The organism is Actinopolymorpha pittospori (assembly GCF_014873875.1).
Classification (GTDB): Bacteria; Actinomycetota; Actinomycetes; order Propionibacteriales; family Actinopolymorphaceae; genus Actinopolymorpha; species Actinopolymorpha pittospori.
Window position 1 is genome coordinate 5,310,802 of the sequence record NZ_JADBEM010000001.1, and the last position, 57,671, is coordinate 5,368,472.

Below are 57,671 nucleotides of genomic sequence, written 5' to 3' on the forward strand. Positions count from 1 at the left end.
CACCAGTGGCGTGCCGTTCGTTCGGGCATCGGGTCGGCCCGTGGCGGCGAAGGTCGGTAGCGTGCCTGGGCATGGCCCGGGTACCGCCTCGCGGAACAGTGTCGCGTGAGTTGCTCGATGTCGTCAGCAGGCAGTACGGACTCCAGCCGCTGAGCGACCATTCCGACCTGGAGGACTCGTTCAACCTCAACGTGGTCGTCCGGGATGGTGACCAGCGGCTTGTGGTGCGGGTGTACCGGTCATCGACGACCGCGCCGCGGTTGGAGGCCGTGCAACGCGTCAGGCGGTTCCTGATCGACGACGGTCTGCCGTTCGCACCGCTGCGACCGACTCTGGAAGGCTGTGGATGGTGCGAGTTCGACGGTCGGCTCATCGAGGTCGAGCAGTTCGTGCCCTCACAGACCTACATGGAGTCCTTCGAGCACATCCGCCTCGCGATGCCCGTGCTCGCCCACCTGCACAACCGGCTCGGACTGGCTCCGGCGACGGGCGCGGCGGCGGCAGCCCCGGTGGCGAATCACGTCGACTCCGCCCACGTTGTCGAATCCGTTGCCGCCGGACTGGCGGTGGCGCGAAGCGCCAGCCTGTCGGCGGAGGAGTCTCGGTACGCCGCGATCGCCGAAACGCTGTCACATCGGTTACGGCGAGCAGAGAAACAGGACGGCGGCCGGCTGCGTTGTCAGCTCGTCCATGGCGACTTCTGGGACGACAACGTGAAGTTCACCGGGTCTCGCGTCTCACTGATCACGGACCTGGACTTCATGGGCGTCCGACCACGCGTCGACGACCTTGCACTGACGCTGTTCTACACCAACGAGCGACTCGGACGTGATGACAGCTCGGGCCAGCGACCTGCGCAACTACGGGAGCTCGTCGACGCCTACGACGAAGCGCTCCGTCCGCGCCTGTCGAAGGCGGAGCGTCAGGCGTTGCCGTACGCCATCGCGCGTACGCCGTTGTGCTTCATCGCCCAGTCGGCTGACTCAGGTGCGGCAGCGGCGGCCCAGGTGTTGCGGGAGCGGGGACCAGTGCTGTCGTGGGCATTGACCACGATCAACGACAGGCGCTGGACGACAGCGTTCGGGTAACGGCGTAGGCGGTCCAGGACCGAGGACGACGGCGGGAACGGCTGTCGAATGCGCCTTTTCCGGCCACGTGACCCGCCTGGGCGCGGGCCGGGATACGGGTATCGTGACTGCGCAGTTTGCCCCAGCCCCGAAGCGATGCGAGGCAATTTTGCGAACCGTCTCCGTAGACCGGCTGACCGCCGCGTACGACACCGGCGATCCGGTCCTGCGGGACGTGACGGTGAGCGCCGAGCCCGGTCGGATGCTGGCCGTCAGCGGCAGGTCCGGCGCGGGCAAGACGACGTTGCTCACGACGATGGCCGGTCTGCTGCGGCCCGCCAGCGGGACGGTCTTCCTCGACGGCGAGCCGCTGCGCGACCGCGACCACGCCGTCGCCCAGGGCGTCGCGCTGATCCCACAGGACAACGGCCTCGCCACCTTCCTGACCGCGGGTGAGAACGTCGAGGTGGCGCTCCTCGCCAACGGATGCCGGCCGGCCGAGGCGCGCCGACTCACCGTCGAGTTCCTGGAACAGCTCGGACTGGCGGGGCAACGAGACCAGCTGGTCGAGGAACTGTCCGGCGGGCAACAGCAGCGCACCGCGATCGCACGCGGGCTCGCCCTGCGCGGCGACGTACTCCTCGCCGACGAGGTGACCAGCGAGCTTGACGCGGTTTCTCGCCAGTCGGTGATGGAGCTGCTGCGGAAGGAGGCGGACCGGGGTGCGGCGGTGGTGTTCGCCACGCACGACCCGGACGCGGCCGCCCTGTGTGACGCCGAGCTCCACCTGGTCGACGGCAGTGCCGAACTCATCCGGGCGGAGCTGGATCCGCCACAGCCGAAGGGGGTCGAGCAGGCAACCGTGTCAGCCGTGCCGAACGGCGGCCGCCACGATCCCGCTCCTCCCGCGTAGGCCACGGCATGTGGTCTGTGTTGGTGGGTGCGCTTGCCGCGCGGCGTGGGCAGGCTGTCGTTGTCACGCTGGTCGCGTTGCTCGCCAGCGCCGCGGTCACGGCCGCGCCCTGGTACGCGGTGAAGGCCACGCAGCAGGTCGGCGTGGCGGCGGTGTCGAGTGCTCCGGTGGAGCAGCGCCTGGTGTCGGTGAGCTGGTTGGCCGGATGGCGCGGCACGGACGGCGTCACGTCCGAGGCCGCCATGAAGCAGGCGCGGAAGGATTTCAGGCCGCCAGGATTCACCACGATCGACGGCGCCTTCGCCCAGGGTGGTGTGCGCCGCGTCGGATCCACGGGAACGGCGGCCGTGGTCAAGGTCGCCTACCGGGCAGACGTCTTCGACCATCTCACGGTGACCGGGTCACGCCCGTCCGCGGCGGGCGAGATCGTCCTTCCCGCCGCCTTCGCCAGCGAGGTGTCCCTCCGCGTGGGCGACGAGGTTCAACTCACCGGTGGGAAGAAGCCGAGCCGAGCACGGCTCGTGGGCGTCTACCGGGTGATCGACCCCAGCGAGCCGTACTGGGCCGATGGGTACCTCGTCGGCCTCGGCTCGGACGACCGCAGCAAACAGGCGACGGTGTTCACCGTTCCGGCGACCATGAGCGACTGGGAGCAGACCACCTACTCCTACGACCTGCTCGCCTCGCCGCGCGCCTTCGCCACGATGGACGTGGAGGACCTCTCCGCGAATGTCAACGCCAGCCTCGCGGCGCTGGGGCAGCAGGGATACTCCACGACCGGAAGCAGCCTCGACGGCCTGCTCGACCGGATCGCCCAGGACCGACGTACCGTCCTGGCCGGTGTGGGGGTCGGTGTCGTCGTGCTGCTGCTGTTCACGTGGTTCGCCCTGGCCGTGGTGGTCCGCGAGGCCGCGGTCCAGGTCCGCGGCGACGTCGGCTGGTGGCGGTTGCACGGAGCACCGTCGGGGCGGGGATGGATTCTCGTTCTGGGACAGAGTGTTGCTCCGCTGCTGGCGGGAGCCGTGATCGGAACCACGCTGGGCTTCGTCGTCGGCCGCGCGGTGAGTGGGCCCATCGATGGTGGCGGTGACCGCACCGCGCTGCTGCTGTCCCTGCTCCTGCTCGGTCTCACCCTGGCGGGCGGGCTCGTCGCCGTCGTGTCCGCCCAGGTCGGGACGTTGTTCACACCCGCCCGCGACCTGCTTCGACGGATACCCGTCCGCCGTACCCGCTGGCGCCGGTCGCTGGTCGACCTCGTCCTGATCGCGCTCGCGGTGTACGGCGTCGTTCAGGCCCTGGTGGTCGGCAGGAGCGTGGAAGGTCTGCCGCTCCTCGCGCCCGGGCTGGCCGCCCTCGCCATCGCGCTCGTCACGGCCTGGGCAGTGCCGCCCGTCGCCAACTGGCTGCTGCTGCATGCCCGTCACGCCGGACGTCCGGCGATGGCGCTGATCGCGGCGCTGACGGCGCGGCGGCCGGAGACGCACCGGCTCTTCGCCCTTGTCACCGTGGCGATCGCGTTGGTGACGACCGCGTTCGTCGGCTGGGACACGACCTCGCGTAGCCAGTGGGACCGGGCCGCCCTGGAGGTCGGCGCCGACCGGGTCCTCACCGTCGACGCCGACGACCCGGCACAGCTGCTGGCCGCCGTACGGTCCGCCGACCCGAGCGGTACCAACGCGATGGCCGTCGTCGACCAGCCGAGCCGGGCGGGCGATCCGTCCGTGCTCGCGATGGACACCTCCCGGCTGGGGGTGGTCACCGGGTGGCGCAAGGAGTACGGCGGCGACGTCGCGCAGGTCGCGGCGGCTCTCAGCCCGGTCGCACCTCGCCCCGTCACGCTGACGACGGACCGGCTCGTCGTCGACGCGTCCGGAACGGATCCCGCAGGTGCACCGGTACACCTGCGGATCCGGCTGCGCACGGTGAAGGACGGAACGCCGGTCGACGCCGTGGTCGGCCCCCTGACGGGCACCCGCCACCAGTACACCGCGGACGTGGACGCCTGCGCCGGGGGCTGCCGGCTGGTCGGCGTCCAGGCGCTCGGCGGCAAGGACGCGGACGCCGCCAGCGGCGACGCGGGCGAGGCGGAGGCGTTGGGGTACGTACCGCCGACCGCGGGCAGCCGGGTCGAGCTCTATCCGAGTGCCGGAGCCGATCGCTCCTCGTTGCCGGCGGCGCTGCTCAGCGAGCCCACCCGGTGGCGCCCGGGGCTGGGCCCGCGCGACCTTGGACCCGCCATCGCGGCGGGGCGCGGCAGCCTCCGCCTCACCCTGCCCCAGATACCAGAGGGCGTCTCCCTCAACCGCAACGACTGGGCCTTCGTCGCGGACACACCGGTGCGGCTGCCCGCGCTCATCGCCGGCTGGTCGCCGGATCCGACCGACGAGACGCGGCTGGTCCCGTTGCCCGGTGCGGCCGTGCCCGCTCAGATCGTGCGTTCCGCCTCCCTCATACCCCGGCACGGCAGCATGGGCACGATCGTCGACCTCAGCTACGCCGAACGGCTGGTGCCGTTCTCACTCAGCGGAGGCCAGCCCCAGGTGTGGCTGGCTGCCGACGCCCCTTCCTCGATAGTGAGCGACCTGCGTGCACACGGAGTGGCACCGGTCCGCGAGGAGTCCTTGTCGGACCGGTTGGACGAGTTACGCGCCGAGGGCAGCGCGGTCGGTGAACGCTTCCAGGCGGCGGTCGCGCTCGTCGGCCTCCTTCTCGCCGCCGGAGCCGTCCTGATCGACGCCGCCCGGGAGCGCCCTGGCCGGGCGGTCGAACTCGCCGCCCTCCGAACGCAGGGTGTCGACGCGAAGGTGGTCCGGGCGGTCGGCTACGGCGGACTCGGCGCCCTTGTCGGCACCGCGGCCCTGGTCGGCCTCGCCGCGGGCATCGGTGGCGCGGCGATCGACCGCATCCTCTACCCGGGCTTTGTCGACGGGTGGTCCGTCCTCCCGACCGCCGACGCCAGCGTGGTTCCTGTGCTGGCGGCCGCGGTGGCCGCCATCGCCCTGCTCGGCACGGTCGTCGTCGCGTCCGGCTCCGCGCTCGTACGTCAGGCGCGGCCATGATCGCGGTCGTCCTCGCGCAACTCGCCACGCGATGGGGTCAGGCGCTGACCCTGTTCGTCCTGTCGATGGCCGCCACCGTCGGAGCGGTGTGCGTTCCCGCCTACAGCGCGGCCATCGATCAGGCCGCCGTCAGCAACGAGGTCGCCGCCGCCGAGAACTCCGAGCTCACGGTCTCGCTGCCGCCACTGTCGGCGGACTCGCCCGAACCACGGACCGACGTGACGGCCATGGTCGACGGACTTCAGACGGCCTCCGACGCGCGGTCGCGACTGACCGGCTTCACGCCGGTCACGACCGTGCAGATGCACGTGCGTGGACTCGCGCGGGCGAACCCGAGCGAGACCCGAAGCCTCCTCGCCCGGGACGGGTTCTGTGAGCGCGTGAAGTTCCGCGAGGGACGGTGCCCGGTGGGAAGCCGGGAGGCGGCGCTGCCGGCCAACCTCGCCCGCGAGGCGCGCCTGCACGCCGGGGCCGAGGTGCAGCTCGAACCCGTACGACGCAACCAGGACAGCTGGGAGTCGGACGGCCCGCTGACGTCGGTCACCATCGTCGGCGTGTTCGACGCGGACCAGCCCTCGTCGCCGTACTGGGGTCTCGAGGACCCGCTCGGGCGGCTCGGGACGCCGTCCATCATGACCAACCGGATGACGGTGGCGAGCCTGCCGCACCGGCAGGAGACGGCCTACCTCGACGCGGTCATGCCGCGTGGCCTGCTCACCCCCGAACGCGTCCCGGTGGTCCGTAGCCAGCTGGAGGCCGCGGAGCAGCGACTCACGCAGGACGATCCGTACGGCGCCGGTCTGCTCACCCTGATGCCGTCGTTGCTCGACCGCATCGAGGAACACGGCACCCAGGCCCGTGCGCTCCTCCCCATCGCCGCGGCACCGTTGATCGCGCTGTGCTGGTTCGTCATCCACCTCGCAGTGGGACACGGCGTGTGGGGCCGCCGACAGGAGATCGGGACCGTGGTCCTGCGCGGCGCGCGGTGGCCGACCCGCGCGATGAGCGTGGCCGCGGAGAGCCTGGTGCCGCTGCTCCTCGGTGTGCCGGTCGGCCTCGTCATCACCCGGCTGCTGGTCGCCTTGACGGTCCCGGGACAGAACGGCCTGGTGGAGATCGATCGGCCCCAACTGGTCGCGGCCGCCTTCGCCGGCGGCGGAACGCTCGTGGCCGGGCTGCTCGCGCTGCGACGCGAGCTCTCGGCGCCGGTCGCCCAGTTGCTGCGCCAGGTTCCGCCGCGCTCGCGACGCGTCGTCGTGGCGGCGGTGGAGCTCATGGTGGTCGCGCTCGGCGTCGTGGTGGTCGCCGAGATGCGCTCACTCGGCGGCTCGCTCGTCGGTGTCATGGTCGCCGCTCCCGTCGTCGTCATCCTGGCCGTGGCGATGCTGGTGTCGCTGGGGGTGCGGCCGCTGATCGGCTTGGTGGGGCGATGGTCGCTACGCCGGGGACGGATCGGCCCGGGTGTCGCGGCGTTCTACCTCGCGCGGCGGCCGGGATCGGTGCGCTTGCTGGTGGTCCTGGCGATGGTCTTCGGGACGTTCGCGTTCGCGGCGACGGCGACGGATGTGGCCGCACAGGGCCGGGAGGCCACGGCGGAGCAACTGCTGGGAGCCAGCCGGGTGCTCGAGGTCCAGGAGGTCGACCGGGCGCAGCTCCTCCGTGCGGTGCGCGCCGCCGATCCGGAGGGACGCCACGCGATGGCCGTCGTCTCTGCGCCGTCCGGTGGCGGTGAGGACCTACCGGTACTCGCCGTCGACTCCACCAGGTTGGCGAAGGTCGCCCGGTGGTCCGAAAGCGACGGCGCGGCGCGACCCGCGCAGGTCGCCGCCCTGCTGCGGCCTCCGGCGCCGAAGCCGATCCTGGTCGGCAACGGCGAACTGACCGCGGAGCTGGATCCCGACCCGTTCACCGAGGACAGGACCCTCACCGTCTCGCTGCTGCTGCGGACCGCGACGGATGACCAGGTGGCCGTGTCCTTCGGACCGGTGGTCAACCTCCGGCCGACCTACACCGCGCGGGTCGACGAGTGCGCCGACAACTGCCGGCTGGTCGGGCTCACCATCACCACGAACTCCAGCGAGGCGGAGCGGGTCGGCGTCAACCTCCTCGCCCTACGCCAGAACGGACGCGACATCCTGCCCCCTCGCGAACTCGCCAACGCCGGTCGGTGGCGCCCGTCCGGGGGCGGCCCCGTCACCGAACAGCTGCGAGTCGTCGGCGACGAGGACGGCCTGTCGATCGCGCAGACCGCACCTCAGCCCGGCAACGACTACGTGCTGCGGACGGTCGACGTGCCGTACCCGCTGCCGGCGATCACGGCCGGGCGGTCGCCGGGCAACCAGCTGACGAACATCGACGGTGAGTCGGTGAGGTACGTCGCGCGGGCGAAGCTTCCGAGCCTGCCGGGAGTCGGTGGGAGGGGGGCCCTGATCGACCTCGACTACGCCGAGCGGTTGACGAGGGAGTCCGGCTTCGCGTCGACGCCGCAGGTCTGGCTGGCGCCTGGCACACCGCACCAGGTCCTGGACCGGCTTCGCCAGCAGGGGCTCACGATCGTCAGCGACCGCACCGTCACCAGCCTCCGTGCCTCCATGGACCGCTCCGGTGCCGCCATGGCGCTGCGCGCCTACCAGCTGGCGTCCGGAGTGACGGTGCTGGTCGGGCTCGGCGCCCTGGCCCTCGTGGTCGCCGTCGACCGCCGGACGTGGAGTCCAGGCATGCGCGCGCTACGAGCCCAGGGTGCGACGGAACGCCTGACGACCGGTGCCGCCCTGTGGTCCTACGGCGGCATCGTGGTGACGAGTGCCGTCACGGGAATGCTCGCCGCCGCCGCGGCGTGGTTCGCCACCAGCAGGCGGCTCCCACTCGGCGTCGACGGAGCGTTGCTGGCGGAGTGGCCGCGCTGGGCGCACGTCGGCGCCCTGCAGGCGCTCGCCATTGCAGTGTTGGTCGCGGGTGCCGTCGCCGGCGGATGGTGGCAGCGACATCTGATCCGAGGACGGCAGGAGGCCGGTGGCTGATGGGCGTGGCGGTGGCATGCCGAAGAGTGGTGCACATCTACCGGATCGAGGGCTCAGACGTCGTCGCGCTCTCCGGTGTCGACCTGTCGATCAGCTCTGGTGAGATGGTCGCGTTGGTCGGCCCGTCCGGGTCCGGCAAGTCGACCTTGATCTCGCTGCTGTCCGGGCTGATGCGTCCGTCGGCTGGTCGCATCGTGGTCGGCGGGTACGACATCGGGAAGCTGAGCGACGCGGAGCTGAACCGGCTCCGCGGCACCGAGATCGGCGTGGTCCTGCAGGGGTCCGTCCGTAACCTGCTGCCCTACGCCAGCCTCGTCCGCAACATCTGGCTCGCCCAGCGACGGGCGGCCGCCACCCGGGGAATCGAACTCGCCGAACCCGAACAGATCCTGGACCTCGTCGGGCTCGCGGCGATGGCACGCTCGAAGCCATCCGACCTCACCCGGGGGGAGCAGCAGCGGGCGGCCCTGGCCGTCGGTATCGCGGCCGGGCCTGGGCTGTTGCTCGTCGACGAGCCGACCAGCCAGCTCGACACGGCGGGCCGTGACGAGGTGGTGGCCGCGTTGAAGTCCGTCAACACCCTGCGCGACACGACCATCGTCGTGGTCACCCACGACCCGGAGGTCGGGACCCAGCTCGGCCGGGTCGTCACCATCCGCGACGGCCGCGTCGGAGCCGAGGGACGCGACGGGCAGGACTTCGCCGTCGTCGCGGGCGACGGCACCGTGCAGCTTCCACCGGAGGTCCTCGGCGAGTTCCCGCCCGGCACGCTGTTCCTGGTCGACCACGACGACGGAGCCGTACGACTGCGGTCGGAGCTGTAGCCAGGACGTCCCGGGGACATTGGTAAGGGCTTTCCAAACTTTGCCAAGAGCTCTGCGCGTCCGGCGATAACTCGTCGCCACGATCGCTTCCGCCCTCTAGGCTTTCGCGGTCGACGACGAGGGGTGGGCTTACTGGTGGCGGAAGCGACGGATGACACGGCGGCCGCGAAGGCGACCACGAAACCAACCAGAGCAACGGAAACGACGAAGATAGAGGCAACGGCCGGCTCACCAGGCCGCGGCACGGCCGACGGGGAAACGTCAACTCCGACTGGCGGAGGCGGCTGGCTGGGACGGCTGGCCGCCTACTGCTGGCGGTTCCGGCGCGCGGTGATCCTCGGCGTGATGTGCTCGGTCGGAGCCAGCGCCGTGGCGGCACTCACGCCGCTGATCGTGCGCGAGGTCGTCGACCAGGTGGTCGTCGGGCAGCGTCAGCCGCTGGCACCGTGGCTCGCGCTTCTGGTGGGCGCGGGAGTCCTACGGCTGGTCTTCTCCCTGGTGCGCCGGATCCAGGCCAACCGCCTCGCCTACGGCGTGGAGTACTCCCTGCGAACGGACCTGTTCGCCTCGTTGCAGCGGTTGGACGGCGCGCAACAGGACCGGCTCCGCACCGGTCAGGTCGTGAGCCGGGCGATCTCCGACGTGACGATGATCGAGCGCCTGTTGGAGAACACCCCGCTGCTGGCGTCCAGTGTCGTCCTGTTCGTGATGTCCCTCGGCATCATGGTGGTGCTGTCGCCGCTGCTCACCGTGGTCGCGCTCGTGATGGTGCCGGCCCTCACGCTGGTGGCCCGCCGCGGCTCGAAGGTGTTGTTCCCGTCGTTCTGGGACTACTCCCAGCGTGCCGGCGAGGTCGCCGGTGTGGTCGAGGCCGCGGTGACCGGCGTACGCGTGGTCAAGGGTTTCGGGCAGGAGCACCGCGAGCAGGAGAAGCTCGAGGGTGCGCTGCGGACACTCTTCGCGGCCGGTCTGCGGCGTACTCGGCTGGCCAGCAGGTTCTTCCCGACGTTCAACGCCATCCCCGCCCTGGGGCAGGTCGGCGTCCTCGCCCTCGGCGGCTGGCTGGCCCTTCGGGGTGACATCACGCTCGGGACGTTCCTCGCGTTCGCCACCTACCTGGCGTCGATGATCGGCCCGGTGATGATGTTCGTCCGGAACTTCGCGTTGTGGCAGACGGCCAAGGCCGCCCTCGTACGTGTCTACGAGATCATCGACTCTCGTCCTTCGATCACGGACGCCCCGGACGCGGTGGACGTACCTGCCGACGCGGCGTTGGTCGAACTCGACCAGGTGACGTTCGGCTACGACGCCGACCATCCGGTGCTCCGCGACGTCAGCCTGCGGATCGAGCCGGGCGAGACCCTCGCACTGGTGGGCGGTGCCGGGTCGGGGAAGTCGACGGTGGCTCTGCTGCTGGCCCGCTTCTACGACCCGCAGGCTGGACAGGTCCGGGTCGGCGGCCGCGACATTCGCGACTTCCGGACCTCCTCGCTGCGGTCCCGGATGGGCATGGTCTTCGAGGAGAGCTTCCTGTTCTCCGACACCGTCGGCTCCAACATCGCCTTCGGTCGGCCGGACGCGCGGGACGACGACGTGGTCGCCGCCGCACGGGGTGCGGAGGCGGACGCCTTCATCCGGGCCCTGCCGGAGGGGTACGACACGGTCGTGGGCGAGCGGGGGCTCACCCTGTCGGGCGGGCAACGCCAGCGGATCGCGTTGGCGCGGGCGCTGCTCACCGATCCGAGCGTGCTCGTGCTCGACGACGCCACCTCCGCGGTCGACGCCGGTGTCGAGGCCGAGATCCACGCGACACTACGCCGGGTGATGCGGGGGCGTACGACGCTCCTGATCGCCCATCGGCGCAGCACCCTGCGCCTCGCCGACCGGATCGCGGTCCTGCATCGTGGCGAGCTCGTCGACTGCGGAACCCACGAGGAGCTCGTCGCCCGGTGCCCGCGCTACCGGATGTTGCTGTCCGGCCACGACAGCGAACTCGACGGCGAACGCGCCGGTGAACTCGACGGTGTACGCGACGGAGCGGACGAGGCGGCGCCGACGGACCGCGCCGGCCTCTGGGACAACCCGCCGGAGGCGGAGGGTACGGGGGTGTTCGGCGGCTCCGGCCTGCCTGCCGAACAGGCGGCCGGGATCGCCAACCTCCCACCCGCGACCGACGTGCCGAGGATCGACGTGGCCGACGCCCGCCGGCCCGAGCCCGGCTTCTCCCTGGGCCGGTTGATCCGACCGTTCCGCGCGGGTCTGTCGCTCGTCCTGGTGTTGCTGATCCTCGACGCGGTGGCGCAGCTGGTGATCCCGTGGCTCACCCGCGCCGGAATCGACCACGGCGTCAACGCCGGCCAGACCGGCGCGCTGTTCGGACTCTCCGCGATCGCGTTACTGGTCGTCCTCGCGGCCTGGTTGGTGCGCGGCTTCGAACAGTTCGCCGTCGGCCGGACCGGTGAGAACATGATCTTCTGGCTGCGCACGAAGATGTACGCCCACCTGCAGCGGCTCGGTCTCGACTACTACGAGCGCGAGCGGGGCGGCCACGTGATGACCCGGATGACCAGCGACGTCGACGCGGTGACGTCCTTCGTCCAGTCCGGCCTCGGCCAGGCTGTCGTCGCGGTGCTGTCGTTCTTCGGCGTCCTGGGCGTGATGCTGACGCTGGACGCCGGGCTCACGGCAGGTGTCCTGACCATGGTGCCCGCCTTCGTCGTGGCCGCGCTGCTGTACCGGAAGTACGCGAGCCGGGCCTACAGCGCGGCGCGGGAACAGCTCAGCGAGGTCAACGCCAACTTCCAGGAGAACGTCGCCGGTATCCGGGTCGCGCAGGCCTACGGTCGGGAGCGGCGCAACATCGAGGTGTTCGGCAAGCTGAGCCTGACGTATCGCTCCACGCAGATGCGGGCGCAGGTCCTGATGTCGGTCTTCTTCTCCTTCGTCGACCTGGCCAACGAGCTCGCCGTCGCGATCGTCCTCGGCATCGGCGCCGGGCGGGTGGCGGGGGGCAGCCTCACCGCCGGCGGCATCGTCGCGTTCATGCTGTATCTCACGATGCTGTTCTCGCCCCTGCAGCAGATGTCGCAGGTCTTCGACGGATACCAACGTGCCAAGGTCGGCTTGCGCCGGATCGGCGAACTGCTGCAGACGCCGACCTCGACAGCGCAGTCCGATGATCCGCGCGCGGTGTCCTCGTTGTCGGGGGAGATCAGGTTCGACGACGTGCGGTTCGGTTACGTCGCGGGCGAGGAGGAGGCCCTTCGGGGAGTCGACCTGCGGATCGTGCCCGGAGAGACGCTCGCCGTGGTGGGCGAGACGGGCGCCGGCAAGTCGACCTTGATGAAGCTGGTGGCGAGGTTCTACGACCCGACGTCGGGCGTGGTGCGGGCAGACGGGGACGATCTGCGCAGCCTCGACCTGACTGCCTACCGGCACCGGCTCGGCGTCGTACCCCAGGAGGCCTACCTGTTCTCCGGAAACGTCCGCGACGCCATCGCCTACGGCCGACCGGAGGCGAGCGACGCCGACGTCGAACGCGCCGCCCGTGCCGTCGGAGCGCACGACATGATCGCGACGCTTCGCCACGGTTACCTGCACCCCGTGGGCGAACGCGGGCACGGCCTGTCCGCCGGGCAGCGCCAGCTCCTGGCGCTGGCCCGGGCCGAGATGGTCGACCCCGACATCCTGCTTCTCGACGAGGCCACCGCCGCGCTCGACCTCGCCACCGAGGCTGCCGTCACCCAGGCGACCGAACGCCTCGCGCAGCGGCGTACGACCCTCGTCATCGCACACCGGCTCACCACCGCGGCACGGGCCGACCGGATCCTCGTCGTCGACGCGGGCCGCATCGTCGAGACCGGTGCGCACGAGGACCTCGTGCGTGCGGGAGGCCGGTACGCACAGCTGTGGGAGACCTTCACCGGCGCGGGTGACGAGCCGCCTGAGTCACGGCCACGCGAACCAGCCGCGCTGGCGTAGTCCCTCGGCTATGGGCGACCCGTCGTTCACCGCCAGGCGCCGAGCACCCGAGCGACCACGTCGTTCACCAGGCTGGGCGGGATGGGCTGGTGGGCGATGAAGCGGCGGTAGAAGAGCGGGCTGGTGAGCAGGTCGGTGGCCAGCTCCGGATCGAGGTGACTGGGCAGTTGGCCGCCCTCGCGGGCGCGGGTCAGGGCGACGAGGATCGGTTCGCGGCGGCGGCGGGTCAGGTCGGCGTGCAGGGTCGCGAGCGTGGGGTCGCGTTCGGCGGCGTCGATGAAGGCCGCGAGCAGCCGCGGGAACGGAGTCTCTTCGAGCAGGGCCACGAAGGCGGTGAGGAGCTGGGCCACGTCGGTCTGGACGTGGCCAGTGTCCGGCACGGGAAAGGGCTCGAACGTGGCGTCCATGGCGTCGACCATGAGCGCGCCGGAGGTGGGCCAGTGTCGGTACAGGGTGGCCTTGCTCGCGCCGGCGCGCCGGGCCACCGCCTCCATCGTGAAGCCGGGCAGGCCGTGCTCGTCGAGCACCTCGAGAGCGGCCCGCAGTATCCGTCGACGCGCTCCCGCCCCCCGCGAGATCGGCTCGCGAGACTCGGATCGGTCCCCATCCTGTCCAGACTCGCCGGCCATTGCCCCACCTCCATCGAAACGCTAGCGTACAGATGCTAAGAGAACGCTCTCGTTTCGATAGGAGGGTTCGATGAGGCGAACCGCCGTGCGGGACCGCTACCGCGTCGGTGCCTACTGGGTCACCACCGCGGTCGCGGCCGGAGAGTGTGCGGTCGGCGGCGCGATGGACCTGCTCCGGATGGCGCCGTTCTACCCCTTGCTGATCGACCTGGGGTATCCCGGTTACCTGGCCACGATCATGGGAACCGCGAAGATCATCGCGGCCGTGGTGCTGCTCGTACCCTCGTTGCCGCGACTGAAGGAATGGGCCTACGCCGGTGTCATGATCAACATGATCGGTGCGGCGGCCTCACACCTCGCCGTACACCAAGCCCCGAGCAGCGTCATCGCACCGGCCATGTTCGCGGGGCTGGCGATGCTCTCCTGGGGCTGGCGCCCGCCCACGCGTCGGCTCTGAATCCCCGGCTCGGACGGACAGGTTGGCCGCTGCCACCGCTCGTCCGGGCGACTCAGGTACGGCGCTGCGCCTTCCGATGGTCGGCCACGACCCGCGTGGCGACGACGCCACAGACGGGAACGCTCATCGCCACGACCGCCCAGGGCAACATGAGCCCGGCCATGGTCGCGGCCGCGACACCGAGAAGGACGACACAGGCGACGAGGACGTAGCCGAGCCTCGGCGAAGGCCCGATCTCAAGCGGTGCGTGCAGCGCCCATTCGAGCAGCAGGAACACACAGACGGGTGTCGCGACCACGAACCCCACCAACCCGATGGGCGAGGCGATGTGATGGGTGAGCGTCTCGGCCACGACCTCCAGGGCGGCGCCGAGAGCCGCGAGACCGGCGAAGATTCCGTAGTGGGTGTAGCTCCACCAGTACGAACGCTCCCGATGGTGGACGAGCCCGTAGCCGGCGGGCGCCAGGAAGTACAGCCACCAGCAGCCGAAGAGCAGAACCAGACCACCGATCCCGACCAGCACGGTGTCGAGGTTGACGCCTGCCCGGACGGCGGGTGCGAGCGCGCGGGAGGTGGCGAGCACACTCTCACCGAGCACGATGAGTGTGAACAGTCCGTGCCGCTCGGCGATGTGGTGCGGATGCCAGGTGATGCTGGCGTGCCGTTCGGCCCAGACGGGCAGAGCCAACTCCGCGGCGACCAGGACGAAGTACCCGACGAAGCCGGCCGTCTCCGGTAGCGCCAGCCGGGCGATCCAGGCGGCCTGCACAAGGGCGATGCCCACCTCGTAGCGGCGCGACGTCACCGCCCGGCCCGGGTCGTCGTGCCCCGCGCGCATCCACTGCACCAGCATCGCTACGCGCATGATCACGTAGCCGATGGTCACGGCGGTCCAGTCCTGCTCGTTCAGCGCCGCGGGGACGCCCGCGGCGAGCACGAGCACTCCGCCCATCTGCAGCAGCGTCACCAGCCGGTAGGGGGCGTCGTCGGGGTCGTAGGCGGAGGCGAACCAGGTGAAGTTCATCCACGCCCACCAGATCGCGAAGAACACCATCAGGTAGCCGACCAGCCCCTGCGCCGTGTGGCCCTCCACGATCGCGTGCGCGAGTTGTGCCGCGGCCGCGGCGACCGCGACGACGAACGTGAGGTCGAACAACAGCTCCAGTGGCGTCGCGGTCCGGTGGGGCTCACCGGCGTCCCGCGCGACCATCGGCACCCGCCACCGACGACCACCACCACCTGGCGGCGCCGTGGCCGGACCGTCGGTCATCGTGCACACGTCCCTACCACCTGCGCGGGTACGCCCACCGTCAGGCTGCTCTGGCGAGTGACAGCACCCCGAAGACCGCCGAGTCGGCTTGTTCGCTCCGAAGGTGGAATCCCCCTCGATGCGAAGGGGTATACCTGGACGACGCCGGCCCCGCCCGACGTGCGGGCGGCCGGAGGTGTCCAGCTACGAAACCGCGAGGCCGGTGATGATCAGCGGTTTCCCGTGACGGCCCCCACGGGTGGTTCGCTGAGAACGCGGACGATGAACGTGTGGAAGTCGTTCATGAACCGCCGGAGGAACTCCTCGGTCCCCTCGTCGGTCACCTTTCCGGCTTCGGTGAACAGGCCCGGCGTGTAGTGGATGTAGCCCTCTGGACTGTTCATCTGAGGTGAACGGAGATATCCCAGCACGCTCCGCAGGTGCTGCTGCGCGATAGCGGTCCGCAGCGCCCCGGGAGAGGCGCCGATCACGGCTGAGGGCTTGCGCGCGAAGGCGTTGTCTCCGGCTGGGCGCGTCGCCCAGTCGATGGCGTTCTTCAGCGCACCCGGAATCGAGCGGTTGTATTCCGGGGTCACGAACATCACGGCGTCCATACCGGCGATGGAGTCCTTGAGTGCCGTACCAACCACCGGATAGTTGTCGTCGTAGTCGTAGCTGTACAGCGGCAGGTTCCTGATCGAGATCTCCGTGAACTCCAGGTCAGGTGGGGACAGGCGGATCAACGCCTTGGACAACAGGCGGTTGATCGACGCGGTCGCGAGACTGCCCACGAGATAGCCGACCCGGTACATGGTCATCGGGATCTCCCTCCCGCCCGAAGTGTGCGCGCCCGCTCAGGGCAGCGCCGTCGGTGGCGAAGACACGCTCGCCGTCCACGCAAGCAGGCCGCGCCGCAAGCCGCAAGGGTCTCTGAGGGGGTGCGCCGCCTGCCTTTCGGCCGCGGCAGAGGCTCAGGGCTGTTCCCTCGCCTCGAGATCAAGGTCGTGGGGGACGTGTTCGGGTGGGATGTCGCGGAGGCGGAGATAGCGGACGGCGTGGCGCCAGCGGCGGCCGCGGTCGGTGGCGATGTCGGCGCTGATCTCCACGACGACGGTCGGTTCGACCCGTACGTAGGGTGTGGTGCCGCTGCGCCAGGTGATCGCGAGCTCTGGTGGCCAGGGATGGTCGGCCGGCGCGGGGAGAAGGTGTGGGGCGATGTCGGCCGCGGCGCGGTCGGTGAGTCGCGTGGAGGTGCCGACGACGCGGAGTCTGCCGGTTTCGGAGTCGATGCGTCCCAGGATCAGGCTGTGTGGGCGGGTCAGTTCGCCGGTGACGCCCCCGATGATGGCTTCGGTGGTGGCGCGGGTCTTCAGCTTCAGCCAGAGGCGGCGGCCGGGTTCGTACCTGCTGGTCGAAGGTTTGATCACGACCCCTTCGACTCCTACGACGGACATCTCGTCGAACCAGCGGCGGGCGACGTCGAGGTCGTTGGTCTGCATGCTCAGGGCGAGGGGTGCGCCTGGTGGTGCTCGCAGGAAGAGGGCTTCCAGGGCGTGGCGACGTGTCGTCAGTGGCTGGCGGCGAAGGTCGCGGCCGGCGAGTTCGAGGATGTCGAAGACGATCAGGTGGGCTGGTTCGGAGCGGGCGAGGTCGTGGGCGCGGCGCCGGTGGGCGTAGCGGTGTTGGAGGGCGGAGAAGTCCAGCTTCCCGCCGGTCCAGCGGACGATCTCGCCGTCCACGACGGTGCCCGGAGGCAGGGTGGAGTACACCGCACCGCCGATCTCGGGGAAGGCGTCGGTGAGGTCGGTTCCGTGCCGGCTGACGAGTTGGACGCTCGCGTCCTCGTGGACCAGGGCGATTGCGCGGTATCCGTCCCATTTCGGTTCCATCAACCAGCGACCGGGCCGTGGTCCGGGCTCGGGAAGGTGGTCGGTGCTCCGCGCGAGCATCGGCTCCAGGGGCAGCCGCACATGCACACGTCCACACTCCGCCGCGAGCCGGACGGAGATGTCAGTGGGGGAGTGCGACACGCTGCGTAGGGGAGTGCGAGGCGGTGCGTGGTGGCTCGTGCGGAGCGTTCGCCATCGCTCGCATCGTCTTGCTCGTTGGTTCATCTTGCCGTCGATCAGGATCGGTAGCGTCCCAGGTCATGATCGAGCATGGCAACGGCTTCAACCGGGTCACCCGCCGTGGTGTCCTCCTCGGCGCGGTGGGCGCCGCCGCACTGGCCGCGACCGCTGGCAACGCCTCCGCGAGCCCTCTCCGCCCTTCCGCAGGTCGACCGCGGGTGCTGGTTGCCACGAACGAACCCTGGGGTACGTACCACGTCAGCCCGCTGCTGGCCGAGGCACAGCGCCGCGGCTACCAGCTGACCCAGCTGGTGCCCGACCGCTCGCAGATCAAGCCGGGCGACCCGGTACCCGTCGCCACGCCGGAGGAGGCACCTGCCGGCGACGTGCTCGTCGTCAACGGGGCCGACGACTGGCCCGCTGACTGCGCCAAGCGGTTCTCCCGGCTGCCGTTGGTGGCCAGCTCCCTGGCCTACCTGCAACCCGTCGAGGCACCCCGCGCCCGTGAGCTCCGCCCGCGGCTGCGCACGATCACGTCGTCCTCGCCCGCCGAGGGGCGGTCGTTCGCCAAGTACCTCGGTCAGCACCGTCGGATCCAGATCGTCGGCTCGCCCCAGACCGACGGCCTGCCCGAGCGCAGTCCGCAGCCCGACACCGTGCTCGTCCTGACCAGCGTCACCTACCCGGACGAGACCGGTGGAGCAGCGCCCGGCACCCAACTGCTGCTGGACGCGGCGGCCCGGCTGCAGGCGGCCGGCAAGCGGATCCTGGTCGGCCTGCACCCACGTGAGAATCCCGCGCTCTGGGACCAGTACGAAATCAGCCCCGTGCCGTCCGTTCAGGCATCGGCGACCGCTGAGGCGGCTGTTGGAATCCCCGGTACGGTGTTCCCGCTCGTCGTCGCCGTGGGCACACCGGTCGTCGGCTGCGTCGATCCGGCGCTGGAAGTACCCGACTACCTCCTGGACGTCTGCTCCTCGACCATCGACACCGCCGACGCGGCTGTCGCCGCCATCCAGGCAGCGCAACTGCCTGACGCGCACACCATCGCCGACGCTGTCGGTCCGGTCGGTGGGTCGGCGGCACGGCTGCTCGACGCGTGGGGCCAGGCGGCACGGCGCGGCAAGTAGGTTCGGCGACCCCCACAGGTCTCGTCCTGGGGTCCGGCCGCAGATCGGCCTCGAACGCATTCGTTCGGCGCGCGCTGAGCTAGCGTTCCACCCATGGATCTGGGCATCCCGGCGGCGCGAGAGCTGGGACGGTGCTTCTTGGCCGCCCAGCATCCCTTGACCCGACTGTGGGTGGACGATGCCGTACGGCTGAACATGCTCGCCGAGCAATGTGCCGACGACGTGCAGCTGGCAACCGACCTGGATGTCGCCGCGTCGCGAGCACAGAGGTTTGCGCCCGGCCTCCCCGCCGAAGCACTCCTCAACCGTTGGACGGCCGCGAACGATGACCTGAACGCAATGCTGAGCATGAGATGGGAGGGCGGAGATCCAAACAAGCCGTTCGTGGACGCAACGGTGACGAGTCGACCGCTCACGGGTGATGACCTGCCCGTGCTGGTGCGTGCCGGCGCCGAGGTCTTCGGAGCTCTTCGTCCTCGCTACCTGCGCCTGTGGAGTGCCGCGCCACCCGGCCGATTCGTCGGAACCAGACCCGACAGACGATTTCTCGCTGCGCCTGTGGGAGGGCTCCGTGCCGGCTTCGAACAGTCCGTGCCATCGGAGCTGATGCTGACGCCGACACGCGATCTGGACCATTACCAGGATGCCAGCGCGGCCTACGACGACATCGACCACGAGCACCGGGCGCACGCGGAGCAAGCCCAGATCGCGAGCCGCAGGGCCCTCGAACAGAGCCTGAGGGCAGGCACTCTGTTCGACATCGCCGTTGAGGGGCACTGGGCGGGGTATGTGTCCGTGAGGACCAAGGGCGAGTCGCTGGGCATGCCGGCCTACGTCGTCCAAGAACTCGTCCTGGCCACGAAGTTCCGCGGCCGCGGATACGGACCTCACCTGACGACGCTGCTCGCGAGAGCACTGCCGGACGAGACTCGCGTACTGGTCGGCGCCGTCCACGCTCGCAACAGAGGCGCCCGACAAGCCGCCGAACGCGGCGGACGAACAGACGTCGGCGGATGGATCCAGGTACCCCACAAGACAGGTTGAGTACCCCCTGCCCCTGCGCCCGTGGCAGGACGTTCCACCGACTTTGCGGTGCGAGCTAGTACAGCGACGCGGTCAGATCGCTCAGGATCGCCGCCACCGTTTCTTCCGGCGTTTGGGAGCTCGAATCGAGCCACAAGCCGCGGCGCGGAGTGTCTCGGAGTGCGAGTCGCATCGAGGCGACTGCCTCTGTGAGTGTCATGCCGGGCTTGTGCCAGTCGCGGTAAGAGGTCTTGCCCCTGCGAACCTCTCGCTCCACGATGGCCTCGACCGACGGATCGAGAACGACCAGGTGACGCTCGGCGTTCCTGATCCACGCCATCCACCTGGTGACATCTTCGCCCAGAACGATGTCGGTGTAGACGAAATCGAAGCCCGCCTCTGCGTAGTGCTGTGCGACGAGCGCTGCCGCGTCGTATCGCAGCCGCACCTGACGGACCGCCTCCGGGTCGGGGTCTGGAGTCATGTCGACGTTGCCGGCGGCGACCATCCGGTAGAAGACATCGCCATCGAAGGCAGCGGACAGTGGACCCAGGCGGGCCGCGAGCAGGGGCCCAATCGTCGACTTGCCAGCGGCCTGCATGCCCGTGACCATCACGACTCTTCGCATGGCGACCAACCCTGACCTCCGGAGCAGTACTCGATCACCGTCGCGCTGCGCGGCAGACAGTAGCGGCGCGGCACAAGAGGGCACCAACGAATTACCGCACGGACCGGGGACCGTCGGGTGAAACCGGTTGAGTCGACGCGCGACGTGACACTAGCTTCTACGGATGCGAGAAGCCCTGTCCTATGAAGACCTGGTGTCCGAGGCCCTCGCGGCACCGTTTCGTGGCTGGGACTTCAGCTACCTGAAGGACCGGGTGCGCGACTGTGAGATTCCTTGGTCCTACGAAGACCTGGCCAGTGCCGAGATCTCGGAATCGACCAGGCTCCTCGACGTGGACACCGGTGGTGGCGAGACGGTGGCCGGTGTGCTCGCGATGCTGCCGAAGCACGCGCGACGTCCGGCCCACATCGTCGCCACCGAGGCGTGGCAACCGAACGTCCCGATCGCTCGCGAACGCCTCGAACCGCTTGGGGTCGACGTACGGCAAAGCGCATCGGGGGAACCGCTGCCCGCCGACGACGCCGAGTTCACCCTCGTACTCAACCGGCACGGTGCCTGCGATCCGAACGAGCTACGCCGGGTCCTCCAGGCCGGTGGGGTCTACCTGAACCAGAGCGTGGGACGACGCAACGACATCGAACTCAACACCGCACTCGGCGGCCCCCCGCCCAGGTACCCCGAGTCCGCGACGCTCGACCATGCCGTCGCCGCGCTCGAGCAACACGGGTTCGAGATCGCCCAAGCCGAGGAAGCCTTCACCGAGTTCGCCTTCTGCGACATCGGAGCGGTCGTCTTCCATCTCAGCGCCGTGTCGTGGCAGGTACCCGGATTCGACGTCACGACCTACGGCCGTCCGCTGCGAGAGCTTGACGCGCGGATTCGCGAGGAGGGGCCGTTCGTCGTGCTCCATCACCGCTTCCTGGTGAAGGCGGTTCGCCGCTGACGTCACGCGAGCGAGGGGCGATCCCGGCTGTGGGAGGCGCCCCTCGGCTCTCGTCGCGCGGATGCCTCGGCGGGGCTCCTACCGCGATGTGTCGGCGACCTGCAGGTCGCCCGGCTGGAGAGCACCCTCGCCGAAGATCAGCGAGTAGTTCTCGCGGCCCTTCGTGTGCCGCGTCCGGCCGTCCATGTAGCACACGCTGAACGCGCGGCGGGAGATCTCGGTGTTGTTGATGTCGGAGGAGTGCACCAACCAGTTGTGCAACAGGACGGCCTGACCTGCCTCGAGTTCGAGATGGGTCACCTTCTCGGCGGGGCAGTACGTCGTGGCCTGGTCGCGGTCGAGGAAACCCGAACCGTGCTCGGGGTTGATCAGGCCGTACTTGTGGCTACCCGGGATCACCTGCACGCAGCCGTTGGCGACGGTGGCGGGGTCGAGCGCGGTCCAGACGGTGATGAGCGGATCGCGGTCGAGGAAGGCCCAGCGGTCCTGGTGCCACGGCAAGAACGTCCCGTGCCGGGCCGGCTTGTTCATGAACATCGCCCGGAACGCGGTGACCGGGATGTCGCCGTAGACCCGCTGGCAGATCTCGGCGAAGAGCGGACGCTGCATGTACGCGAGGAACAGCGGGTCGAACTCGAGGTCCTGGATCTTGCGGTAGTCGAGGGTCGCGCCCTTGAACCCCTTGGACTGCTTACCCGCGTCGGCGTACGCGCCGCTGCTGCTGTCGAGCTGCATCAGCATCCGGTCGTAGTCGAGGTCCGCACGGCCGAGCATGATGTCGTCGATGCGCTGCTGCAGCGCGCGCAGGTCGGCGTCGTCGAGCACCTTGTCGAGGACGACGTAGCCGTGCTCGTCGTAGGACTCCCACTGTTCCGTGGACAACTGGCCAGTCATGGGTCGGTTCCTCCGATGGGTGTGCGACGCCGCACGAACCGACAGCGCCAGGGACAGTGCCGCGTCCACGCTAGGCGGAGAAGCAGGCATCCGGAATGGAGCCCTTGAACGTCACGATGGAGAATCTGAACTTCGCGGCGTCACGGTGGGACGAGGATGTCCGTACCAGGCCGTCTTTTCCGGGACGTCAGGAGGGCTGGTTCCCCGGGTCGAGCTGATGTCGGTACTCACTCGGGCTCCGGCCGAAGTGGTGCTTGAACGCCCGACTGAAGTAGTACGGATCCTCGTAGCCCACCTCACGGGCGATCACCCGAATGGTCAGCTGGCGGTCGGTCAGCATGGCCGCCGCGCGTTCCATCCGGAGCCGGGTGAGGTACTGCAACGGGGTCAGGCCGAGCACCGTCCCGAACACCCGGTTGAGGTGCTGTCCACTGAAGCCGGACAGCTCCGCCAGTTCGGCGAGACTGGTGCGGCGCGCCAACCGCGTGTTCAGTTCGTCCAGCACGTCGGCCACCACGGGGTCGACGGGGCGTGGGCGTAGCAGGCCGAGGGCCGCATCGTGCAGGAGGAGTTCCAGGGTCACGAGACGGGCCCACGCCGGCAGAACGAGGCGCACCTCGTCGGCGGGGCGGTCCCACTCGGTGATCAGCGCGCGGAGGTAGCCGTCCAGTCGGGTGCCCGCCCGCACCGCGCGAAGTGTCGGTGGGCGCAGCAGGTCGAACACGTCCTGGCCACCGGTCAGGGTCGCCTCGACGTGGAGCGACCCGAGGACCACACGTCTCGTCGTGGACGTCGCCGAGTGGGGTACGCCCGGCGGCACGACCAGGAGATCCCCGACCCGCAGCGGCAGGGTGCGCTCGCCAAGAACCCAGGTCACCCGGCCGCGGCGGACGAAGATGAGGTTGTAGTCCGGCACGGTCCGCGGCACCAGCGTGTAGCCGGCGTCGCGGACCTGCCGTGACCCGCCGACCGCTCGCACCTGCGTGTTGGCGACCACGAAGTCGAGGAAGGGTGGGGACACCGGCATGGGCCCACCACCCGCGGCGCGGTCCGAGCCGTCGCCCGTTTCGCCCGCGTCAGCACCGACCATCGGCGACAGACCGCGAACGACAGGTCAGGAAACGACCGGTCAGGACTCTTGGGCTCCCTGGCCACCGGGCCTGCCCGGGACCACGGCCTGGACGTCGTCGTACTTGCCCTCGAGGATGTCCTCGAAGATCACGGGCTGGCCCAGCGTCGCCGACACGTAGAGCGCCCGGACCAGCGCGAGCGACAGCAGTGCTTCCCGCACGTCGACCAGCGGCCGGGTGCCGTTCTTGATCGCCGTGGCGATGTCGTCGTACTGGCGCAGGTGGCCCTTGACGAAGGTGTCCGGGTCGTTGCGGCTGCCGGAGAACTCGTCGTCGAGTTCCTTGACCGCCGCCTCGGCCTGGTTGCCGCGGACAGCAGCGCTGCGGAGGTTGTCGGCGACGACGCCGTCACCCGCGTGCAGGTAGCGGAGTTCGTCGTTGTCGATGATCGCCGAGCCGAGCGAGCCGTGCACCTGGAGCCGGGCCGTGAGGCCGGGGTAGGCGCCGGTGGTGCAGTGGAGTACGGCGAGCGCGCCGGACTCGAACCTGATCGTCGCGGTCGCGGTGTCCTCGATCTCGATCCGCTCGTGGCTGAGCTGGGCGGTGTGGGCGAAGATCTCGGCGGGACGGCCGAGGAACCAGCGCAGCAGGTCGACGGTGTGCACACCCTGGTTCATCACCGCGCCGCCGCCGTCGAGCGCCCACGTGCCGCGCCAGTCACCCGAGTCGTAGTACTGCTGACTGCGATACCACGCCATGGTGGCCACGGCCGAGGTGATGGTGCCCAGTTGCTGCTCGTCGAGCGCCTTTCGGACGGCCTGGCTGGCGGGGTCGAGCCGGTGCTGGCTGATCACGCTGACCACCTGGCCGCGTTCCTCGGCCGCTGCGACCTTGCGAGCGAACTCGACTCCACGCTGAACGCTCACGTCGAGCGGCTTCTCGACCACGACGTGCACGCCCGCCGCGAGGCATTCCTCGGCCTGGTCGATGTGCATCCCGCTCGGGGTGCAGACCGCCGCCAGGTCGAACTCGCCGTCGCGCAGCGCCTCGGCGAGCGAGCCGTAGACGACGGGTCGCGAGCCGCCCTCGGCCACCACGGCGTCGGCTACCTGGCTGGTCGCTTCCGGCTTGGGGTCGAGCAGGCCGGTGACCGCGAAGTCGGGATGCCGGGTGGTGACGATGGCGTGGTGCTTTCCGATGATGCCGCAGCCGACGATCAGGATCCGGATCGGACTCTCGGAACGGACGGCATTGGCGCTGGTCGGCGCGGTCATCGGATCTCCTTCGAACTAACGCTGTCAGGGTGCCAGCTCTGGTGCGCCGCCATTATGGCTGACTGAAATAGGCAAGATGTCCCTTGCAGTTTCCGGTAGGAACGCCCTCGCACGGGGGGGTTCGGCCTCGTCGGCTGGGTTCTGACGGCGTGCCGGCGGCGATGAAACCGCAGGTCAGCAAGGGGCGCCCGAGGGTTTGTGGGGATCGCCCGAGACGTGACCAGAAACGGCCGCGGCCATGGCGCCGGCTCCGCTCGGGGCGGGTCCTCCGGGCCAGGTCGGCCGGATCCGGCAGCGGCGGAGGCGCACCGGCAGAGCGGGAGCGACTTCGCAACCCCTGACCGCACTCGTGTTTGGTCACGAGTTTGTCACGAGGCCGGTACGGCGTGCACCTGCTACGACGCGGACCGTTGCCCTCGCGTGTCGAGGACGCGCGTGTCCCTACCCCTGGCGTGGCCGGGCGCTCTCGTCCAACTTGTTCAACGCGTGGACGAGTTCGATGGAAGCGTTCGCGATCCGGTCCTGCGCGCGGTTGCGTTCCGACACGGCAACGGCGAGGGCGAGGGTGGCAAGCGACGCCGTCGCGACGAAGGCCTCCAGGGTGATCAGGTCGTTGTCTGTCGCCAACCGCGCCGGGAGATGGAACATCGAATAGACCGCGATGGCGGAGACGATCAGGATGCTGGGCGTGGAACCAGCTAGTTGGAAACGCCAGGCTGCCCAGATGAGGGGAGGGAAGACGAGGAAGAGCATCTGCCGGTTCGGGCTGACCATCGTGACCGCGAGCGTGAGCGCGGCCGTGCCCGCCAGGAGTGCGACCGCCTCCAGGGCGCGGAGCGGACGTACGTGACGGGGCCATCGCATTCTCCGTATCGCCAGGAGGAACGGAGTGACGACGAGAACGCCCATTGCCAGGCTCACCCACGTCACCAGTGTCAGGTCCCAGAAATCGGCCGGCGGTGAGGTTCCCAGCAGAACAACCACGCTGGTACGAATGACCGCGGCGGGGATCATCCCGACACCGGCTGCCAAGGCCACCAAAGCCAGCAGGTCCCTTATTCGGTCGAGTTGGGTATGGAAGTCGACTCTTCGGAGAAGGGCGCAGACGACAGGATACGTGGCGGTCGTCGCCAGCGAGAGGGCCACTCCGTCCAGCAAGGGTCGGCCGAGCGTCTCGGAGGTGAGGAGAGCGCCGAGAAAGGTCCCCGGCCAGACCCGCAAGCCAAAGATCATCAGCCCGGCAACGGCGATACCGGCAGCCGGAAAGAGGACGCGCGTGAATTCGCCCTCGGCGAAGAGTTGGAGTCCCCAGAAGCGTCCGACCAGGTAGGCGGCCGTGACGGCGATGTTCTGCAAGCCGACGATCGCGACCTGACGAATATGTCGATTATGCACGCAAGGCACCTGCTGGCGTTATGACCCTGATTGCTGCTTTGAGTCGGAAAACCCCTTAACGAATTGTCCGAGCGTACCTGGAAACCCGGCTCCTGGCCAAGGTGAACGTGATCGCAGCGGCCATCGCCATTCCTGCTTCATTGCCTTTCCTTTGCCTTTTCTTGGTGATACGGTGCATTTGCTGCCTTGGGGAGGATCTATGACTGTCGTCCAAACGTCGAAGGTGTTTCTGGGGCGTCAGCCGGCGGCCGTCGACAGCGCCTTCGCCATTCTCGAGACGGTCGCTCGACTCGGTCCGGGTGTCACCACACGGACCCTGATCGAGACCCTCCAGATGCCGCGGGCGACGACGTACCGCCTGGTGCGGCATCTGGTCGAGCAGGGCTACCTCGTCCGCGGCCCCGGGCTCATGCTGGGGCCTCGGGTACACGCGCTCCTGCAGGCGGCCCACGGCGAGGACGAGCCGGCGGCGCCGGACGTGCACCTCACCAGGTGAGGAGTATCCGCGCACGGACCTGTGCCGCCGGCACCGTGCCCGCACCCTGGACCCGCATCGCTCGGGAGTCGAGGGATTCGGGTCGGTTGTCGCCCATGAGCCACAGGTGGCCCGCCGGTACTGTCACCTCGAACGTCGCGGAGCCAGCGGAGCCGGCCGCCCGGGGAAGGTACGGCTCGTCCAGCGGGACTCCGTTCACGGTCAGCTGACCGTCGGCCCGGCAGCAGGCGACGACGTCGCCCCCGACGCCGATGACCCGCTTGACGAGATGGTCCGGCACCGCTCCCACGGCCGTACGCTGCAGCCGGGCGAGCGGCTCCCGCCAGGAAGTGGGTGTGCGGACCACGACGATCGCGCCTCGCCGTGCGGTCCGGGATCCGGCACGCGCCACGAGGAGATGGTCTCCCTGCAGCAACGTCGGCGCCATCGAGTTCGACGTGACCCCCATCAGCCGGATCCCCGTGATCCCTGTCGTGGCGGTCACCACGCACCATGCGACCGCGATCCAGATGGCCGCCACGACCACGGACCGACGCCTGGGTGTCATCGTGACCCAGGCACTGGCGACGGCCCGGGCGGTCACGGTGCCCCGGCCCCGGGCGTTGGGGTGGCCCCGGATGCCGGGGTGGCCCCGGACAACGAGTCCGCGAGGCGACGCATGTAGGTGATCTCGGTCGTCTGCTCGCGGATGATGTGCTGGGCGATGGTGCGCGTGAAGCTGTTGTGGTCGGTCCCGAGGTAGTCCTGCGACATGGTGACCGCGCCCTCGTGGTGTTCGACCATGAGTCGCAGGAACTCGACCTGGGCCTCCTCCCGTGGGAGCGTCCGCACCCGTGCGACCGTCTCGGGCGCGACCATGCCCGGCATCGAACTGCTGTCGTGGGCGGCGTGCATGGCGGGGGCGTGCGCGCCGTGGCCGTACTTCCGGAACGACTCCTCCCACGCCCGTGACCACGTGGTCATGACCTCGATCTCGTTCTTCTGGTCCGCCGCGATGTAGCGCGCCGTCGCCGCGACGCGTTCGTCGAGCCCCTCGTGGCGGAGGACGTTCTCGCTCAACTCGATCGCCTGGCGGTGGTGGGTGAGCATGTCGGCGACGAATCCGCGGTCGGCGGCCACGGGGATCTCGGCCTGCCGTAGTTCCGGAAAGGCGGCGACCGTGCCCCAGGGACGTTCGACGGTCCTGGCGGCGGGCGCGGTGGCGGTGGTTCCGCCAAGCTGGACGGTCGTGTCAGCCCCGGCCGCCCCACAACCCGCGGTCAGCAGGGCGATGACGAGCGCACCGAGCCAGGCTGTTCGGGACACGTGCTGCTCCTTCGTTCGACGAGTGGGCGCCAGACGTGGGGGAGAGGTCGGGACGTCGTCGCGGGTACGAGCGAGCGGACAGGCGGTGGAGACGACGCGCGTCCCCACCGCCATGCCGCCGCTCCTCAGGGCGTTGGCCTACCGCGTTGGCTTACCGGGCCGGCTGGCCGGCCTTGACCGCGATCGGCGCGGACTCCGCCGTGCCGGAGGGATAGCCGGTCTGCGAGGCCGTCACCTTGACGGTGATCTGCTTCCTCGCGTCGGCCTTGACCGGTGTGTACGTCTCACCGACCGCCGGCGCCGGCGTACCGTCCGCGGCGGTGTTGACGATCGGCTCACCGTTGCGGAACCACACGTAGGAGTAGTTCCACGTGGTGCGGGCGGTGTTCCACGTGCCCGGGCTCGCCGTGAGCCGCGTGCCCACCCGGACCGGCGTGGAGGCCGGGGTGATGGTCGGCAGCGCGGTGTTGGTGGCGATGCAGGGGCGGGTCGTGGTGTTCACCGCGCCGCCGGTCGGACCGTTGACGCAGGACCGCGCCTCGGTGATGAACGGCGACTGGGCGAAGAAGTCCCGCGGCACCAGCTGGAACTTCTGCCAGTGGATCGGCATCGGGCTCTGGTCCTCGTCCTTGTCGGTGTGGTGGAACCCGACGTTGACCCACGCCACCGGGTCGGTGAGCTCGTGCGTGTCCTCGGCCACGTAGTCGAGGATGTTCCTGCCCGGGCAGCCGGCGTTGAGGTTGGCCGAGGCGTACTCCTCACACGCCCGGCTGTTGGTGAACGTCACGGTCGGCTGGGTCACCGGGATCAGCTGGTTCGTGGCGTTGCGGTTCACGATCTCGTACGAGCGGGGGTGCCCGTCCTTGTTCTTCGAGTTCGGGTTCAGCACCCGCCACCAGGTGAGCTGGTCGTTGCCGTCACCAGGGACGGCGTTGAACGCCCGGCTCTTCGTGGTGCCTGTCCCCTCGACGATCGGGGCACCCGCCCCGACGCCAGGGCTGGTGAAGTCCCACTGCTCGACCTGCTGGAGTTCGCCCTTGTCGATGCCGAAGTCGACCCGCCAGATGGCGTTGTGCCAGTGGGAGGCGGCGTAGTGCTGGATCTGCGAGGTCGAACCGTCCGGGTTCGTGACCGTGGTGGGCCCGGACAGCGGCCAGCCCACCTTCGGGTCCACCCCGAAGAAGTTCGATCCGGGGGTTCCCGGCGCGATGTCACCGGTGGCGCCGAGCCCGACCTCGATCTGGCCGTGGTCGTCGAAGACGAGCCGCTCCTGGTACTCGTACCACGAGATCTTCGAGATCGAGGAGACCGTCAACGCGGTGCCCTGCTCGGCGTACAGAACGCCGCCGCCGATCTGCGTCTCCTGGGCGTGGGTGGTGAGGCCGACCGGCTCCTCGTCGACGCAGATGCCGGGGATCGTCCGCTCGATGAGGTTGTTCTGGTAGGTGAAGGACTGGCTCACCGGGAGCGCCTCGCCCTTGCAGACCTCGGGCACCTGCGCCATGAGGTACTGCTTGCCGAAGCCGTACGACGTGATGTCGTTGTACTGCACGTGCCCGGTGTCGTACGGCACGTTGAGCTGGGCCATGTTGAGCTGGTCGAGGACCCGCTTGTAGCCGGCGTACTCGTAGTCACCGGTCTTCGGTTTGAACTCGATGCGCTCCAGGACCAGGCCCTTGATCGGGTGGACGCGGGCGCACATCCGCCAGGCGGCGCCGTTCTCCAGGACCTTCTCGATCTGGCTCTCCTCGCAACCCAGGTTGGGCTGGTCGGCGACAGCCACCGGCGATGCGGCGGCGAGTCCGGCGCCGGAGACGAGCAGCGCCGCGGCCGTGGCGACAAGACGCGTCATTCGGGTACTACGCATGGATGGTCGCCCTCCTTACTTGGTCGCCACGACGGACTTGGTGGACAGGTTGACGACGAAGTCGAACGTGCTGAGGTACGTGCCGCTCGCCGTGGAGACCATCAGTTGGGCGCAGCGCTGCTTGCCGCACTCCTGACCGGACTTCGTCGTCCCGTCGTAGACCCAGGACCCGGCGACGTACTCGACCTGGTCCGCGGAGATCACCGGCACACCCTCAGACGCCTCGAACTCCTTCTTGAACGACAGCGCCTCCTCCGAACGGATCGCGATCTCGATGGCGGTGTCCGCCTCGGTGCTCGTGGTGGGCGGCTGCAGGTTGGTGCCCTTCGTCGATGTCGCGACCTTGCCCGCCGCGAGGTCGACGACCTGGTTGAGGACGGAGTTGGTCGCGTAGTCGTACAGAACGACGAGGGCGCTCCGGGCCTTGGTCTTGACGGCCTGCTCCGGGAGGTCGACGTAGAGCACCTCCGGCGCGGAGGTGCCGTTCACGTCGGTGGCGCCGGCCGCGGACGCGTCCGAGGTGGCGACGTGGATGGCGTAGCCGACCTCGTCGGTGCTGAGGGGGTCGCGCCCAGAGCCGAGTTCGGGCCTGGTGGTGGGGAGAGTTCCGTCTCCGACTTTCGTGAAGGCCCCGCTTCCGTTGCCGTCGTCGGCGCCGCTGACACCTTGCTGGTTGAGCAGCAGGGCAGCGGTCACGGTGACGCAGGCGAGGAGGACGGCGACCGCGAAGGCGAGCGGTCTTCTCCGCCACGCTCCGCTGAACGACGCACTCACATGCTCTCCTTGGGATCCGGTGGTTCCCGTGGCCCAGCGGCCACGGAAGGTGACGCATCCATCGCAGGCCAGAGGCTAGGAACGCCGCGCGTCAGCTGATCACCTCCCAGGTTTCCCGCAGATCTCACTCCGGTGGCGGAGGTAAACAGTGGGACGGCGTCAAATGAGACTCCGCTGGCGGCGTGGATGCGTCGTGGAGTGCGTCGCTGGGTGCGTCGCTGGGTGCGTCGCAGGGTGCGTCGCAGGTGGAGGTGAGCCGGTGCGGCCTGGGTCGGGGTGGCCAGGTAAACGGGATTGACCTCGCCGCTCGACGCGCCCTAATGTGCAGGTGGCAGCCGCACCACGGAAGTGCCTCAGGGTATGACACCGCCCGGCGAGATTTGGTGGATCAGCTCTGCGCCCCCCGCGCATTGACGCTGCCCGGTCCGAACCACCATCACACCTCGGAAGCGGTGCTCACACGTGACGTCCGTTCACGCTCCCCTGGATCAGCCTGCCGTCATCGCGGTCGCTGGCCTCACCAAGACCTACACGTTCCACCAACAAGGTGCCGGCCTGGCCGGCGCCCTGCGAAGTCTCGTCCGCAGAACCTACGAGACGCGCCTCGCGGTCGAGCGCATCGACTTCACGATCGGGCGTGGCGAGGTCGTCGGCCTGCTCGGTCCGAACGGCGCCGGCAAGACCACCACGCTGAAGATGCTCTCCGGCCTGCTCTACCCGACCTCCGGTGAAGTGGAGGTCCTCGGCCACACGCCGTCGAAGCGCAAGCCCGACTACCTGCGCCGCATCGCCCTCGTCATGGGCCAGAAGACCATGCTCTGGTGGGATGTGCCGGCGATGGAGAGTCTGCTCCTGCACAAGGACATGTACGACCTGACGACCGCGGAGTTCGACCGTAACGTCGCCGAGTTGGCCGACCTGCTCGAGGTACGGGACCTGCTGAACGTGCAGGTGCGCAAGGTCTCCCTCGGCGAGCGGATGAAGCTCGAGTTGATGGCGGCCCTCGTCCACCGCCCGGAGGTTCTCTTCCTGGACGAGCCGACGATCGGCCTCGACGTCGTGGCGAAGGCCCGTGTGCGCGCGTTCCTCGCCGAGGTCACCCGACGCCACGACACCACGATCCTCGTCACCAGCCACGACATGGACGACATCGAGGCGCTCTGCTCGCGGGTGATGGTCATCGACCACGGACGACTGCAGTACGACGGCAGCCTGAGTGGGCTCGTCCGGTCCGCGCGGCCGCGCAAGCTCGTCCAGGCGACCTACGCGCGAACCGTCGACGGCAGCCGACTGGCCGGCGTCGAGGGAGTCGTCGTCTCGAACCACAGCTCGGACCAGATCATCAGGCTGGAGGTCGAACGGGAACGCACCGGCGACGTGCTCGAGCAGTTGGCTCGGCTCGGCCCGCTGGTCGACCTCGACGTCGCGGACGCCGACATCGAGGACATCATGCGTGACCTGTTCCTGCGGCGTGACGCCCTGGGCACGGGTGAGGCGCGATGACGACCTTCCGGCGTCACGCACGCGTCCTTCGCCGGATGACCGCGGCCCACATCGCCATGTCCCTGACGTACCGCGGCGAGTGGCTCGTCTACATGGCGGCCAACATCAGTGTGCCGATCATCTCGCTCCTCATCTGGCGAACGGCGCTCGCGAACGGCGCGCAACTCCCGATTGACGAGGAGTTCGTCACGACCTACTTCGTTCTGCTGAGCGTCGTCACGATGGCCACCTCGTCGTGGCTGACGACCTTCCTGGCGCGCGACATCAGGCTCGGCAAGCTGTCCAGCTGGATGGTACGGCCGGCCTCGCTGCTGCTGACCTTCGTCGCCAACAACCTCTCGGAGAAGGTCATGAAGACCTTCGCCCTGCTGCCGATGATCGGTGTGCTCTGGTGGGTCTTCCACGACTCGATGCACTTCCCGGCCGGCGGCGGTCACCTGGCGCTGTTCGCGACAAGCATCGTTCTCGCCGCCGTGCTGGTGTTCACGATCGACATTCTGGTCGCCTCGCTCGCCTTCTGGATGGACGACGTGGCCGCCCTGCATCAGGCGCGTCAGCTCATCGCGAACGTGCTGTCCGGCTCGATCGTTCCGCTCGCGCTGATGCCGGACTGGTCGCGGGGCTTCGTCGACATCCAGCCGTTCCGCTACACGGTGTCGTTTCCGGTCGAGATCCTCGCCGGTGACCTGTCGGGCGCCGAACTCCTCACCGGCATGGGTGTTCAGCTCGGTTATGTTCTCGTGTTCGGTGTCCTCGCCCGCCTCGTGTGGACGGCCGGGCTCCGGGGCTACTCGGCGGTGGGCGCATGACGACGCGGACCCGTACGTACGCGGAAGCGCGACGACCTCTCGACCGCACCTGGTGGAACCGGCAGGAGCGGCATGTCCGGCTGTGGCGACGATTCGTGTCGCAGGCGATCGTGCGCGAGACGCACTACCGTGCGCACTTTCTGACGACGTTGGTCGTCGGGCTGGTGCAACTCGGGCTTGCGCTCGTGCCGATCCTGTTGCTGTACGGCTACACCGACGACGTGCGGGGCTGGACCCAGCCGGACGTGATCACGCTCGTCGGCCTGTACCAGGTCGTCACCGGGGTCCTCGCCACGTTCGTCGCGCCCAACCTGACGCGGATGACGACCTACATCACCGAGGGCGAGCTCGACGCGGTCCTCGTTCGGCCGGTGTCGAGCCAGTTCTACCTGACGCTGCGGTGGGTCAACGTCGCCGAACTCGGCAACGTCGCGAGCGGGGTGCTCCTGCTCGTGTTCGGGCTCATCCGGTCGGGTGCGAACCCGAACCCGCTCGAGATCCTCCAGGCGGTGGTGCTCGCCACCTGTGGGACGGTGTTGCTCGCCACCGTGTGGTGCGCGATGTCGTTCACCGCGTTCTGGCTCCAGTCGGTGAACCCCGTCGCCTTCCTCTACACCAATCTGCTGGAGTCGGGGCGGTACCCGCTGGTGTTCTTCCCGACCGCCGTTCGCGCCTTCCTCACGTTCGCGTTCCCGGTCGCGTTCGCATCGACGTTCCCCGCGCGGGCCCTACGCGGCGACCTTGGATGGCTGCCGGTCGTGGGAGGTCTCGGCCTCGCCGTGGTGGCGGTGCTGCTCGTGCGTGCGCAGTGGCGCCGCGGCCTTCGGTCCTACGCCAGCGCCAGCAGCTAGCGACCCTGCGGGACGAAGACCGCGAATTCCGCTGCCGTGACCGGACGGTGAGGTTCCGGTGACGGCCAGACGATGGTCGAATCGGAAGCCACGGGTGACGATCATGGTCGAACGAACAGCGTCCCTCTCAGGCAGGTGTTCCTTCCTCGAGCGATGGGAGTCGAGTGATGGCTGACCGGTTGCCCCTTCTGACCTCGAAACAGATGGCGCAGTTCGTCGCGGCGGGGTTCGTGCGGTTCGACGCGGTCGTCGATCCGGCGATCGGCGACGCCATGGCGGCAGAGCTCGACAGTGGTCGCGCACTGCCCCGGGCGGGCCGCCCGCTCGAGTCGGTGTACCCGGACGGGTCGCCGTTCCAGCGGATGCTCCAGACCCCGGTCGTGGCGGGGGCGATCCGCAGCCTGGTCGGACCGGACGCCTTCGCCCACAACCACGACACCCACGTACGTCCCGCCGACCACGGCAGCGCCCAGCCCCTGCACGCCGACCAGATCGCCGAGCTCCGCGTGTCCCGGGACGTCTCGAGCGGCTTCGACCTCACCGTCATGTACTACCCGAGGGAGGTGACGCTGGAGATGGGCGGCACGCTGGTGGTCCCCGGCAGTCACCTCCGTCAGATCCAGGGCGCCGACATCGGCCGCTACCAGAACCTCCGGGGGCAGGTTCCGATGGTGTGCCCGGCAGGCACGGTGACGCTGCTGCACCACGGCATCTGGCACTGCGGGCGCCGCAACGACGGTGACCGACCGCGTTACATGTTCCGGGTGCGGATCCATCCGACCGTCCCGCAGGTGCGGCTGTGGGACACCAGCGACCTCGACGAGCCCGAGGTGGCGAGGATCCTTCGCCAACGCTTCGACTGGTACGAGCTCGCCTCCGCGCGGCACGAGCTGATCAACCGGACGCGGATGTGGCTCGGCCTGACCGGCGAACCGGCGTAGCGAGAGGGGAGCGCGCGCCCAGCGGTGAAGGCGTTCGGGCCCGAAGGTACGGCACTCGACCTTGACCGGCGGGGACGACCGCAGCACACTCGTGTTCGTTCGAACATCAGTGGTCGCGGCGACACGTACGAGACAGGCCCACCTGCCGCAGGGTAGGTCGGAGCCGGGTCACGGAGGGCAGCGACGTGCGAGCGGCAGTCCTGGACAGCGTCGGACGGATACGGATCGTCGAGACCGAGGAACCTTGTCCGGCATCGGACGAGGTGCTCGTGCGAATGCGGGCGGTCGGCATCTGCGGCTCTGACCGGCACGCCTTTCAGGGTCACCATCCCTTCCGGCGTCCACCGGTCGTCCTGGGGCACGAGGGAGCCGGACTTGTCGCCCAGGTAGCTCCCGGAGGGCGGTTGCGCGTCGGTGATCGGGTCGCGATCATGCCGGTGCTGTCGTGCTGGGACTGCCGGCTCTGTGAGGTCGGCCTGTCCCACCTGTGTCCGCACAAACGCGTTCCCGGCGTGGGCTGGCAGGGGCTGCTCACGGAGTACGTCGTAGCACCGGAACGCGTGCTGTTTCCGCTCGCCGACGACATCAGCTACGGCGAGGGAGCGATGGTGGAGCCCGTGGCAGTCGCGTGGCACACCAACCAGGTCGGCGGGGTCGTGTTCGGTGACTCGCTCGCGGTACTCGGAGCGGGGGCGATCGGGACCCTCGTGGCCTGCGTCGCGAGGCTGCGCGGGGTCGGGACCCTGGTGGTGAGCGACCTCGTGGACGCCAGGCTGCGGCGGGTCCAGGAGTTGACCGGTGCGTCCGTGGTGAATCCCTCCCGAGCCGACGTGGTCCGGGAGGCACGGGGCCTGGCCGGGGGAGAGGGCTTCGACGTCGTGGTGCTCGCCTCGGGGCATCCCTCCTGCATGGACGAGGCACTCGCCCTGTGCCGTCCACGGGGAACGATCGTGGTGCTGCCGATGTTCGAAGGCCCGGTCATGGTGAACCTCAACCCCGCCGTCCTCGGTGAGGCGGTGATCCGCGGTTCGACGATCTACACGCCCGCCGACTTTCGGGCCGCGGTGGACGTCGTGAACCGCCGGGTGCTCGACGTCCGTCCGCTCCTGGCCGAGCCGCTGCCACTGGAGCGGACGCAGCGCGCCTTCGAGATGTGGGAGGCGAACACCGATGCCGGCAAGGTCCAGATCGACCCTGCCCGGTAGCTCGGCATCGCGGTCGCACGCCGGATGAGGAGGCGGGTCAGGATCTACACTCGTGACCCACAACTGGGCATCGACTTCGTTGCGTCGCAGAAGCTGGCCCGGCTCGCTGGGGATCGACCATCCAACGGCATCGGGACAGCTGCGAGGAGACGTGACGGGACAGTGAGCGGGCGATGACCGCGGGAGGCGAGCCGGGTGGGAGACAACGCCGAGACGCGATCCTGAAGCTGCTCACGGAGTCCGAGCGGCTCGACGTCGCGGAGCTCAAGGACCAGTTCGGTGTCTCGGAGATGACGATCCGCCGCGACCTGGCCAAGTTGGCCGACGACGGGGTCATCCGCCGCGTCCACGGCGGCGCGGTCCGCTCCGAGCGGTCGCCGTTCGAGACCCGCACCGTGCAGCACGCCGCCGAGAAGCGGCGCATCGCGCAGCGGGCGGCGGCGCTCATCACCAGCGGCGAGACCGTCGGCATCGACATCGGGACCACGGCCCACGCGGTGGCACGCGCCCTACGGGACCACTCGCTGGTCGTGGTGACGAACTCGGTCAACGTGGCGGTCGAGTTCCGCGACACACCGAGCAGGGTGATGCTCCTGGGCGGCTTCCTCGGCTCGGAGCTTTCCACCGTCGGGTCCTTCGCCACCGCGGCGCTGCAGCGCCTGCACCTGAGCACCCTGATCCTTGGCTGCGGCGGACTCGTCTCCGACCGCGGGCTCACGTACTTCGACATCGAGGAGACCGAGGTACGCCGCGCGATGATGAACATCGCCGACCGGGTCGTCGTCGTCATGGACCGCTCGAAGTGCGACCACACCGAGACAGTCGTCCTGGCGTCGCTGGCCGAAGTCGACGTTCTCGTCACCGACGCCGAGCCGCCGGCGCAGATCCGCAAGGCTTGTCGACATCACGGCGTACAGATCATTCTCGCGTGACCCCATGGAGGCAGTCGATGGCTGAGACATTCCGCGTCGGGTTGACCCGTGACTTCCTCACCGCTGAGGGACGGATCGGTTGGGGAGAGATCGGACTGGAGGCGCTGACCTCGGCTCGGGGACTGAGCTGGGACTTCATCGACGCGGACGAGCCGGAAGTACCGGCGCGCGTCGCGGCCGCGTACGACGCCCTCATCGTCCTGGCGCCCACGGTCAGCGCGGCGACCCTGCAAGAGGCCGACCGACTCCGGCTCGTCGCACGCTTCGGCGTCGGCTACGACAACGTCGACGTCCCGTCGTGCACGGACGCCGGCGTGCTGCTCACCATCACCCCGGACGGCGTACGTCGCCCGGTCGCCGTCGCCGCGCTGACCATGATGCTCGCCCTGATGCACCGGGTTCGCGACAAGGACCTCCTGGTGCGCACCGGACGCTGGCACGACAAGCTCGACTATCAGGGGACAAGTCCACGGGGGCGGGTGCTCGGACTGCTCGGCTGGGGCAACATCGGCCGGGAGATCTCCTCGATCAGCGCGCCGCTCGGCATGCGCCAGCTCGCCGCGGACCCCTACGCCGATCCCGCCGCCGCGGCAGCCGCGGGGGTCGGCCTGTGTGACGTGGACCGGCTGTTCTCAGAGGCGGACGTCATCGTGGTCACCTGCGCGTTGACGGCGGAGACCCACCATCTCGTCGACGCCGAGCGGCTGGCGAGGATGAAGCCCACCGCTTACCTCGTCAACATCGCGCGAGGTCCGATCGTCGACCAGAAGGCGCTCACCGCCGCGCTCGCCGAGCGGCGGATCGCCGGAGCGGCACTCGACGTGTTCGAGTCCGAGCCGCCGGCCGAGGACGATGGGTTGCTCGGCCTGGACAACGTTCTGCTCGCTCCCCATGCCGCTGCCTGGACCGACGAGCTCGCGCTCGGCAACGGCACCAGCGCGATCCGGGCAGTGCTCGACGTGGCCGCCGGCCGAGTTCCGGCCCACGTGGTCAACCCGGAAGCCCTGAACCATCCGAAGCTGTCCCCGTTGAAGTCGAGGTCGATCGATGAGTGAGAACAACGAACGACGTTTCGCACCGAGTCCGGTCAAGCAGGCCCTGCGCGAGGGGAACCTCGTCGTAGGGACCTTCGTGTTCGAGTTCGCCACGAACGGCATCGGCCGCCTTGCCGCGGGAGCCGGGGCCGAGTTCGTCATCTACGACGCCGAGCACACCGGCTGGGGATGGGAAACCCTCGGCCGGCTGGTCGCCACGACGAGGGGTGCCGAGCCCTACGTCAGGATTCCCGGGACGGAGCGGTCGGCGATCTCTCGCGCCCTCGACGTCGGTGCGCGAGGGATCATGGTGCCCATGGTGGAGTCGGCGGAGCAGGCCGCGACCATCGTGTCCTGGGCGACCTACCCGCCACACGGTGTGCGCGGCGCCGCCTTCGGGCTCGCACACGACGACTACGCGCGGGAGGACAACGACACCTTCATGCGCTGGGCGAACGAGGAGAAGGCGATCCTGGCCCAGATCGAGACGGTCCGCGGGCTCGCCGCCGTCGAGGAGATCGCCGCCGTCGACGGCGTGGACGTCTTGTGGGTGGGCCACTACGACCTGACCAACAGCATGGGCATTCCGGGGAAGTTCGACCACCCGGACTACCTCGCCGCCCTTGACCGGGTGGTGGCGGCGGCGCGGAGCCACGGCAAGTACGCCGGATTCATGGCCGGCAGCCCCGCGGAGGCGGCCATGCTGGTCGAGCGCGGTTTCTCGATCCTCGCCTACGGCGGCGACCTGTGGGTCTACCAGGACGCGCTACGCGAGGGCATCACGAAGGTCCAGGGACTTCGGTAACCCTCCGTCCGCCAAGCCTCGACCACCCGAGCCTCTCCAACCCTGGTTGGAGAGGCTCGGGTGGTCGAGGCTGTGTGCGCTCGAACATCGCCGTACGTCGACATCTTCGACTCGCCAGCCACGGCCCGATGGATGCGCCAACAAGTGAACGGTGACCGAATGGTGTGAGTCTTGACACTGTACGTTGCCGCTCCTAGTGTCGAAGCCGCTCTGTTCGTTCGAACATCGCTACTCGCTCGGCACCATCTTCCGCGAGCACCAACCACCGCCCCGGCCTGCCGCTGGTTCCAGTCCCGACGGCATACCGGGCCTCTTGGTGAATCGAGGCAACGATGAGCGGCAACGATCAACTCCCGCGCCGGACCGCCAGGAGGTCGTTCTCCCGGCGGGACTTCGTTCTCGGCGGCGTGACCGCCACCGGTCTGGTCGCCGCCACCTCGTGCGACCTGCTCTCCACCAACCCCCGAGGTGAGGAGGGAGGCGGCGGGCCCGTCGATGCCAAGCTGCGTGAGGCGCCGATGCTGTCGGCACGGATCAAGGCGGGAGACCTTCCACCGTTGCAGAAGCGGCTGCCCGCGAATCCGCTGGTGCTCGAACCCGTCGACGGCGTCGCCTCCTACGGCGGAACCTGGCGCTGCCTGCTGCTCGGGCAGAACGGCACCGACCTGTACCGCCAGCTTGCCTACGACACCCTCGTACGGTGGGACGTCCAGTGGCGCAAGGTGATCCCCAACGTCGCCGAGTCCTGGGACGTCGACGCGACCGGCACCGTCTACACCTTCCACCTGCGCAAGGGCATCCGGTGGTCCGACGGGCACCCGTTCACCGCCGACGACGTCGCGTTCGCCTACGAGGGAATCATCACCGACCCCGACCTGACCCCGGTCTCGACCAAGGAGTTCGTCAGTGGGGAGTCGTTCGCGGCCTTCGACCAGATCGACGACCACACGGTCAGCTTCACCTTCGCCGAACCCAACGGTCTGTTCATGGACCGGCTGGCGTCACCGGGCTTCGCGACGTCGCGCATCATCCTGCCGCGCCACTACTTCGCGCAGTTCCACCCGAAGTACACCGACGGTGTGGAGGCGCTGGCCAAGAAGGAAGGCTTCGACGACTGGCGTGACTTCTTCCTCTCCAAGGGCGGTGGGGGCACCATCGCGGTCGAGTACTGGAGCAACGCCGACATTCCGACGCTCTTCCCCTGGCTGGTCAGCACACCGCTGACCAGCAAGGGACGGCTGGAACTCGAACGCAATCCCTACTACTGGAAGGTCGACCACGAGGGGCGCCAACTGCCCTACCTCGACCGCGTGACGTTCGACGTGGTGAGCAACGCGGACACCATGCTGCTCAAGGCGACCAACGGTGAGATCGACTTCGACGCCAGCCCGTACAACTTCGTCACGCTCGCGAACAAGCCGGTGCTCGCCCGAAACCGCGAGCGCGGCGACTACCACTTCGTCGAGGTCACCGACAGCAGGAGCAACTCCGTCGTCGTCCAGCTGAACCTCAACCATCGCGATCCGACGCTTCGCCGGCTCTTCCAGAACAAGGACTTCAGGATCGGCCTGTCCCATGCCATCAACCGTCGGGAGATCATCAACGCGGTGTTCCAACGACAGGGCGAACCCTGGCAGGTCGCCCCGCGCAAGGAGTCCGGCTTCTTCGTGGCCGAGTTCGCCACGCAGTACACCGAGTTCGACGTGGCCAAGGCTCAGGAGCACCTGGATCTGGCGGGTCTGACCGAGCGCGACGCGGACGGCTTCCGCCTGCACGGAAACGGCGACAAGGTCTTGTTCAACATCCTGGTGACACCGGACTCCGTGGAGTCCGTGTCGGCCATCGAGCTCATCAAGGGCTACTGGCGTGAGGTCGGCGTCGACCTGCAGATCTCCAATGTCAGCGGCGACCTGAAGGTCACCCGCCAGCAGGCGAACGAGTACGACGCGATGGTCGACACCGCCTTCTACGGCATGCAGGACGGGATCCTCTACCCGAACTGGTACTTCCCTTCCCGAGGCGACGCTGCGTTCGCGCCGGCGTGGGGTGCGTGGTACGAGTCGGGAGGAAAGGACGGCGAGGAGCCGCCCGCACGGGTGCGACAGCAGATGGACCTGTACACCAGGCTCACCCACACGGTGTCGGCCCAGGAGCGCGACGACCTCTACACGCAACTGCTCGCGATCTCCCAGGAGCAGTTCTACGTCATCGGTACGGTGCTTCCCACCGGTGCCTACGGCATCGTGAAGAACGAGTTCCACAACGTGCCGAAGAGCCTGCTCTACGGCTGGGTCTATCCACTTCCCGGTCCGACCAGCCCGGAGCAGTACGCCAGCAGGGTATGAAGTCCAGGCCCCGGGCACCCCTCGTGGCCCACGGCCTCGCCTGGCCGCTGCCGACCGCACGACGAGCGGACGCCACGGGCCGGGACCGAACTAGCATGCACCTTCATGCAGGGCCACATATCCACCCCTGGCCCCGGCGGTCACCGACAGCATGCCCTGGGAGGGCGTCGTGTCTGGCGTCGTACGCGCGACCTACGAGATCGAGACCGCACTGCCACTCGAGGCGGTCGCCGAGGTGATGGCCGGCGAGCAGTCCTCCGGAACCTTCGTCCGGGTCGCGCGGGAGACCAGCGAACTCAGGGCCCGGCACGCGGCCACCGTCGCCGCCATCGAGGAGCTGCCACTCAGCGGCCGGCCGCCCCTCCCGGGTGCGAGCGGCGACTGGCGCTCGGCGCGCCGGGCTCGGGTGAGCATCGACTTCCCGCTGCGCAACTTCGGCCCGTCGCTGCCCAACCTCCTGGCCGCCGTGGCCGGCAACCTGTTCGAGCTGCGTGAGGTCGGGGCTCTGCGACTGGTCGACCTGGACCTGCCGGCCGCCTTCGCGGAGGTGTACCCGGGCCCGGGCTTCGGCGTGACCGGCACCCGTCAGCTGGTCGACCGACCCACGGGACCGCTGATCGGGACGATCGTGAAGCCGAGCATCGGCCTGTCCGCGGCGGAGCTCGCCGAACTGGTCGCCGAGATCGGCGATGCCGGCATCGACTTCATCAAGGACGACGAGCTGCAGGGCAATCCGCCCGGCCTGCCGTTGAGCGAGCGGGTGCCGAAGGTCATGGACGTCCTCAAGCGCGTCGCCGACCGCACCGGTCGCATGCCGATGTACGCGTTCAACATCACCGACGACATCGCGCGCCTGGCCGACAACCACGATCTCGTGCTCGCCGCCGGTGGGACCTGCGTCATGGTGTGCGTGAACACGATCGGCCTGGCCGGAGTGCAGTATCTGCGCGAACGCTGCCGGCTTCCGATCCACGGCCACCGGGCGATGTTCGGTGCGTACTCCCGGTCCCCGCAGCTCGGCATCGACTTCGTGGTGTTCCAGAAGCTGGCTCGACTCGCGGGGGCCGACCACATCCACACCAACGGCATCCGCAACAAGTTCTACGAATCCGACGACCAGGTGCTGGCCTCCATCGCTGCCGTCCGCGCGCCGTTCCTGGGCGGCTATCCGGCCCTGCCGGTGTTGTCCTCGGGGCAGTCACCCGGCTTGGCGCACGCCACGTACGCGGCGGTCGGTACGGCGGACCTGTTGGTGCTCGCGGGCGGCGGCGTGCACGGCCACCCGGGCGGTGCGGCGGCCGGCGTCCTTGCCATGCGCGAGGCGTGGGACGCGGCACTGGCCGGCGAGTCGCTCGACGACAGGGCCGCGCGGGTTCCCGAACTCGCGGCGGCGTTGACGACCTTCGGACGGTACTGATGCCTCGAATCGGGTTCTACGGTGACGACTTCACCGGATCGGTGGACGCGCTGCTGCAGTTCCGCCGGGCCGGGCTGAGTGGCGTCCTCGTCACCTCCAACGACGTCGAGATCCCGACCGATGACATCGACGTCGTGGGCATCGCCGGGGTTGCCCGGTCGCTTCCGACCGCGGCGATGGCCGCGGAGGTCGTTCCGGCGCTGCGGCGGCTGCTCGACCTCGAGCCGATCGTCGTTCAGTACAAGGCATGTTCGACCGCCGACTCCTCGGCCACGGTGGGCAGCCTCGGCCGGGCCATCGAGCTGTCCCGGAAGCTGTTCCCGGCCGCGCCGGTACCCGTGCTCTTCGCCCAACCCGACTTCGGTCGCTACACGTTCTTCAGCCATCACTTCGCCCGCGACGGTGACCTGATCCACCGGCTCGACCGGCAACCCACGATGGTGAGCCATCCGGTCACGCCCGCCACCGAGTCCGACCTTCGACGGCACCTGGCCAGCCAGACCACGGCGGCGATCAGCGCGCTGCACTGGCCGACCATCGCGGACGCGCAACGTCTCGAAGCGGCGCTCGACAGCGGCGCGGAGACGGTGGTCGTCTGCGACGCCTTCACCAACGAGCAGATCGACCGCGTCGCGGCCGCGATCCTGGCTGGCCCGCACCAACCCCGGTTCGTCCTCGGCTCCGGCGGTCTGAGCGGCGGCCTCGGGCGCGCGATGGACGTCCCTCACCGGCTTCCACCGCCCGCCTGCGATCCCACCCCGGCGGCCGGGCCGACGCTCGTGCTCAACGGCAGCAGGTCCGCGGGTACCCGCGGTCAGGTCGAGGCCGCGGCGCGCGCTGGCTGGCCCACCCTGGACCTGTTCGCGCCGGCCACGCCCCAGCGGGCTGCCAGGCTGCACGCCGCCGGATCGGACCTCGTGGTGGACGCGGCCGCCACCCCTCGCTCGGGACCCTCGATCAGCCAGGCCGTCGAGGTGGGGCTCGCCGACCTTGCCGACACCTGTCTGCGGCGGAACCCCGCGACCCGACTCGTCGTCTGCGGGGGCGACACGTCCGGGAAGGTCCTGCGACGCCTGGGCGTCGAGCGCCTCACCGTCGTCGGACAACCGTGGGGCAACGTCGCCCTGTGCGAGGCGTCGGGCGCCGCGCCACACGTGCGCCGGGTCGAACTCGTCCTCAAGGGCGGGCAGATGGGTCACCTCGACCTCTTCGACGACGTACGGCAGGGACGACGCTACGAGCCCAGCGACGTCTCCGGCCACTCCCCGCACCGCCTGATCCCCGACTCCAGTCGTGAAAGGCCAGGATGCTCACCGACACCTCCGCCAGCCCGTACGCCCAGATGACGTCGATGGCACCAGGCTCGTGTCGGATCACCGGCACGAGCCCGCTCGCGGTGCTGCGCGACCGGGCGTTGCGGGTCACCATCCCCACCATGGGCCGCATCATGTTCGACCCTTCCGTCGCGCACGCCTACCAGAACTTCCTCGTGGCCGCGGGCGACGTGCCTGGGAAGCACGACGGTCCGCCGTTCATGGACGGCGATCTCTACAAGTGGTTGGAGGCGGCCACGGTGATGGCCACCGAGACCGGTGACGAGGAGCTCTCCGGCTTCCTGGCCGAGGCGGCCGACGCGATCAGCCGAGCCCAGCGGCCGGACGGCTACGTCCACACCAGGACCATCATCGCGCAGCGGCAGGGGAGCGAGGCTCGTCCGCTGGAGCGGCGGCTGGACTTCGAGACCTACAACTTCGGCCACCTGATGACGCTCGCGTGCGTCCATCACCGGGCCACCGGCGAGGATGCCTATCTCCAGCTCGCGATTCGGGTCGCCGGCTACCTCACGGACGTCGCCAAGGAGCACCCGGAGCTGTTGTCCGACTGCAACATCTGCCCGTCGCACTACATGGGTGTGGTCGAGCTCTACCGTACGACCAGGGATCCGGCGTTCCTCGAGCTCGCCGGGCGACTGCTCGACCTGCACGGTGGCAAGGGTTACGAGGGCAGCGACGACAACCAGGACGTCCGGCCGGTCCGTGACCAGCGCCAGGCTGTCGGGCACTCCGTCCGCGCCAACTACCTGTACGCCGGGATGGCCGACTACGCCCTCGAGACAGGCGAGGGGGAGCTGGTCGCGGCCCTCACCAGCATCTGGGAGGACCTGGTCACCAGGAAGCTCTACGTAACCGGTGGCTGCGGCGCGCTCTACGACGGCGCTTCGCCCGATGCCGCCCAGGACCACCGCGCTCCCACCCGGGTGCACCAGGCGTACGGGCGCGCGTACCAGCTGCCGAACACCACGGCCTACAACGAGTCGTGCGCGTCTCTCGGCCTGGTCATGTGGGCCTGGCGGATGCTGGCGCTGACCGGTGAGTCACGGTATGCCGACGAGATCGAACGCGTGCTGTACAACGCGCTGCCGGCCATGATCGGAGCCGACGGCAAGACGTACTTCTACACGAATCCGCTGCGCCAGGTGCGCGACCTGCCGATTCCGCTTCGCCGGGCGGGGAACCCGCTGGACTCCGTTCCGCCCCCGTCGCAGGAGCGGGTCCGCCAGGAGTACATGACCGCGTGCTTCTGCTGCCCGCCGAACGTCGCCCGGTTCATCGCCGAGATTCCGTACTACACGTACTCGCGCAACGAGACCGACCTGTGGGTGCACCAGTTCGTCAGCGGACGGACGTCGACCACGGTGGGCGGCGTGCCCGTCGTCGTGGAGCAGGAGACGGAGTTCCCGGTCGCGGGGCGCTCGGTCATCCGGGTGAGCGCCGAGGTGCCCGCCCGAGGTGTCGTCCGCGTCCGCATCCCCGGGTGGGCCGACCAGACGGTCGTCACCGTGGACGGTGTCACCGTCGAGCGGATCGAGATGGGCTACGCCGTCATCGATTGGGAGTGGCGGCAGAACACGATCCGGGTCGAGATACCAATGCGGGCGCGGCTGACCGTCGCGCACCACTTCCTCGAGGAAGCCACCAACCAGGTGTGCGTGGTCCGTGGTCCGGTCGTCTACTGCGTGGAGAGCGCCGATCTGCCCGCCGACGTCGGCGTCGAGTCGCTCGCCATCCCCGCGTCGATCACCTGGACCGAGGAGCGCGGCACGGACATCTTCACCGGGCATGTCCTGCTCAGGGGAGCAGCAGCCCGGCTGCCCGACCAGGTGCCGGCTGACCGTCTGTACGGAGAACTGAACCAGGCCGATCCAACGGCGCTGGACATCCGGCTCGTGCCGTACGCCCGCTGGGGCAACCGCGGCCCGGGCGAGATGTCGGTCTGGCTGCAGCTCCTGCGCTAGCTCTCGTTGGTGACCTGCCCGCTGCCCGACCGGAGGACAACCAGCATGACCAGAGTCGCACTTCTCCACACCGGCGCTGTCGTCATTCCCATCTTCGCCGACCTCGCGGCGACCTGTCTGCCAGGCGTCGAGATCCAGCACCTGCTCGACGACCGCATCGTCGCCGACCTCGGCCGCGGAGCCGACCAGGACCAGATCGCCGCCCGGCTCACGGGCCTGGGTACGGCGGCGAAGGCCGCTGGGGCGGCCGCGGTCGTCTTCACCTGCTCGTCGATCTCGGGGTACGCCGATCGGCTCGCCGGCGAAGTGGACCTCCCGGTCTACCGCATCGACGAGGCGATGGCCGACGAGGCGGTCGGCTCGGGTGGTCGGGTGAGCGTCGTCGCCACGGTCGAGACGACCCTCAAGCCCACCGCCGCCCTGCTGCACGCGCGGGCGGCGTTGCTGGGACGGCGGATCGAGCTGGTCGAGGTGCTCGTTCCCGGCGCCTTCGACGCGGTGGTCGCAGGCGACCGACCCCGCCACGACGCGTTGATCGCCGCGGCGATCAGGGAACAGGCGGCCGCAAGCGAGGTCGTGGTCCTGGCCCAGGCCTCGATGGCCAGCGCGGCGGACCAGGTAGAGGTCACGGTGCCGGTCCTCACCAGCCCCGAACTCGGGATGCGCCGGATCGCGGCGACCTTGACCGCGATCACGGATCCGGTCGGGGAGCGTTGACTCGACCCACCCCTCCGGGCTACTTCCGCGAACTCGCACGAGCGGTTCGGGAGGCGTTCGGCCTGCTCGAACGACCTGCGATCAGCGACGCTGAGGTCGTCCGGATTCTCGACGAGATCAGCCGGCGTGGGTTGCTCGCCGGGGGACGATCGGAACCACCGCGCTGTTCGGGCTGGCGGGCTGTGGCTCGTCCGGTCCGAAGCCGGCAGTCCGCCTCACCGTCCGCCACGGCCCGGTCGGTGTCGACGATCCACGGCCAGGTGTCCGTCCCGTCCAGGCCGAAGCGGATCGTGGCCGCCAACTTTCCCGAGGCGTGCACGCTGCTCGACCTCGGCATCACACCGGTGGGACGTCCGGCCTACATGCCGAGCTTCGCGAAGTACACCAGGGCGCTGGGCGGCGTTCCCATGGTCACCGACAGCGCCGGACAGCTTCTGCTGGAGCGGGTCGCCTCACTTGCCCCGGACCTGATCGTCACCGCCGACTGGGCGGACCCGAAGATGCGGCAGGTTCCCTACGACAAACTGCGCGCGATCGCCCCGACCGCGGTGTTCACTCGGGAACAGGCGGCCGGCAACTGGCGCGACCAGGCCACCGCGACGGCGGGTGCGGTCAACCAGGCCGACGCGCTGGCCGCCCTGCGGCGGAAGTACCTCGACCGCGCCGCCGAGATCAGGCGGACCCACGCACGGCTGCTCGCCGAGACCCGCTGGGACATCGTCGACGCCAGCCAGAACGTCTGGGACCTCTACAGCTCCACGTCCTCCCACGGCGGGGTGCTCACCTAGGCTTTGTCCGACTGCCCGCCGCGCGGACCCAGACGGGCGGCTACCAAGAGTACTCCTTCGAACGCCTCGACGTGCTCGCTACCAGCGACGTGATCCTCACCACGCCGGTGAGCCTGCCGTTCCTGCGTAAGCAGGCCGCGTTCAACCGACTCCCCGCGCCGGACACGTCTACTCCACCGACCTCTTCTTCCCGGCCAGCTTCGGCGTCGCGTACGGCCTGCTCGACGAACTCGCGTCGATCTGCGCCAAACTGACGACCCACTGACATCCGTTCGAGCCTGCCCATGGCCGTCACATGAGCATGCCCGGCGGCGCCGCGCGCGACGGGGAAGAGGGATGACGACAGCACCGACAGTGCTCATGAACACGGTCCGGAGTCAGTGGCGTCTGGTCGTCGGTTCGACCGACGGAGCGAGCGGAGCCGGCAAGACGACCCTCGCCAAACTCGTCGCCGGCATCCACCGGCCCACCGGGGGTGCGATCAGCCTCGGCGGCGTACCCGTCCAGGACCTCGACGCCGACCGACTCCGCCAGCAGGTGGCGCTGATCACCCAGGAGGTGCACGTCTTCGCCGGCGCGCTGGCCGACGACCTGCGCCTCGCCCAGCCCGACGCGACTGACGTCGACCTGCGCGACGCGCTCGCTCGGGTCGGCGCCGACGTCTGGGTCGACGGGCTACCCGACGGGCTGGCGACCCTGGTCGGCGAGAGTGGCCAGCAGCTCACCACCACCCAGGCACAGCAACTCGCCCTGGCGAGGCTCCTGCTGGCCAACCCGGAGGTGGCCGTCCTCGACGAGGCCACCGCGGACGCCGGCAGCGCGGGTGCCCGGCTGCTCGACCAGGCCGCGACAGAGGCGTTGCGGGGGCGCACCGCGCTGGTCGTCGCCCACCGACTCAGCCAGGCCGCCGCGGCGGACCGCATCGTCGTCCTCGACGCGGGGCGCGTCGTCGAAGCCGGGACCCACGAGGACCTGACCCGCAGCGGTGGTGTCTACGCGGCCCTGTGGAAGGCGTGGTCCGGCGCGCGTTCCCCGAACCGGTGAACGATTCTCCGCACCTGCCCGAAGCGCCGAGGTGAACGCTGGTCGGAGCGGGGGCTCACGCGTCAGGTCATGCCGTCACTGGGCCCTGCGCCGGGCGAGCAGCAGGACGCACGCGACGGCGCCGAGGGCCACGGTGGCAAGTCCTGAGCCGCCGAGCGTCGCTCGCGGGCCCAGCGCCGTGGTGAGCGGTCCGCCGAGCGCCGTACCGAGCGGCGACGCGGTGAGCAACGCCGCGCTGCGGGCCGCGAGCATCGCGGCCAGGTGCTGAGGTGGCGACTTCACCTGCATCAGCGTCACGGAGAGCGCCACGAACGGTCCGTAGATCGCGCCGCCGAGGGTGAAGGACGCGAGGGTGAGGGCCGTCGGAACGTCGAACCCGAACGGCAGCAGTGAGAGCCCCCAGCCGACCACGATGGCGACCGTCACAGGCCAGAGCGGCAGGTGCCGCAGCGCGCCGGCGGCGAGTCCGCCGATCACCGCACCGATGCCGAACAACATCCAGTAGAGGCCGAGCAGTGTGCCCGGTGCGTGCAGATCGTCGGTCACGTGGAGCGGCAGGGCGACCTCGACCGGGCCGTAGAGGAGGTTGAAGGACCAGGTGAGTGCCAGGAGCCCGAGCAGCTCGGGATGGGAACGCAGCAACCCGAGTCCGCCGCGGGCACCCGCCTGGTCGACGGGCGGGACGTGCCCCGCCTCCGGTAGCCGGGTGCGCGCGACGAGCAGGGCGAGGAACGCGTAGGTGAGAGCGTCCAGGCCGAGCACGAGCGCGGAACTGACGTACGTCACCAGCACGCCGGCGATCGCGGGGCCGGCGATCGTGGCGGCGAAGTTGAGCGAGCTGACGAGGGTGTTCGCGGCGAGCCGCTGCTCCTCGGGCAGCAACTCGGCCAGCAGGGTGTACTTGCCCGCGCTGCCCCACGCGTGCAGCAGTGAGGAGACGGCGAGCAGGACGACGTACAGCGGCAGGGTGAGCGCCCCGGAAAGCCAGGCAAGGGGTACGGCGCCGATGAACAGAGTGCGCACCAGGTTGTCGGCGAGCAGCAGCCGTCTGGCCGACACCCTGCGCAGCCGGCGACCGAACACCAGCACGCCGACCACACCCGGCATCGTGTACGCGGCCACGGCACCGCCGACCCACAGCCCCGCGCTCGCCTGCGGTGCGAGCTCGATGGCGAGCCAGGCCACCGCGACGAAGCTCATCCCGTCCCCGAGGTAGGAGACCGCGAAGCCGAGGAGCAGTCGCCGGAACACCGGATTGGCGAGCACCGGCCGGTAGCCGGACGGGACCGCGTGGTGGAGCACCGAGGGCACCTCGTGAGGATCTGCCTGAGATCGATCTCGTCTCAGCTCAACTGGCAGTGGGACCTGCGATCACCGGATGGTTCAGCTGAGTTCCTGGATGCGGATGAGGTTGCCCGCGGGGTCGCGGAAGGCGCAGTCGCGGATGCCGTAGGGCTGGTCGGTGGGTTCCTGGACGACCTCGGCGTCGGCGGCCTGCAGGCGTGCGAAGGTGTCGTCGAGGTCCTTGGTGGCCAGGTTGATGCCGGAGTAGGTGCCCTTGGCCATCATCTCGGTGACGGTACGACGTTCGTCCTCGGTGACGCCGGGGGAGGCGGCCGGCGGGTACAGGACGATCGAGGTGTCGGGCTGGTCAACGGGGCCGAGGGTGATCCAGTGCATCCCGTTGTAACCCACGTCGTTACGGACCTCGAAGCCCAGGACGTCGCGGTAGAAGGCCAGGGAGGCGTTGTGATCGATGTGCGGCAGGAAGCTCGCGTGAATCGTGATGTCCATGGCGGCTACGTTAGGCGCGGCTCGTGCGCCGGCGCTTCTCAGATCCTGACCGAATCCTCACCTGTCTCATCAGGCGCGAACAGGGCCAGGTGCCGTCGTTCTCATCCAGGAGGGATGGGGCTACTGGCTGCCAGCCCGTTGGGAATCTGTAGCGCTCTTTGGCGTGCTCTAGAATGTTCGGTGTGAATTTGAAGGAGTGGGCGGCTTCCCAGGGTGTCGCGTACATCACCGCGCGACGGCAGTACGCGGCTGGGACGTTGCCTGTTCCCACGTACCGGCTGGGCCGGCTCATCATGGTTGGCGAGCCACTGGCCCCTGCTCGACCGGATGCGGGGCAGGTCGTGGTGTACGCACGGGTCTCCTCAGCTGAGCAGAAGTCGGACCTAGATCGACAGGTCGCTCGGGTCACCACGTGGGCTACCAGGCAGCGGCTGCCCGTTGACCGGATAGTGACCGAGGTCGGCTCCGCGCTGGACGGGCACCGTAAGAAGCTCCTCGCCCTGCTGCGCGACCCTGCCGTGTCAACCATCGTGGGTTGAGCACCGCGACCGGTTCGCCCGATTCGGAGCCGACTACGTCGAAGCCGCGCTAGCCGCGCAGGGCCGCCGCCTGCTGGTAGTGGACCCAACCGAGGTCGACGGTGACCTGGTGGAGGAGGCCTCGTGCGCGACGTCACCGAGATCCTGACGTCGCTGTGCGCCCGCCTGTATGGCCCCCGGCCGGCGGCGGACCGTGCCCGGGCCGCCGTCGATGCAGCCACTGGGGCAGCCACTGAGGACGGCTCGGGGTGAAGACGATCCAGGCATATCGTTTCGCCCTCGACCTCACTCCGGCTCAGGAACGGGCGGTTCTCGCGCATGCGGGTGCGGCCCGAGTCGCTTACAACTGGTCGTTGGCTCGGGTCAAGGCGGTCATGGACCAGCGCGCCGCCGAGGCCACCTACGGCATCCCCGACGACCAGCTCACCGAGTCGATCTCGTGGACGCTGCCCGGGTTGCGTAAGGCGTGGAACGCCGCCAAGGACGATGTGGCGCCATGGTGGGCGGAGTGTTCGAAAGAGGCGTTCAACACCGGCTTGGACGCCCTGGCCCGCGCACTGAAGAACTGGACGGACTCCCGCTCAGGCAAGCGCGCCGGGCGCCACGTCCCTGCGTGCGGTTTACGACCGGCACCATCCGAGTCGAGACCGGCCGTAAGCATGTGGTGCTGCCACGGCTGGGTCGGTTGAAGCTGCACGAGTCCTCCCGCAAGCTCGCGCGCCGTCTGGAGGCCGGCACCGCGCGGATCATGTCGGCGACCCTGCGCCGAGATGGTGGGCGCTGGCACGTCGCCTTCACCGTGCAGGTCGAGCGCCGTGACCGCGCACCTGCCCCGCCCGGCTCGGTGGTGGGCGTCGACGTCGGCATCACACACCTCGCCGTACTGTCCACCGGAGAGGTCATACCGAACCCGCGCCACCTGTCCAAGACACAGAACCGCCTTCGTAGGCTGGGCCGCGCCCTGTCGCGTAAGACCGGACCGGACCGGCGCAGCGGGCAGCGCCCGTCGCAGCGGTGGCAGCGGGCCGCCGCCCGGCTCGGCCGGGCACACGCCCGTGTGAGCAATCTGCGCCGCGACGGCCTGCACAAGCTCACCACCCGGCTTGCGGCGATGCATGGCACGGTCGTGGTGGAAGACCTCAACGTCGCCGGCATGCTCGCCAACCGCAGGCTGGCCCGCCACATCGCCGACGCCGGGTTCGCCGAGTTCCGCCGGCAGTTGGCGTACAAGACCGCTTGGAACGGCGGCCGGCTGCTGGTGGCCGACCGCTGGTACCCCTCATCAAAGACCTGCTCAGGCTGCGGCGCGGTGAAAACCAAACTCGCCTTGTCCGAGCGGACCTACACCTGCCAGGCGTGCGGACTCATCCTCGACCGAGACGCAAACGCCGCACGCAACCTCGCCGCCCTCGCGGCGAAGACAACCGCCGGGAGTGGCCCGGTGGCAGCACGTGGAGCCGACCACAAGACCCGCCCCAGCGGGCAGGTGGCTAAGAAACGTGAACCCGGCACCGCACCCGCGGGCAAGACCGGGACCGTCCCACCGCAAGGGCAGGACTGCCTTTAGCGTGCGCACTAAAGCGCTCTAAAAGGTAACGGTAGAGGGCAGGACAACACACACACACACGAGAGAACGGAAGCGCTCACATGGGGGAGTCGCGCAGGCTGACGATGGCCGTCACGGGGGCCGGCGGGACGCGGATGGCTCGGTATGTGCTGTCGGCGCTTGTGGCGGACGAGCGGGTGGCCCACGTGGACCTCATGGTCTCGGGGGCCGGTCGCAAGTTGCTCGTCCACGAGTTCGGGGGACCGGAGGCGGCCGACCCGGTCGAGAAGCTTCTCGGGGGCCTCAACAAGAAGGTGGCGTCGTGGGACCCGGACGACCTTGCCGGCCCGATGACCTCCGGCAGCTACTCGTCGTGGGGGATGGTGGTCGTGCCGTGCGCCCTGGGCGTGGTCGGGCGGATCGCGCAGGGGCAGGCGAACACGTTGATCGAACGGGCCGCGGACGTGTGTCTCAAGGAGCGCCGAGAGTTGGTGCTCTGCGTACGTGAGACGCCGTTCAGCCTCATCCATCTGCGCAACATGACCCAGGTCACCGAGGCGGGAGCGGTCGTCTACCCGATGATCCCCACCTACTACAACGTCCCACAGACCGTTGAGCAGATGTTCGAGGAGTTCACGGCTCGTCTGATGAGCTTCATCGGGCTCCAGCAGACCGACTACTACGCCTGGACCGGTGAAGGGACACCGGCGCACGATGACCGCAGCCGTTGACCCGCGGTCGGGCGTGCACGTTTCGCTGTGCTCGTCCAACGGGCGCGGCATCACTTGATCGCTGAGCAGCTTGACCAGCAACGTGTGCAACTGGTCGCGTTCGACCGGACTGAGCCGATCCAGCAGCCCCGATCTGTGCGCGAACCGGTGAGGGGATCATGCGGCTGATCGTCGGAATGACCGGAGCCACCGGCGCCCAGCTCGGCGTGCGCCTCCTGGAGATGCTCCGGGAGGTGGGCGGAGTCGAGACCCACCTGGTGATGAGCCGGTGGGCCCGCACCACGATCGAGCTCGAGACGCCCTACACGGCTCGGGAGGTGGGCATGCTCGCGGACGTGGTGTACGGACCCGGAGACCAGGCGGCCGCGATCTCCTCGGGCTCGTTCCGCACCGACGGGATGGTCGTCATCCCCTGCAGCATGAAGACGCTCGCCGGGATCAGGGCCGGATATGCCGACGGGCTGGTCGGCCGCGCGGCGGATGTGGTCCTCAAGGAGCGTCGCAAGCTCGTGCTCGTGCCGAGGGAGACCCCGCTCAGCGAGGTGCACCTGGACAACATGCTCGCGCTGGCCCGCATGGGTGTGGTCATGGTGCCGCCCATGCCCGCCTTCTACAACCACCCGAAGGGCATCGACGACCTCGTCGGTCACATCGTCGTCCGCGTCCTGGACCAGTTCGACCTGCCCGCGCCGCATGCCCGGCGCTGGACCGGCCTGAGTGACCCGCCGCGCCGGTGACGCGTCGCACGAAAGGAGTCTCATGGCCTATGACGATCTCCGCTCGTTCCTGGACGAGCTGGACAGGGAACACCAGCTGTTGCGCATCACCGAGGAGGTGGCGCCCGAGCCCGACCTCGCCGCCGCGGCGAACGCCACCGGCCGGATCGGTGCGAACGCGCCGGCCCTCTACTTCGACAACGTCACCGGCTTCACCGACGCCAGGATCGCTCTGAACGTTCACGGCTCGTGGGCCAACCATGCCATCGCCTTCGGCCTCCCGCCGAGCACCGGCGTCAAGGACCAGGTGCAGGAGTTCATCCGGCGCTGGGACCGGGCCCCGGTCGAACCCGAACGCCGGTCGAACCCGTTGTGGGCGCAGAACACCCTCGACGGCGACGACGTCGACCTGTTCGGGGTGCTGCCGTTGTTCCGGCTGAACGACGGCGACGGCGGCTTCTATCTCGACAAGGCCGCGGTGGTCTCTCGGGACCCGGAGGACCCCGACAACTTCGGTAAGCAGAACGTCGGCGTCTATCGCATGGAGGTCAAGGGCCGTAACAAACTCGGCCTGCAGCCCGTCCCCATGCATGACATCGCCATCCATCTGCGCAAGGCGGAGGAGCGGGGCGAGGACCTGCCGGTCGCCATCGCGCTGGGCAACGAGCCGATCATCACGTTGGTCGCCGGTACGCCCCTGGGCTACGACCAGTCGGAGTACCGCATGGCCGGTGCGCTGCGCGGCGCGCCCGCACCCATCACCAGCGCCCCGCTCACGGGCCTGGACGTGCCCTGGGGCAGCGAGCTGATCCTGGAGGGCGTCATCGAAGGTCGCACCCGCGAGATCGAGGGGCCGTTCGGAGAGTTCACCGGTCACTACTCCGGTGGCCGCAACATGACGGTGCTGCGCATCGACAAGATCTCCCACCGCACCGACCCGATCTTCGAGTCGCTGTACCTCGGCATGCCCTGGACCGAGATCGACTACCTCATCGGCCCGGCCACCTGCGCGCCGCTCTATCAGCAGCTCAAGGCGGAGTTCCCCGAGGTGGAGGCGGTCAACGCGATGTACACCCATGGCCTGCTGGCGATCATCTCCACCAGGAAGCGCTACGGCGGCTTCGCCAAGGCGGTCGGCATGCGGGCCATGACCACGCCACACGGCCTCGGCTACTGCAAGATGATCATCATGGTCGACGAGGACGTGGACCCGTTCGACCTGCCCCAGGTGATGTGGGCTCTCTCCTCGAAGGTCAACCCCGCGGGCGACCTGGTCAATCTGCCCAACCTGTCGGTACTCGAACTCGACCCTGGCTCCCAGCCCGCCGGCATCACCAACAAGCTCATCATCGACGCCACCACACCGGTGGCCCCGGACCGGCGCGGCCACTACAGCCAACCCGTCGTCGATCTGCCGGAAACGCCGCAGTGGGTCGCCAAGCTCAAGTCCATGCTCGACGCCCGCTGACGCACACCACACCAGGGCCCCGGCCGGACCTCGTACCGGGCCGGGAAGGGAGAACCATGACGTGTCCTCGCTGCGATTTCGACCGCGTCGAAAAGCTCGCGACCTCCCAGGTTCCCGGCGTCTGGGATGTCCTGCAGTGTCAACGCTGCCTGTACATGTGGCGCACCACCGAGCCGGCCCGTCGTACGACCCGCGAGGCCTATCCGGAGGCGTTCCGGATGACCCAGGCCGACATCGACAACGCCCCCGAGGTCCCCACCATCCCGCCGCTTCTCCGGCGGAACGAGGAGCGGGAGGGGACCTGATGCCCGATCCGTCCGCCGCCGAACAGGCAGGTGCCGCGCACGACACCCTCATGTGGGAGGTCGTCGCCGCGCCGGGCCGTCTCGCCGACCTGCTCCGATGGATCGACGAAGAGGCGGTGCCGGACCTGCTCCGCACGCCGAACTGCCTGAGCGTCGACGCCTACGCGGCGGCCGACGATCGGGCGGTCCTCATCATCCGCTTCGAGGGACGTCCCGCACGCGTTCCCGACCCGCCCGAGGACCTGGTGCGCAGGTCGGCCCACCAATGGCCGTTTCGCCACCTCTGGAGCCGGGGCGTCAGGAGTGGGTGAGCCACTCGGCGTAGAACATGCCGAGTCCCAGGGCGACGAGGATGCCGCAGATGATCCAGAACCGGATCACGATGGTGATCTCCGGCCAGCCCTTGAGCTGGTAATGGTGCTGGATGGGGGAGTTCAGGAAGAGCCGGCGGGGGGTGCCGGTGAGTCGCCTGGTCAGCTTGAAGTAACCACGCTGCAGGATCACCGAGGCGTTGGCCGCGACGAAGAGCCCGCCGATGACGATGAGAAGCAGTTCGGTCCGGGTCATGATGGCGAGCCCGGCGACGGCGCCGCCGAGCCCGAGCGCACCCGTGTCGCCCATGATGATGCGTGCCGGATTGGCGTTCCACCAGAGGAATCCGCCACAGGCGGTGGCCAGGGAGAACGCGATGATGGCGAGGTCGTACGGGTCACGCACCTGGTAGCACCCGGGCAGGTCGGCCGCGGCGCAGGACTGGTTGAACTGCCAGACACAGACGATCGTGTAACCGGCGAAGACGAGGGTGCAGGCGCCGGTAGTCAAGCCGTCCAGGCCGTCGAGGAGGTTCACTCCGTTCGAGGTCGCGGACACCATGAAGAGCGCCCACACGACGAAGACCACGGCTCCCAACTGGAGGCCGGGAAGGTCGCGCATGAACGAGAGGAACGTCGACGCGGCGGTGAGCCCGTGAGCGTCGGGGAGTCGAATGGCGAGGATGGCGAACACGACGGCCACCAGGGTCTGGCCGACCAGCTTCGCACGGCCGCGTAGCCCGAGGTTTCGCGCGCGGGTGACCTTCAGGTAGTCGTCGAGGAAGCCGACCACGCCGAGGCCGACCAGGAGGAGCAGGACGAGCATGCCGGACGCCGACGGCCCGGCGCCGGCGACGACGTGTGCGACCAGGTACCCGATGGTGGCGGCGGCGATGATGGCGGACCCACCCATGGTGGGGACGCCCTGCTTGACCTGGTGCTCCATCGGCATGTCGTCGTGGATGGGCTGCCCGAGCCCCTTCCGCAGAAAGAACCGGGCCACCAACGAAGTCAGCCCCAGGGACAGGACGAGCGACACGACGCCGCCAAAGAGGATCGCCTTCATCCGTCGTACCTGCCGACGTTTCGGTAGGCCGTCGACCTCTCCTCAGGCACAGCTACCACCCTCCGTCATGCTGTCGGTCCTGTCGGTGATGGGATTCCGCTCTCGCGCCATCGGTGAATGACTGACGATAGCGATACGGCTGTCACAAACGAGTCATACCCGGCGCCGTGGAGTGAGCGGCGACCTTCCTCTCCGCGCGCTATGGCGAGGTCCGATCGCCTACCTGGTCCGGGTCAGGTGGGCCCGGAAGAAGTCGGTCAGCCGCGCGACCGCAGGCGTGACGTAGGCGTCCTTGTCGTAGAGGTCGGTGTGCGTCGCGCCGTCGATCCACAGCAGGTCCTTCGGGCCGCTCGCCCGCTGGAACGCTTCCACGCTCATCCAGGAGGTCACCGCCTCGCGTCCGACGATCATCTGCAGGGGGCGCGGGGCGAGCAGGTCGAGGGGGCCGAAGGTGTCGAAGGCGGCGATGCGGTCGACGCTGGTCCAGGTCAGTGCCTTGGCCGAGCGGGGGTGTTGGGCGCGGGGAGTGCAGTAGTACTCCCAGCCCTCGTACACATGCGGGCCCCCGCGGCGTGCCTCTTCTTCGGTGTCCGGGAAGAGCGTGAAGGTCTGCGTGCCCTGGCCGCGGGCCTCTGCGGTACGCGCGGCCCCGGCCGCCGCCAGCATGCCCTGGATGACGGCGGGGTCCTGGGTGCCATCCGCGCCGAGCCGGAACTGGCGGGCGATGTCGACGGCGCTGACGGTGCCGACGGCCTTGACGCGGTGATCAGTGGCGGCGGCGGTGAGGGCGTATCCGCCGGAGGCGCAGATGCCCAGCAACCCGATACGGTCCGGGTCGACGTCCGTACGGGTGGTGAGGAAGGAGACGGCCGCCTTGTGGTCCTCGACCCGGTGGCCAGGGTCCTCCAGGCCGCGCGGCTCGCCCTGGCTCTCGCCCTGGAAGGCGGCGTCGAACGCCAGGGTGAGGAAGCCGCGCTCGGCCAGCCGCCCGGCGTAGAGGCCGGCGGCCTGTTCCTTCACCCCGCTGCCGGGATGGCCGACGACGATCGCGGGGCGCCGGCCGGCTGCCTCCTCGTTGTTCGGGAGGTGTTCGTCGTCGGGGATGTAGAGGTGGCCCGCGAGCCGCAGGCCGCCGCTGGGAAAGGTGACATTGACGCTCATCGAGGTGCTCCCGTCGCACAGGGGAAGCGGGCCCGGGGGACAGGCTCCGGTGGCCGCCGGCACCCGCCGGCCACGCCCCCAACCTCGTGCCACGCACAGCCCGGTGCCAGGGAGGACGCTGCCTATGCAGACCAGTACCAGGCATCCGGCCGCGGCCGCGAGGGACACTGGGGCAGTGGAGAACCGTGGCGATCCTGCCGGCGGCAACGAGTTGGGCGCGTTCCTGCGCTCGCGCCGGGCCGCCCTCGATCCGCGCCGGGCCGGCCTGCCAGACGACGGCC

At 69.3% G+C, this 57,671-nt stretch carries 50 protein-coding genes and 2 pseudogenes (1 of these 52 running past the window's edge); 35 read left to right on the forward strand and 17 right to left on the reverse strand.

The genetic code is table 11. The features are described 5' to 3' along the window. Positions 1-71 precede the first annotated feature (71 nt). The 6 genes from HEB94_RS24960 (at position 72) to HEB94_RS24985 (ending at position 12,864) form a co-directional block, all read left to right on the forward strand. Positions 72-1,088 carry a phosphotransferase enzyme family protein gene (locus HEB94_RS24960; RefSeq protein ID WP_192752145.1) on the forward strand — a complete coding sequence of 339 codons (1,017 nt, stop codon included), beginning with the start codon at positions 72-74 and terminating at the stop codon, positions 1,086-1,088. A gap of 148 nt (positions 1,089-1,236) precedes the next feature. Then, complete coding sequence (locus HEB94_RS24965; protein ID WP_192752146.1) at positions 1,237-1,980, forward strand: ATP-binding cassette domain-containing protein; 744 nt, start codon at positions 1,237-1,239, stop codon at positions 1,978-1,980. 8 nt (positions 1,981-1,988) lie between these two features. Continuing rightward, positions 1,989-5,039, forward strand: coding sequence for a hypothetical protein (locus HEB94_RS24970; protein ID WP_192752147.1), 3,051 nt, complete (start codon positions 1,989-1,991; stop codon positions 5,037-5,039). Further along, the gene (locus HEB94_RS24975; protein WP_192752148.1) at positions 5,036-8,059 is read left to right on the forward strand and encodes an ABC transporter permease family protein; all 3,024 of its coding nucleotides are present in this window, start codon (positions 5,036-5,038) and stop codon (positions 8,057-8,059) included. Before HEB94_RS24970 ends, HEB94_RS24975 begins: the two co-directional genes overlap by 4 nt. Further along, entirely contained in the window at positions 8,059-8,883 is an 825-nt protein-coding gene (locus tag HEB94_RS24980; protein ID WP_192752149.1) for an ABC transporter ATP-binding protein, read from the forward strand. Before HEB94_RS24975 ends, HEB94_RS24980 begins: the two co-directional genes overlap by 1 nt. A 345-nt stretch (positions 8,884-9,228) precedes the next feature. Next, the gene (locus HEB94_RS24985) at positions 9,229-12,864 is read left to right on the forward strand and encodes an ABC transporter ATP-binding protein (protein WP_202896532.1); all 3,636 of its coding nucleotides are present in this window, start codon (positions 9,229-9,231) and stop codon (positions 12,862-12,864) included. A 26-nt stretch (positions 12,865-12,890) separates the two neighbouring features. Here the strand turns inward: HEB94_RS24985 and HEB94_RS52690 are convergent, their stop codons facing one another. Next, positions 12,891-13,493 carry a TetR/AcrR family transcriptional regulator gene (locus tag HEB94_RS52690; RefSeq protein WP_273376318.1) on the reverse strand — a complete coding sequence of 201 codons (603 nt, stop codon included), beginning with the start codon at positions 13,491-13,493 and terminating at the stop codon, positions 12,891-12,893. A gap of 70 nt (positions 13,494-13,563) precedes the next feature. Here HEB94_RS52690 and HEB94_RS24995 point away from each other — a divergent pair, with 70 nt between their 5' ends. Further along, entirely contained in the window at positions 13,564-13,950 is a 387-nt protein-coding gene (locus HEB94_RS24995) for a DoxX family protein (protein WP_192752151.1), read from the forward strand. Between the two features lie 52 nt (positions 13,951-14,002). On the opposite strand, the gene HEB94_RS25000 is transcribed toward HEB94_RS24995, so the two are convergent. From HEB94_RS25000 to HEB94_RS25010, 3 genes are all read right to left on the reverse strand, one after another. Next, entirely contained in the window at positions 14,003-15,220 is a 1,218-nt protein-coding gene (locus HEB94_RS25000) for a low temperature requirement protein A (RefSeq protein WP_192752152.1), read from the reverse strand. Between the two features lie 209 nt (positions 15,221-15,429). Then, complete coding sequence (locus tag HEB94_RS25005; RefSeq protein WP_192752153.1) at positions 15,430-16,017, reverse strand: NADPH-dependent FMN reductase; 588 nt, start codon at positions 16,015-16,017, stop codon at positions 15,430-15,432. Between the two features lie 153 nt (positions 16,018-16,170). Then, positions 16,171-17,229, reverse strand: a complete 1,059-nt coding sequence (locus HEB94_RS25010) for an ATP-dependent DNA ligase (RefSeq protein ID WP_192752154.1) — start codon at positions 17,227-17,229, stop codon at positions 16,171-16,173. Between the two features lie 119 nt (positions 17,230-17,348). Here HEB94_RS25010 and HEB94_RS25015 point away from each other — a divergent pair, with 119 nt between their 5' ends. After that, positions 17,349-18,398: a hypothetical protein gene (locus tag HEB94_RS25015; protein ID WP_192752155.1), complete on the forward strand. Its 1,050-nt coding sequence runs from the start codon at positions 17,349-17,351 to the stop codon at positions 18,396-18,398. 93 nt (positions 18,399-18,491) lie between these two features. Then, positions 18,492-19,442: a GNAT family N-acetyltransferase gene (locus HEB94_RS25020; RefSeq protein ID WP_238361617.1), complete on the forward strand. Its 951-nt coding sequence runs from the start codon at positions 18,492-18,494 to the stop codon at positions 19,440-19,442. Between the two features lie 55 nt (positions 19,443-19,497). On the opposite strand, the gene HEB94_RS25025 is transcribed toward HEB94_RS25020, so the two are convergent. Continuing rightward, positions 19,498-20,049: an AAA family ATPase gene (locus HEB94_RS25025; protein ID WP_192752156.1), complete on the reverse strand. Its 552-nt coding sequence runs from the start codon at positions 20,047-20,049 to the stop codon at positions 19,498-19,500. A gap of 163 nt (positions 20,050-20,212) precedes the next feature. Between HEB94_RS25025 and HEB94_RS25030 the strand changes: the two genes are divergently transcribed. Next, positions 20,213-20,992, forward strand: a complete 780-nt coding sequence (locus tag HEB94_RS25030) for a class I SAM-dependent methyltransferase (RefSeq protein WP_192752157.1) — start codon at positions 20,213-20,215, stop codon at positions 20,990-20,992. Positions 20,993-21,070: 78 nt separating this feature from the next. On the opposite strand, the gene HEB94_RS25035 is transcribed toward HEB94_RS25030, so the two are convergent. From HEB94_RS25035 to HEB94_RS25050, 4 genes are all read right to left on the reverse strand, one after another. Then, on the reverse strand, positions 21,071-21,886 hold the full coding sequence (locus tag HEB94_RS25035; RefSeq protein ID WP_192752158.1) for a phytanoyl-CoA dioxygenase family protein: 816 nt from the start codon (positions 21,884-21,886) through the stop codon (positions 21,071-21,073). A 187-nt stretch (positions 21,887-22,073) separates the two neighbouring features. Beyond that, positions 22,074-22,913 carry a helix-turn-helix domain-containing protein gene (locus tag HEB94_RS25040; RefSeq protein WP_192752159.1) on the reverse strand — a complete coding sequence of 280 codons (840 nt, stop codon included), beginning with the start codon at positions 22,911-22,913 and terminating at the stop codon, positions 22,074-22,076. A 102-nt stretch (positions 22,914-23,015) separates the two neighbouring features. Next, positions 23,016-24,230: a Gfo/Idh/MocA family protein gene (locus HEB94_RS25045; RefSeq protein ID WP_192752160.1), complete on the reverse strand. Its 1,215-nt coding sequence runs from the start codon at positions 24,228-24,230 to the stop codon at positions 23,016-23,018. A gap of 441 nt (positions 24,231-24,671) precedes the next feature. Continuing rightward, entirely contained in the window at positions 24,672-25,625 is a 954-nt protein-coding gene (locus HEB94_RS25050; protein ID WP_192752161.1) for an MASE1 domain-containing protein, read from the reverse strand. A gap of 199 nt (positions 25,626-25,824) precedes the next feature. On the opposite strand from HEB94_RS25050, the gene HEB94_RS25055 reads away from it, so the two are divergent. Continuing rightward, entirely contained in the window at positions 25,825-26,121 is a 297-nt protein-coding gene (locus tag HEB94_RS25055; RefSeq protein WP_192752162.1) for a helix-turn-helix domain-containing protein, read from the forward strand. Here HEB94_RS25055 and lepB read toward each other — a convergent pair. The 4 genes from lepB to HEB94_RS25075 all read right to left on the reverse strand — a co-directional run bounded on the left by lepB (position 26,111) and on the right by HEB94_RS25075 (position 30,067). After that, positions 26,111-26,668 (reverse strand): signal peptidase I, encoded by a 558-nt coding sequence (lepB, locus tag HEB94_RS25060; RefSeq protein WP_273376325.1) that lies wholly within the window; start codon positions 26,666-26,668, stop codon positions 26,111-26,113. The genes HEB94_RS25055 and lepB overlap by 11 nt on opposite strands. Positions 26,669-26,700: 32 nt before the next feature. Beyond that, positions 26,701-27,426, reverse strand: a complete 726-nt coding sequence (locus HEB94_RS52695; protein ID WP_192752164.1) for a DUF305 domain-containing protein — start codon at positions 27,424-27,426, stop codon at positions 26,701-26,703. Positions 27,427-27,577: 151 nt separating this feature from the next. Then, on the reverse strand, positions 27,578-29,293 hold the full coding sequence (locus tag HEB94_RS25070) for a copper amine oxidase (protein WP_192752165.1): 1,716 nt from the start codon (positions 29,291-29,293) through the stop codon (positions 27,578-27,580). Positions 29,294-29,308: 15 nt separating this feature from the next. Then, complete coding sequence (locus HEB94_RS25075; RefSeq protein ID WP_192752166.1) at positions 29,309-30,067, reverse strand: hypothetical protein; 759 nt, start codon at positions 30,065-30,067, stop codon at positions 29,309-29,311. Positions 30,068-30,529: 462 nt separating this feature from the next. Here HEB94_RS25075 and HEB94_RS25080 point away from each other — a divergent pair, with 462 nt between their 5' ends. The 15 genes from HEB94_RS25080 (at position 30,530) to HEB94_RS25150 (ending at position 47,753) form a co-directional block, all read left to right on the forward strand. Continuing rightward, positions 30,530-31,570, forward strand: a complete 1,041-nt coding sequence (locus HEB94_RS25080) for an ATP-binding cassette domain-containing protein (protein ID WP_192752167.1) — start codon at positions 30,530-30,532, stop codon at positions 31,568-31,570. After that, positions 31,567-32,379, forward strand: coding sequence for an ABC transporter permease (locus HEB94_RS25085; RefSeq protein WP_192752168.1), 813 nt, complete (start codon positions 31,567-31,569; stop codon positions 32,377-32,379). Before HEB94_RS25080 ends, HEB94_RS25085 begins: the two co-directional genes overlap by 4 nt. After that, the gene (locus HEB94_RS25090) at positions 32,376-33,230 is read left to right on the forward strand and encodes an ABC transporter permease (protein WP_192752169.1); all 855 of its coding nucleotides are present in this window, start codon (positions 32,376-32,378) and stop codon (positions 33,228-33,230) included. The genes HEB94_RS25085 and HEB94_RS25090 overlap by 4 nt, the downstream gene beginning before the upstream one ends. Before the next feature lie 167 nt (positions 33,231-33,397). Continuing rightward, complete coding sequence (locus tag HEB94_RS25095) at positions 33,398-34,171, forward strand: phytanoyl-CoA dioxygenase family protein (RefSeq protein WP_192752170.1); 774 nt, start codon at positions 33,398-33,400, stop codon at positions 34,169-34,171. A 185-nt stretch (positions 34,172-34,356) separates the two neighbouring features. Next, entirely contained in the window at positions 34,357-35,376 is a 1,020-nt protein-coding gene (locus HEB94_RS25100) for an alcohol dehydrogenase catalytic domain-containing protein (protein ID WP_192752171.1), read from the forward strand. A gap of 173 nt (positions 35,377-35,549) precedes the next feature. After that, positions 35,550-36,308 (forward strand): DeoR/GlpR family DNA-binding transcription regulator, encoded by a 759-nt coding sequence (locus HEB94_RS25105; protein WP_192752172.1) that lies wholly within the window; start codon positions 35,550-35,552, stop codon positions 36,306-36,308. A 17-nt stretch (positions 36,309-36,325) separates the two neighbouring features. Continuing rightward, on the forward strand, positions 36,326-37,363 hold the full coding sequence (locus HEB94_RS25110; protein ID WP_192752173.1) for an NAD(P)-dependent oxidoreductase: 1,038 nt from the start codon (positions 36,326-36,328) through the stop codon (positions 37,361-37,363). Continuing rightward, positions 37,356-38,147 (forward strand): HpcH/HpaI aldolase family protein, encoded by a 792-nt coding sequence (locus HEB94_RS25115; protein ID WP_192752174.1) that lies wholly within the window; start codon positions 37,356-37,358, stop codon positions 38,145-38,147. The genes HEB94_RS25110 and HEB94_RS25115 overlap by 8 nt, the downstream gene beginning before the upstream one ends. 332 nt (positions 38,148-38,479) lie before the next feature. Continuing rightward, positions 38,480-40,492 (forward strand): ABC transporter substrate-binding protein, encoded by a 2,013-nt coding sequence (locus HEB94_RS25120; protein WP_192752175.1) that lies wholly within the window; start codon positions 38,480-38,482, stop codon positions 40,490-40,492. 169 nt (positions 40,493-40,661) lie between these two features. Further along, positions 40,662-41,909: a RuBisCO large subunit C-terminal-like domain-containing protein gene (locus HEB94_RS25125; protein WP_202896533.1), complete on the forward strand. Its 1,248-nt coding sequence runs from the start codon at positions 40,662-40,664 to the stop codon at positions 41,907-41,909. Further along, entirely contained in the window at positions 41,909-43,255 is a 1,347-nt protein-coding gene (locus HEB94_RS25130; RefSeq protein WP_192752177.1) for a four-carbon acid sugar kinase family protein, read from the forward strand. The genes HEB94_RS25125 and HEB94_RS25130 overlap by 1 nt, the downstream gene beginning before the upstream one ends. Next, positions 43,216-45,204, forward strand: a complete 1,989-nt coding sequence (locus HEB94_RS25135; RefSeq protein WP_192752178.1) for a glycoside hydrolase family 127 protein — start codon at positions 43,216-43,218, stop codon at positions 45,202-45,204. The genes HEB94_RS25130 and HEB94_RS25135 overlap by 40 nt, the downstream gene beginning before the upstream one ends. 45 nt (positions 45,205-45,249) lie before the next feature. After that, the gene (locus HEB94_RS25140) at positions 45,250-45,921 is read left to right on the forward strand and encodes an aspartate/glutamate racemase family protein (RefSeq protein ID WP_192752179.1); all 672 of its coding nucleotides are present in this window, start codon (positions 45,250-45,252) and stop codon (positions 45,919-45,921) included. Further along, entirely contained in the window at positions 45,918-46,709 is a 792-nt protein-coding gene (locus HEB94_RS25145) for an ABC transporter substrate-binding protein (RefSeq protein WP_192752180.1), read from the forward strand. Before HEB94_RS25140 ends, HEB94_RS25145 begins: the two co-directional genes overlap by 4 nt. Positions 46,710-47,045: 336 nt before the next feature. Then, positions 47,046-47,753 (forward strand): ATP-binding cassette domain-containing protein, encoded by a 708-nt coding sequence (locus tag HEB94_RS25150; RefSeq protein ID WP_192752181.1) that lies wholly within the window; start codon positions 47,046-47,048, stop codon positions 47,751-47,753. Positions 47,754-47,828: 75 nt separating this feature from the next. Here HEB94_RS25150 and HEB94_RS25155 read toward each other — a convergent pair whose 3' ends face one another. Together HEB94_RS25155 and HEB94_RS25160 are read right to left on the reverse strand one after the other, a co-directional pair. Continuing rightward, positions 47,829-49,055: an MFS transporter gene (locus HEB94_RS25155; RefSeq protein ID WP_337917994.1), complete on the reverse strand. Its 1,227-nt coding sequence runs from the start codon at positions 49,053-49,055 to the stop codon at positions 47,829-47,831. A gap of 81 nt (positions 49,056-49,136) precedes the next feature. After that, positions 49,137-49,547 carry a VOC family protein gene (locus tag HEB94_RS25160; RefSeq protein ID WP_192752183.1) on the reverse strand — a complete coding sequence of 137 codons (411 nt, stop codon included), beginning with the start codon at positions 49,545-49,547 and terminating at the stop codon, positions 49,137-49,139. 182 nt (positions 49,548-49,729) lie between these two features. Between HEB94_RS25160 and HEB94_RS25165 the strand changes: the two are divergent. The 8 genes and pseudogenes from HEB94_RS25165 (at position 49,730) to HEB94_RS25195 (ending at position 55,163) form a co-directional block, all read left to right on the forward strand. Further along, positions 49,730-50,338: pseudogene (locus tag HEB94_RS25165) on the forward strand (IS607 family transposase). Then, positions 50,335-50,442: pseudogene (locus HEB94_RS52700) on the forward strand (helix-turn-helix domain-containing protein); the annotation flags it as partial. The pseudogenes HEB94_RS25165 and HEB94_RS52700, both read left to right, overlap by 4 nt. Before the next feature lie 140 nt (positions 50,443-50,582). Next, positions 50,583-51,653, forward strand: coding sequence for an IS607 family element RNA-guided endonuclease TnpB (gene tnpB / locus HEB94_RS25170; protein ID WP_238361618.1), 1,071 nt, complete (start codon positions 50,583-50,585; stop codon positions 51,651-51,653). A gap of 80 nt (positions 51,654-51,733) precedes the next feature. Then, a complete protein-coding gene (locus tag HEB94_RS25175) occupies positions 51,734-52,363 on the forward strand; it encodes a UbiX family flavin prenyltransferase (RefSeq protein WP_192752184.1) in 630 nt (209 codons plus the stop codon). Positions 52,364-52,521: 158 nt separating this feature from the next. Next, entirely contained in the window at positions 52,522-53,100 is a 579-nt protein-coding gene (locus HEB94_RS25180) for a non-oxidative hydroxyarylic acid decarboxylases subunit B (RefSeq protein WP_192752185.1), read from the forward strand. A gap of 22 nt (positions 53,101-53,122) precedes the next feature. Continuing rightward, positions 53,123-54,547, forward strand: coding sequence for a non-oxidative hydroxyarylic acid decarboxylases subunit C (locus HEB94_RS25185; RefSeq protein ID WP_192752186.1), 1,425 nt, complete (start codon positions 53,123-53,125; stop codon positions 54,545-54,547). A 56-nt stretch (positions 54,548-54,603) separates the two neighbouring features. Next, entirely contained in the window at positions 54,604-54,852 is a 249-nt protein-coding gene (locus HEB94_RS25190; RefSeq protein WP_192752187.1) for a non-oxidative hydroxyarylic acid decarboxylases subunit D, read from the forward strand. Beyond that, positions 54,852-55,163: a hypothetical protein gene (locus HEB94_RS25195; protein ID WP_192752188.1), complete on the forward strand. Its 312-nt coding sequence runs from the start codon at positions 54,852-54,854 to the stop codon at positions 55,161-55,163. Before HEB94_RS25190 ends, HEB94_RS25195 begins: the two co-directional genes overlap by 1 nt. Here the strand turns inward: HEB94_RS25195 and mraY are convergent. Beyond that, positions 55,150-56,229: a phospho-N-acetylmuramoyl-pentapeptide-transferase gene (gene mraY, locus HEB94_RS25200; protein ID WP_192752189.1), complete on the reverse strand. Its 1,080-nt coding sequence runs from the start codon at positions 56,227-56,229 to the stop codon at positions 55,150-55,152. The genes HEB94_RS25195 and mraY overlap by 14 nt on opposite strands. A gap of 219 nt (positions 56,230-56,448) precedes the next feature. Next, positions 56,449-57,390, reverse strand: a complete 942-nt coding sequence (locus HEB94_RS25205) for an alpha/beta hydrolase (protein WP_192752190.1) — start codon at positions 57,388-57,390, stop codon at positions 56,449-56,451. Positions 57,391-57,514: 124 nt separating this feature from the next. Between HEB94_RS25205 and HEB94_RS25210 the strand changes: the two genes are divergently transcribed. Beyond that, positions 57,515-57,671, forward strand: the start of a protein-coding gene (locus HEB94_RS25210) for a helix-turn-helix domain-containing protein (protein WP_192752191.1). The gene runs 794 nt beyond the window's last position; 157 of the gene's 951 nt are visible here — the first part of the coding sequence; it begins with the start codon at positions 57,515-57,517; its stop codon lies beyond the right edge, outside the window.

Bases quoted from the DNA above. Each gene is read 5' to 3' on its own strand.
- HEB94_RS24960 (WP_192752145.1), top strand. From the start codon at position 72: ATGGCCCGGGTACCGCCTCGCGGAACAGTGTCGCGTGAGTTGCTCGAT.
- HEB94_RS24970 (WP_192752147.1), top strand. From the start codon at position 1,989: ATGTGGTCTGTGTTGGTGGGTGCGCTTGCCGCGCGGCGTGGGCAGGCT.
- HEB94_RS24975 (WP_192752148.1), top strand. From the start codon at position 5,036: ATGATCGCGGTCGTCCTCGCGCAACTCGCCACGCGATGGGGTCAGGCG.
- HEB94_RS24980 (WP_192752149.1), top strand. From the start codon at position 8,059: ATGGGCGTGGCGGTGGCATGCCGAAGAGTGGTGCACATCTACCGGATC.
- HEB94_RS24985 (WP_202896532.1), top strand. From the start codon at position 9,229: ATGTGCTCGGTCGGAGCCAGCGCCGTGGCGGCACTCACGCCGCTGATC.
- HEB94_RS52690 (WP_273376318.1), bottom strand. From the start codon at position 13,493: ATGGCCGGCGAGTCTGGACAGGATGGGGACCGATCCGAGTCTCGCGAG.
- HEB94_RS24995 (WP_192752151.1), top strand. From the start codon at position 13,564: ATGAGGCGAACCGCCGTGCGGGACCGCTACCGCGTCGGTGCCTACTGG.
- HEB94_RS25000 (WP_192752152.1), bottom strand. From the start codon at position 15,220: ATGACCGACGGTCCGGCCACGGCGCCGCCAGGTGGTGGTGGTCGTCGG.
- HEB94_RS25005 (WP_192752153.1), bottom strand. From the start codon at position 16,017: ATGACCATGTACCGGGTCGGCTATCTCGTGGGCAGTCTCGCGACCGCG.
- HEB94_RS25015 (WP_192752155.1), top strand. From the start codon at position 17,349: ATGATCGAGCATGGCAACGGCTTCAACCGGGTCACCCGCCGTGGTGTC.
- HEB94_RS25020 (WP_238361617.1), top strand. From the start codon at position 18,492: ATGGATCTGGGCATCCCGGCGGCGCGAGAGCTGGGACGGTGCTTCTTG.
- HEB94_RS25025 (WP_192752156.1), bottom strand. From the start codon at position 20,049: ATGCGAAGAGTCGTGATGGTCACGGGCATGCAGGCCGCTGGCAAGTCG.
- HEB94_RS25030 (WP_192752157.1), top strand. From the start codon at position 20,213: ATGCGAGAAGCCCTGTCCTATGAAGACCTGGTGTCCGAGGCCCTCGCG.
- HEB94_RS25035 (WP_192752158.1), bottom strand. From the start codon at position 21,886: ATGACTGGCCAGTTGTCCACGGAACAGTGGGAGTCCTACGACGAGCAC.
- HEB94_RS25040 (WP_192752159.1), bottom strand. From the start codon at position 22,913: ATGCCGGTGTCCCCACCCTTCCTCGACTTCGTGGTCGCCAACACGCAG.
- HEB94_RS25045 (WP_192752160.1), bottom strand. From the start codon at position 24,230: ATGACCGCGCCGACCAGCGCCAATGCCGTCCGTTCCGAGAGTCCGATC.
- HEB94_RS25055 (WP_192752162.1), top strand. From the start codon at position 25,825: ATGACTGTCGTCCAAACGTCGAAGGTGTTTCTGGGGCGTCAGCCGGCG.
- lepB (WP_273376325.1), bottom strand. From the start codon at position 26,668: ATGACACCCAGGCGTCGGTCCGTGGTCGTGGCGGCCATCTGGATCGCG.
- HEB94_RS25070 (WP_192752165.1), bottom strand. From the start codon at position 29,293: ATGCGTAGTACCCGAATGACGCGTCTTGTCGCCACGGCCGCGGCGCTG.
- HEB94_RS25085 (WP_192752168.1), top strand. From the start codon at position 31,567: ATGACGACCTTCCGGCGTCACGCACGCGTCCTTCGCCGGATGACCGCG.
- HEB94_RS25090 (WP_192752169.1), top strand. From the start codon at position 32,376: ATGACGACGCGGACCCGTACGTACGCGGAAGCGCGACGACCTCTCGAC.
- HEB94_RS25095 (WP_192752170.1), top strand. From the start codon at position 33,398: ATGGCTGACCGGTTGCCCCTTCTGACCTCGAAACAGATGGCGCAGTTC.
- HEB94_RS25105 (WP_192752172.1), top strand. From the start codon at position 35,550: ATGACCGCGGGAGGCGAGCCGGGTGGGAGACAACGCCGAGACGCGATC.
- HEB94_RS25110 (WP_192752173.1), top strand. From the start codon at position 36,326: ATGGCTGAGACATTCCGCGTCGGGTTGACCCGTGACTTCCTCACCGCT.
- HEB94_RS25115 (WP_192752174.1), top strand. From the start codon at position 37,356: ATGAGTGAGAACAACGAACGACGTTTCGCACCGAGTCCGGTCAAGCAG.
- HEB94_RS25120 (WP_192752175.1), top strand. From the start codon at position 38,480: ATGAGCGGCAACGATCAACTCCCGCGCCGGACCGCCAGGAGGTCGTTC.
- HEB94_RS25130 (WP_192752177.1), top strand. From the start codon at position 41,909: ATGCCTCGAATCGGGTTCTACGGTGACGACTTCACCGGATCGGTGGAC.
- HEB94_RS25135 (WP_192752178.1), top strand. From the start codon at position 43,216: ATGCTCACCGACACCTCCGCCAGCCCGTACGCCCAGATGACGTCGATG.
- HEB94_RS25140 (WP_192752179.1), top strand. From the start codon at position 45,250: ATGACCAGAGTCGCACTTCTCCACACCGGCGCTGTCGTCATTCCCATC.
- HEB94_RS25150 (WP_192752181.1), top strand. From the start codon at position 47,046: ATGACGACAGCACCGACAGTGCTCATGAACACGGTCCGGAGTCAGTGG.
- HEB94_RS25160 (WP_192752183.1), bottom strand. From the start codon at position 49,547: ATGGACATCACGATTCACGCGAGCTTCCTGCCGCACATCGATCACAAC.
- tnpB (WP_238361618.1), top strand. From the start codon at position 50,583: ATGGTGGGCGGAGTGTTCGAAAGAGGCGTTCAACACCGGCTTGGACGC.
- HEB94_RS25175 (WP_192752184.1), top strand. From the start codon at position 51,734: ATGGGGGAGTCGCGCAGGCTGACGATGGCCGTCACGGGGGCCGGCGGG.
- HEB94_RS25180 (WP_192752185.1), top strand. From the start codon at position 52,522: ATGCGGCTGATCGTCGGAATGACCGGAGCCACCGGCGCCCAGCTCGGC.
- HEB94_RS25185 (WP_192752186.1), top strand. From the start codon at position 53,123: ATGGCCTATGACGATCTCCGCTCGTTCCTGGACGAGCTGGACAGGGAA.
- HEB94_RS25190 (WP_192752187.1), top strand. From the start codon at position 54,604: ATGACGTGTCCTCGCTGCGATTTCGACCGCGTCGAAAAGCTCGCGACC.
- HEB94_RS25195 (WP_192752188.1), top strand. From the start codon at position 54,852: ATGCCCGATCCGTCCGCCGCCGAACAGGCAGGTGCCGCGCACGACACC.
- mraY (WP_192752189.1), bottom strand. From the start codon at position 56,229: ATGAAGGCGATCCTCTTTGGCGGCGTCGTGTCGCTCGTCCTGTCCCTG.
- HEB94_RS25205 (WP_192752190.1), bottom strand. From the start codon at position 57,390: ATGAGCGTCAATGTCACCTTTCCCAGCGGCGGCCTGCGGCTCGCGGGC.